The following is a 56,281-nucleotide window of genomic DNA, read 5'->3' as shown; positions in this document are numbered from 1 at the left end:
GAGCTGAAGGAGATCTTCCGCTCCAGCTTTGCCGCCGCGGTGGCCTGATAGTCAGCCTTTACAAGGCTCTGAAGCAGTCTGATGCTCAAAGGCGGGATGGCATGGTCATCCCGCCTTTTCTTTCACCTTGGGACCACCCTATGAATCTGCCGGACTTGAAAGAGGATTGCAGCCGCTGCGCCGCCCTGTGCTGCCTGGCTTATCCGTTTGAGCCGCACGAGGACTTCGGGCTGGTCAAAGCGCGGGACACGCCCTGTCCCAACCTTGGGCCGGATTTCCGTTGCAGCATCCACCCCGATCTAGCCTCGAAAGGGTTCGGCGGCTGCATCGCTTATTCCTGTGCAGGCGCTGGACAGCGGGTGACGCAAGAACTGTTTGACGGCGAAACCTGGCGCGATGATCCCGATCTGCTGCACCATATGACCTATGCCCTGCGGGTATTGCGCCCAATCCACGAAGCGCTGCTGGTCCTGCAGGAAGCCGCCACCCTGTCCTTGCCTGCGGACCTCCAGAACCACTGCCAGGAACTGACTCGGGCTCTTTGCCCGGAAGACCCATCTTCAATATGGGATTTTGAGGAAGACAGCGTGCAAGACGCGCTCGCAGCGGTCCCTGATTTCGTCGAAACACTGGCGCCTTTTGCGCAGAGGCGCCGCTAAAGCCGCTTGCACAGCCCCCGGTGCCAACCTACATTTTTACCAAACAAGACAAAGGACTTCCCCGGATGCCCATGCAAGCCCACGAAATCGAAGAACTGCTGCGCGACGCCTTCCCGGACGCCGAAATCCAGGTCGGCGGCACCGATGGCGTGCATATGTCGGCGATGGTTGTCGACGAAAGCTTCCGCGGCAAGAACCGCGTCCAGCAGCAGCGCGCCGTCTATGCCGCGCTGAAAGGCAAGATGGACGGCCCCGACGGCGAGCTGCACGCGCTGGCGCTGACGACAAAGGCGCCTGAATGAGCCGATGACCCTGTTCACGTCCCTTCTGATCCTCGGCATTGTGGTCATGGCCGTTGCTGCAGCGGTCATTTCCCAGCGCCGAGTGCCTTTGGAAGAGGACGAAACAGACCCGGACTATCATACTCTGCGATCTGACTATAATTCAGGCATGGGCGGCGGGTCTCTGCGAACCTGGAAAGTCCCCAAAGACCCGCAGGAATATGCTCGCTTCTTTGTCCCGAAGGACAAATTGAAGTAACCGGGAGCATGCTTGCACATTCCTTCTGCCGATTCCCGAACGGCCAAGTTGGCTGTCATTTTGGAGGAAGGAGGCTGCCATGAGCGATGAACCTGTCCTCTGGCTGGCGGTCCGGATTTTCGGCGTCCTGGTCGATCTTGCGTATCTGGCAGCGGTTGCCATCTGTGAAGGGCCGAAGCTGATCAAATACGGGCCAAGGTACTGGCGCGTTGAGCGGAAGTTGAGGCACCGGGCCTGGAAACGGCGGCTGCAATGAACGGAACCTGATGCTGAACACCCTGATTTCAGCCTTTCTGGACTATCTGCCGGGCGCTGCGCCAATTGCTATGATTGCGGGGCTTACTTTCCTGAAGCTTCTCCCCTATATCCGAACAAACCGCGAGCGGCGGCAACGCCAAGAGGAAATGGATTAATGACCGACGTAAAGACCCGCATCGACGAAACCGTCAAAGCCAGCGACGTTGTGCTGTTCATGAAAGGCACCAAGGAAATGCCCCAGTGCGGCTTCTCCTCGCGCGTGGCGGCAGTTCTGAACTACATCGCTGTGGACTACACTGATGTTAACGTTCTGGCCGACGAAGAAATCCGTCAAGGCATCAAGGAATACTCCGACTGGCCGACCATCCCGCAGCTGTATGTGAAGGGTGAGTTCGTCGGCGGCTGCGACATCATCACCGAGATGACCCTGTCCGGCGAACTGGACGGCATGTTCGACGAGAACGGCATCGCCTTCAACAAGGACGCCGCCGACAAGATCCGCGAAGCTAACGGCTAAGAGCAACGGCAATCCGGAAAAGTAAAAGCCTGCCCCAGCGGCAGGCTTTTTTATTGGTCTGACGCCTTCAGGATCAGGCGGCGCCGATCAGCACTAGGTTTTCAACAGTGAAAGTCTCGCCGGCACCCTCCAGCCGGGTCACCACCTCACCCCTTTCGAGGATCAGTGCGTCGCCGGTTTCCTCGTCGGTTTCAACGGTGTAGTCGTCTGGATTGAGGATCGCGCTGTCATCGTCCAGGATGATCTGGACCACATCTTCTGCCGGGTTGTAGTCGGTGATGGTGATGATCTCTGTCCCGTCCTGCGACAGGTGCAGTTCAAACTCGTCACTGCCGCTGCCGCCGATTCCGGTATCCCCTTTGCCGAGCGCCAGAATGTCATTGCCATCGCCGCCATCCAGCGTGTCAGCGCCGTTGGCTTCGGTGGAGACGAAGATATCGCTGATCGGTTCAGGGTTTTCCTCGTCCCGGAACCGGGCAATTTCTTCCGGCGTCAGATCCCGGTTCAGATCAACACCATACAGTTCGTCACTGCCGCGGCCGCCGGTAAGCTGGTCTGCCCCCTCACCGCCGAACAGCGCGTCGTCCCAGTCGCCGCCATCTACCGTGTCGTCGCCTTCGCCGCCATAAAGGACATCTTTTCCCGCGTCCCCGGCAATCACATCATTGCCTGCACCGCCATAGGCGATGTCGTGATAGTCGCCGCCGGAAATATTGTCGTTTCCGTCACCGCCATGGGCCACATCCTTGCCAAGACCGCCGTTCAGCGTGTCATTGCCGATCCCGCCCTCAAGGCTGTCAGCCCCCTGGCCGCCATCGAGCAAGTCATTCCAGTCGCCGCCGTCCAGCGTGTCGTTGCCGTCGCCGCCGATCAGCGTGTCAATGCCGCCGTCCCCCATCAGGGAGTCGTTGCCTTCGCCGCCGTTGACAAGATCGTGGAAGGAGCCGCCGTCCAGCGTGTCGTTGCCTTCGCCGCCAAGCAGGATATCCTGGCCTGCGCCACCCGAAATACTGTCGTCGCCGCCGCCGGCGTTGACCCGGTCATAGCCGTTCCCGGCGTCCAGAACGTCGTCGCCGTCCCCCAGAATCAGGTCGTCTGCACCATCCGTGGGCGTGTTATCTCCAAGATTAGGCTCAGGTGTACCTCCCGAGGGGTCGTCTGCCTGGGACGTATCATCATCGTCATCCAGGCTGATAGCCAAACCAGCCACTGCCAAAGAGCCAAACAAAATCGCAGCAATCACAGAATCACCCCCAAGTAGAACGTTAAAAATTTACTAACCGTACATACGGGGGTTGATTAGAGGCGTCCAGCCACGGATCCACTCCGCGTCGACAGACGGGATGAAAAGTCCGTTTCTATGGCGGAAACAATACAGATAAGGTGTGCTAGCCGTTGATATTACGCCTTTTTCGTCGTCTCGATTGTCAGGTCTGCTAGACGCCGGCCGCGATTTCAAGCTGTTGAAGCGAGAAACTTTCTCCTGCTCCGGTCAGTCGCGCAACAAGGTTTCCGTCTTCCAGGATCAGCGAGTCGCCAGTCTCTTCTTCGTGTTCGACACTGAAATTGCCCTCGCCCGATACCCGGACTGAATCCTCGCCTGCTACGAAATCTTCAATGACCGCAACCGCAGAGCTTCCAGGCATCAGGTGCAAGTCGAAGATATCCCGGCCCGAACCGCCGGTGGCCGTATCCCCGGAGCCAAGCGCCAAATAGTCGTGGCCATCGCCGCCATCCAGAACATCGGCTTCATCATCCGCTTCCAAAGCAAAGAGATTTGCCGCGCTCTCCTCCCCGTCCCGCAGCTCCTGTAAATCAGAAACCTCCGGTTCGGGAACCACCTGCACACCGAAAATGTTGTCATTGCCGCGGCCGCCGGAGAGATGATCTGATCCTTCACCGCCAGAAATAACATCATCCCAATCGCCGCCCAGAACGGTGTCATCTCCGCTGCCGCCGAACAGAATGTCCTTGCCGCCGTCACCGTTCAGGAGATCCGCACCATCGCCGCCCAGCAGAATATCGTGGAACTCACCGCCTGAGAGCTCATCCTGCCCCGCCTCGCCAAGCAGGATGTCCAGCCCTGGACCGCCGGAAACAGTGTCGTCGCCGCTGCCGGCGCTCACCTGGTCATTGCCGCGCCCGGCGCTGACATTGTCCGCCTCATCCCCAAGCTGCAGGCGATCTGATCCTTCCGTCGGTTCAGTTTCCCGCTGCGGTTCTTCGCCCGGGTCTTTTTCCGCCTCCGGAACGTCGATATCGAAGGCGGTTAGGGATGCACCGCCAATCACTAGCGCTGCCAGGATCATCGCTTCCAACATTCTGCTGCTCCGCTGCCTCGGGAATTCTCCCTTTGCAGCGAAACTAACGTATTACCGACGTGTTAACGAGCCTCAGGCGCGTCCGATGTCTGAAATTGAGTGTTTCCGGCGGGTCTGGCAAAGGCCTGGAAATGGCCGGAATTTTGCCGCTTTTCCAGTTCTCTGCGCTCTAGCCTGCTGTCTGCGACTGTTCCTCGATCTCCTGCGCAAGCGCCTCTGTCCGCGCCGCAAGTTCTGCCAGGCTTTCCGTCACCTGAGGCGGCACAACAGGCACTTCAATCCGCTCGGGTTCCGGAGCCGGGGCGCCGCGCAACTCGGCCAGCTCCTGCTCGCGCTCGGCCAGCACTGCCTCGACCTCCTTGATCCGGTCTTCGACCGCCGCGGTTTTGTCGGCCAGCATCAGCCCGGCCATCAAGAGCATCCGTGCTTCCGGCATCCGGCCGATCTGATCAGACAGAACCTGCGCCTCGTCGTCGAGCATCTTGGCAGCAGAGTGCAGATAGCTTTCCTCGCCCTCCTGGCAGGAAACCTCGAAACCGCGGCCGCCGATATGAATGGTCACTTCCGGCATCAGACTTCCTCCCCTTCCGGCAGGTTGCGGGCATTGGCCAAAAGCGGCTCCAGCCTGGCAAGAACAGCATTCACTTGCGCCTGGTCGCTGGCCTGGGCTGCCCGCAGGCCTTCGATCTCAGCTTCCATAGAGGAATTGATCAGCCCGGCATCGCCAAGGCTTTGCGCATTGGCCTCGCGCAAAGCGCTATTGGAGGTGCGCAGTTCCTCATTGGCCTGGCGCAGCTGCTGCAGCTCGGTATCCAGGCGCAACAAGGCTTCGTTCTGGCGTTCAATCTCGCCGGCCGCATCCATCGCAGGCGCAGGTTCAGCAGTCTGCGCGGCCGCGCCCTCTTCAAGCTGAGCAGCCAAGCGGTCCTTGTCAGCCCTGGCTTCAGACAGCTGGTCCTCAAGTGCTTCTTTCTCGCTGGCGGCGGTATTTGCAGCAGCTTCCAATTCCGCTTTCAGACGCGCAACTTCCGCCCGCAGCGCTTCCTTCTCAGCCGGATCGCCTGCCTCGTTGCGCAGCAGCTCAAGCTCAGCCTGCATCGCCGCGACGTCCCCGTCAGGCGCCGCCGCGCCGCCGCCTGCTTCCTGCAAACGGGCATGAAGCACCTTCACCCGCTCCTCGAGCTGGGCGTTGGCAAGCTTTTCTTCTTCCAGGGCCTGTTCAACCTCGGCATTGGCTGCACCTGCTGCTGCCGCTTCGGCAGCTTTGGCCGCCTCTGCCGCGGCTTCCTCAGCCTTGGCCTCCGCATCTGCGGCTTTAACCCTATCGGCAGCGCGCGCCTCTTGCAGCGCGGCAGAGCCTGCGCTGATACGCTCCAGCGCAGCCTGGATGCGGCCTTGCAATTCTTCAATCTGGTTCATGCCTGTCCCTCACCCGTCCACATCTTTTCCATATTCTCTCCGGCGCCTGTGCGAATCGCACCTGCCGCCGCTGACATGGGCCAGTTCTTCTCTCTCAGGAATAAATCACCCCCCTTTGCGATTCAACCACTTGCCGCGCCAACTTCGCGCAGCAAGGCAGACATGCGCGCAAGCATGCTTGATCTTTGCGGCATCGCTGTTATTGAGCGCAGCAAATGCCTGTTAACGCCAAAGGACAATCCAAGTGGACCTGACAGCCCTGCGCACCGCAAACCCTGAGCATTGGAACAAAGCGGCCGCCATCCGAGCGCTCGCTCTCGACGCCGTTGCCGCCGCCAACTCCGGGCATACCGGCATGCCGATCGGCATGGCTGATGTGGCCACCGTGCTGTTCGAAAAGCACCTCAAATTTGATGCATCGAACCCGCAGTGGCCGGACCGCGACCGTTTCATTCTGTCGGCGGGCCACGGCTCGATGCTGATCTATTCGCTGCTCTATCTCACCGGCGACAAGCAGGTCACCCTGGACCAGATCAAGAACTTCCGCCAGTCCGGCGCGCTGACTGCAGGCCACCCGGAGAACTTCCTGCTGGACGCAGTTGAAGTCACCACCGGCCCGCTTGGCCAGGGCATCTCCAACGCCGTCGGCTTTGCCATGGCAGAGGAAATGCAGCGCGCCCACTACGGCAAGAAGGTCGTGGATCACCACACCTATGTGATCGCAGGCGACGGCTGCCTGATGGAAGGCATCAGCCAGGAGGCCATCGGCCTCGCAGGCCGCCACTCCCTGGGCAAACTGATTGTCTTCTGGGACAACAACAACATCACCATCGACGGCACCGTTGACCTGTCCGACCGCACCAACCAGGTGCAGCGCTTCAAGGCCTCGGGCTGGCAGGTGCTGGAAATCGACGGCCATGACCCCAGGGCCATCGATGAGGCCATCGAGGCGGCGAAAAAGGCCAAAAAACCTTCGATGATCGCCTGCAAAACCCACATTGCCCTGGGCCATGCGGCACAGGACACCTCCAAAGGCCACGGCGCGCTGACCGACGCTGACCAGCTGCAAGCTGCCAAAGATGCCTATGGCTGGACCGGCGGCGCGTTTGAAGTCCCGGCCGACATCAAATCCCAGTGGGAAGAGATTGGCGCCCGCGGCAAATCCGAGCGTGAAGCCTGGGAAGCCCGCTTCGCGGAGCTCTCGCAGCAGAAGCAGGACCGTTTCAACCGCGCCTACAACCTGGATGCGCCCAAGAAGCTGTCGGCCGCCATCAAGGCGCTGAAAAAGCAGGTGAGCGAAGAGCAGCCCAAGGTCGCTACCCGCAAATCCTCGGAAATGGCGCTGGCTGTTATCAACCCCTTGATGCCGGAAACCGTGGGCGGCTCAGCTGACCTCACCGGCTCCAACAACACCAAGACCGGCGACCTGGGCGTCTTTGACACCGACAACCGCAAGGGCCGCTATATTTACTGGGGCATCCGCGAGCACGGCATGGCCGCAGCGATGAACGGCATGGCGCTGCACGGCGGCATGCGCCCCTACGGCGGCACCTTTTTCTGCTTCACCGACTATGCGCGCCCGGCGATGCGTCTGGCCGCGCTGTCGAAGATCCCGTCCGTGTTCGTGATGACCCACGACTCGATCGGCGTCGGCGAAGACGGCCCGACCCACCAGCCGGTGGAGCATCTGGCGATCTGCCGCGCGACCCCGAACACCTATGTGTTCCGCCCCGCCGACACCGTGGAAACCGCCGAGGCCTGGGAAATTGCCCTGACCGCCAAGGAAACCCCCTCGGTAATGACCCTGACCCGTCAGAACCTGCCGACCGTGCGGACCGAGCACAAGCTGACCAACATGGTTGAAAAAGGCGCATACGTTCTGGCCGAGGCCGAGAACAAGCGCCAGGTGATCCTGATCGCCACCGGCTCGGAAGTCTCCGTTGCGATGGAAGCCAAAGCCAAGCTGGAAGCTGAGGGCATCGGCACCCGCGTCGTTTCCATGCCCTGCATGGAGCTGTTTGCACAGCAGGACGAAGCCTACCGCCGCAAGGTCCTGCCCGCAGGCCCGGTGCGTGTCGGCATCGAGGCAGCTGTGCGCGACGGCGGCTGGGACCGCTGGCTGCTGGGCGAGCGCGGCCAGGAGAAGAAAGCCGGATTCGTCGGCATGGACCGCTTCGGCGCGTCTGCTCCGGCAGGCGAGCTTTTCGAGCGCTTCGGCATCACCGCAGAGGGCACAGTTTCCAAGGTGAAAGAGCTGCTGGGTTAAGCTCTCCCTGACCTCAAAAGAATGAAGGGCACCCTAACGGGTGCCCTTTTCTATTTCCGGCCGACCATCCGGCGAAGGTTGCAACCCGTCAAACTTGGCTCACTTGAATGATCAGGTCATGGGCCCCGTCTATTAGACTGGCCTGCCAAGCTTGCTTTCGTCCAACAGCTTTCTCTAGTCGGAGGCGCATAATATCTTCCGCCCGCCGTGACGCGACTTCAGGAAAACTCGTTTCAACTGCCTGTAGCAACCAGCCTTGAGGGTTGCTCTTTCTCAACTCGACGGTCTTCGTTTCGGTTCCGTAAGTCAAACTGTAGAGAAACTGAGGCATTTTGATCTCCAATATAAGCTATTAGTGCAAACTGGATCTCTGCTGGAAGGCCCGCAAAGCATTAAAACTGAGCATAATCTAGCGGGACAAACGGACTTTCAATGACCCGCCTTGCTTACTCCAAACTTCCCCAAAACCGGCCCGATCACCTTGGTTGCCAACGGGATCAGCAGCAGCCCCAGCGCCACGCCAAACACCCCGTCCATTGCGGCCTTGGCAGACCACTCGGCAAAATCCTTCCAGGCGGCAGGCACTGCGTGGCCCACGGCATAGGCCCAGTCATGGATGTGATGGCCCAGCCAGCCGAAGCCCAGCACCTCCAGCCCGTGGATGATAATCGAACCGCCGACCCACAGCATCGCTGCGGTGCCAACCACAGACAGGATCTTCATCAGCACCGGCATGAACTTGACCAGGCCTCGTCCCAGCCCGCGCCCGATCGGAGTCGGCGCGTTGTTGGTCAGGTACAGCCCCACGTCGTCCATCTTCACAATCAGCGCAACTGAGCCATAAACAGCTACCGTCACGCCGATGGCCACCACCGCCAGCGTCGCAGCCTGCATCCAAACATTCGGCGCCTCGATGGCGGCCAAAGAGATGGTCATGATCTCGGCCGACAGGATGAAATCCGTCTTGATCGCCCCTTTGATCTTCTCTTCTTCCAGATGCCCGGGGTCCTTGACGCTCATATCCTCGTCGATGGCGTGGCTCGCATGCGGAAACAGGACATGAAAGATCTTCTCGGCGCCCTCAAAACATAGGTAAGAACCACCCAGCATCAGCAAGGGTGTGATCAGCCAGGGCGCAAAATTGGCCAGCAGCATAGCCACCGGCAGCAGCAGGATCAGCTTGTTGAACAGCGAACCGCGGGTGATGCGCCAGATGATCGGCAGTTCGCGCGCGGGCGCAAAGCCCTGCACGTATTTCGGCGTCACCGCCGCATCGTCGATGATCACGCCCGCGGTCTTAGCCCCGGCCTTGCCTGCTGCCGCTGCAACATCGTCAATCGACGCTGCCGCCACCTTGGCGATCCCCGCCACATCATCCAGAAGCGCCAGCAAACCGCTCATGCCAATTCCCTCAAATCCTGTTCGCGTTTGGGTGGCAATCTGCCTGCTTCCGCGGAGCGGCACAAGCGTTAGCGCCAGCGGCAAATTTCCGTTAACGCCACCGGCGCCCACCGTTACCGCCACCATCTCGATTTTGCGCTAACAGTTTCATTTAATGCCGCTTTTACCCCTTTAGACCACATCCGCCCCGGTCTATATGGCGGCCAAAGGTTTTGCTCGCTTGGAGACGTACTCATGACCATCAAAGTCGGGATCAACGGTTTTGGCCGCATCGGCCGCTGCACCCTGTCGCACATTGCCGCTTCGGGCCGCGACGACATCGAAGTGATCAAGGTGAACGCCACCGGCCCGCTGGACACCGCTGCGCATCTGATCAAATACGATTCCGTGCATGGCCGTTTCCCCGGCGAGGTCACCATCGGCGAAGGCACCATGAACCTGGGCCGCGGCGACATGCAGATGTTCTCGACCTACGACATGAACGAGCTGGACTGGGACGGCTGCGACGTCGTTCTGGAATGCACCGGCAAGTTCAACGACGGTGAGAAAGCCAAGGCGCATCTGGAGCGCGGCGCCAAGAAAGTTCTGCTGTCCGCCCCCGGCAAGAACGTCGACAAGACCATCGTCTTCGGCGTCAACGACGACCAGCTGGAAGCCGGCGACACCATGATCTCCAACGGCTCCTGCACCACCAACTGCCTGGCGCCGCTGGCCAAGGTGCTGGACGAGGCCTTCGGCATCGAGCACGGCATCATGACCACCATCCACGCCTACACCGGCGACCAGCCGACTCTGGACCGCCGCCACAAGGACCTGTACCGCGCCCGCGCCGCCGCCATGTCGATGATCCCGACCTCGACCGGTGCTGCCAAGGCCTTGGGTGAAGTGCTGCCGAATCTGAAAGGCCGCCTGGACGGTTCTGCCATCCGTGTGCCGACACCGAATGTCTCTGCCGTCGACCTGACCTTCCGCGCCGGCCGCGACGTGACTGCCGAGCAGATCAACGCCGCCGTCAAGGAAGCCGCTGAAGGCCCGATGAAAGGCGTTCTGGGCTTTGAGCCCGCACCGCTGGTCTCCACCGACTTCAACCACACCCCGGAAAGCTCGATCTTCGCTCCGGACCAGACCCGCGTAGTCGAAGACCGCATGGTGCGCGTGCTGGCCTGGTACGACAACGAATGGGGCTTCTCGGTGCGCATGGCCGATGTCGCCGTTGCCATGGGCAAGCTGGGCTGATCCTGCCTTAACTGCTTGAGAATTCACGCCCGCTCAGGTTATCTGGGCGGGCGTTTTCTTTGCGGCGGAGCCTTCATGACCAACCGGATTGCCATTTTCCTGGGCCTGTTTCTGATCGCCGCGGCCGCTACCGACATCGCCTTGTTCGGCGATGAGCATATGATTTTCCTTGGAAAGAGGCTGTTTGCCTTGATCGACTGGGTGGCCTTCTGGCGCTGACCCCGCCAAGGCAGCAGCCTTGGCGTGCTGCAAGCATTCGTTCATTTCACTTGGCGGCGGCGTCAGCCGCCGCCCGCGCGCGCAGCGCGCCTCCAAAAGCGCAAAGCCGGGCGAGAAGCCCGGCTTTGCTTGCGTTCAATCCTTGCAAGGAAACTCAAGCGGTCTTGCCCAGCCGCTCCAGAAGCCGGTCCTTGACCAGCGGGGTCACGAATTTCGACACATCGCCATCCAGCCGGGCAATTTCCTTCACCAGCTTCGAGGCAATCGCCTGATGCCGGGCCTCTGCCATCAGGAACACCGTCTCAACCGAGCTATCCAGCGCCCGGTTCATCCCGACCATCTGGAATTCATACTCAAAATCGGCAACAGCCCGCAGGCCGCGGACAATGATCTGGGCGCCGACGTCTCGGGCGCAGTCGATCAGCAGATTTTCAAACGGATGCGCCACGATTTCGGTGCCGGTCTCGGCACTCAATTTGGCGCACTCCGCCTCGATCATATCCACCCGCTCTTCAAGGTTGAACAATGGCCCCTTGTCGCGGTTGATCGCAACTCCGATGACCAGCTTGTCCACCAAAGCGCTCGCACGGCGGATGATGTCGATATGCCCGATGGTGATCGGGTCGAAGGTGCCGGGATACAGACCCACGCGCATGGGCGGCCTCCTGCCTTGTCAGAATTTCTGCGCACGCAAACACATTTGCATGCGCGAATGCAAGAGGGCAGAAATACGGACGCCCTGCCTGCGGCTCAGTGCCCCATGATCATGTCCTGCAGCGCGTCCTTTTCCATCGCCACCTGCGCAAGCTGCGCCTTGACCACATCGCCAAGTGTAACGATTCCCACAAGTTTTTCGTCCTCGACCACCGGCATGTGGCGGAAACGCCCGTCCGTCATCTGCTTCAGGACCTGGCCGACATTCGACTGGCTGGTGCAGGTGACCAGCTTGCGCGTCATATAGTCGCTCACAGGTTTATCAAGGCAGCCCGAGCCGCTGGCCGCAAGCTCCCGCACGATGTCGCGTTCCGAAAGGATGCCATCCGGCGTCTCCCCGTCTGCAGACACGACAACAGAGCCGAATTTGTTATCCGCCAATAGTTTGGCAGCTTCCGACACGCTGGCATCCGGCTTGATCGTGATGACCCCGGAGGTGGCCTTTGATTTCAATATGACTTGAACAAGCATGCTGCACCGCTCCGTAATTTTATTGCGCTACAGCAAGGTTTGCCGCAACGCAGCTTTAAGTCAAGGCTTCCAGGCGGGCCACCTCGTCGCGGATGCCTTTGGACAGCGCCTGGGCAAAGCGGTTCAGCCGCTCGCTGCGCTGATCGCCTTGATGGCGGACCAGGTGGAAGCTGCGCGTCAGGCTCACCTGATCGGTCAGGATTTTGCGTAAAGAGCGATGCGCCGGAAGGCTGAAATCATGGGCCACACACAATGCGGTGCCCTGCGCCGCCATCTTGATCTGCACCGACACGGAGTTGGAGGCCAGCGCCACCCGCTCGATGCCGATGTCGTTCAGGTAATCCAGCTCCTTGTCGAAAATCATGTCGGGGATATAGCCGATCATCTTGTGGCCCTTGAGATCCTCAAGCTTTGCAATCGGCGGGTGTTTCTTCAAGTAATGGCGCGACCCCACCAGATGCAGCCTGTAGTCGCAGATTTTCTGCACCAGCAGCTTTCCCGCCGAGGGGGCACTGACTGTGACCGCCATATCCGCTTCGCGGCGGCTGAGGTTGATGACCCTCGGCAAAGCCACAATCTGGATATCCAGGTCCGGGTTCTCTTCCGCAATCTGGGCACAGACCTGGGGCAGAATGTAGTTGGCGCTGCCATCCGGGGCCCCGATCCGGATCTGCCCGGACAGCGTGTCATTGGGGCCGGTCAGTGCCTCGGTTCCGGCCCGCATTGCCTGCTCCGCGGCTTCCGCGTGGACCAGCAGGCGGTCGCCGGCGGCGCTGAGCGCATAGCCTTGCGGCGATTTGACAAACAGCGGCGTCTCCAATGCGGCCTCAAACCTTGCGATCCTGCGGCCGACCGTGGCGGGGTCCATCTTCAGGATGCGCCCTGCCCCCGACAGGCTCGCCTCCCGCGCCACCGCCAAAAACACTTTCATATCATCCCACTGCGGATCCATTGCGCCGGTTCCTCCGTGCCCGTGTTAACGCTGCGTTAACCTTTTGCGTTACTGCAAAGCCTCTTTGAAATCTTTCCTCTTTTCCGATGTTTTTTGCAAGCCTAGGATTATACCCAAAGGAAAACAGGAGGATCCGATGCAAGAACTCGGCCACTTTATCAACGGTAAGCTCTCTGCCGGCACTTCGGGCCGCTTTGACGACGTCTTCAATCCGGCCACCGGTGAAGTTCAGGCGAAACTGGCCATGGCCAGCGCCGATGAAACCACTGCGATCATCGAACAGGCGGCTGCGGCGCAGCCCGCATGGGCGGCAACCAACCCGCAGAAACGCGCCCGCGTGATGATGAAAATGGTCGCGCTGATGAACCGCGATATGGACAAGCTGGCTGAGGCCCTGTCCCGCGAGCACGGCAAAACCATCCCGGACGCCAAAGGCGACCTGCAGCGCGGCCTGGAAGTGATCGAATACTGCGTCGGCGCACCGCAGATGCTGAAGGGCGAATTCACCGACTCCGCGGGCCCCGGCATCGACATGTTCTCCATGCGCCAGGCGCTGGGTGTTGTCGGCTCCATCATGCCCTTCAACTTCCCCGCGATGATGCCGCTGTGGCACGTTGGCCCTGCCCTGGCCTGCGGCAACGCTGTGGTGCTGAAGCCGTCCGAGCGCGACCCCTCCGTGCCGCTGATGCTGGCCGAGCTGTTTGTCGAAGCCGGCCTGCCCGAAGGCGTGTTCCAGGTCGTCAATGGCGACAAGGAAGCGGTCGACACCATTCTGGACAGCGAAATCATTCAGGGCGTGTCCTTCGTGGGCTCCACCCCGATCGCCCAGTACATCTATTCCCGCGCCACCGCCAACGGCAAGCGCGCCCAGTGCTTCGGCGGCGCCAAGAACCACATGATCGTGATGCCCGATGCGGATCTGGATCAGGCAGCAGACGCGCTGGTCGGCGCAGGCTACGGCGCGGCAGGCGAACGCTGCATGGCGATTTCGGTTGCGGTTCCGGTGGGCGAGGAAACCGCGGACAAACTGATCGAAAAGCTGATCCCGCGCATCGAAAAGCTGAAAGTCGGCCCCTACACCGCAGGCGACGACGTCGACCTGGGCCCGGTGGTGACCGCCGCCGCCAAGGACCGTATCCTGGGCCTGATCCAGTCCGGTGTTGATCAGGGCGCCGAGCTGGTTGTCGACAACCGCGACTTCTCCCTGCAGGGCTATGAAGACGGCTTCTTTGTCGGCCCGCACCTGTTTGACCGTGTCACCACCGACATGGACATCTACAAGCAGGAAATCTTCGGCCCGGTTCTGTCCACTGTGCGCGCCGGCTCCTATGAGGAAGCGCTGAAACTGGCGATGGATCACGAGTACGGCAACGGCACCGCGATCTTCACCCGCGACGGCGATACTGCGCGTGATTTCGCAAGCCGCGTCAACATCGGCATGGTAGGCATCAACGTGCCGATCCCGGTGCCGCTCGCCTACCACACTTTCGGCGGCTGGAAAAAGTCGATGTTCGGCGATCTGAACCAGCACGGCCCGGACAGCTTCAAGTTCTACACCCGCACCAAGACCGTGACCTCCCGCTGGCCCTCGGGCATCAAGGAAGGCGGCGAGTTCAACTTTAAAGCAATGGACTAAGCTTTTGCTTTCAAACTGATTTGAAAGGCCCCGGATTGCCGGGGCCTTTTCTTTTTCACCCCCGGCTCCCTTTGATCCGGGGGTGCGGGCAAAAGAGTTTTTCCGGAAGTGATAGTAAATTAGCCGTTTTGCGGCAAAATTTCCCTTGCCCTGTGCGGCTGGTAGTCTATCCGGTCTGCAACACTCAAGAAGAACGGCAGGCGCATGAGCAGCACTCAACAGCCCAACCGGCCCGCAAAGGCCGCCAAGACAGCACGCGACTGGGTCAAGGTCCTGGCCCAATACCGGGAACCCAACCATCTGCGCAGCGCGTTCGAGCTTGCAGTGACGGTGGTTCCTTTCCTGCTGCTTTGGGCTTTGGCATGGTGGTCGCTCTCAATCAGCTACTGGCTTACTTTGGCACTGTCGGTTCCGATCGCTGCTTTCCTGCTGCGTCTGTTCACCATTCAGCATGACTGCGGGCATGGATCGTTCTTTACCAACCGCCACGTCAGCGATTGGGTCGGACGGATCATCGGGGTTCTGACACTCACGCCTTACGACGTCTGGCGCCGCACCCACTCGATCCATCACAGCACCCATGGCAACCTGGGCAAGCGCGGAATGGGCGACATCCACACCATGACAGTGGCCGAATACCGCGCCGAAAGCCGCTGGGGACAGCTGATGTACCGGCTGTACCGCCACCCAGTGACGCTGTTCGGTATTGGCCCCGGCTACCTGTTCTTTTTGCAAAACCGCATCCCTTACGGCCTGATGGACCAGTCCCGCTACTGGATCAGTGCAATGGGCACAAACGCGTCCATCCTCGTCGCCCTGGCGGCAATCTGGTACTTTGGCGGGCTGATGCCTATTCTGCTGATCTTCGTGCCTGCCACTTTGATCGCGGCAACCGCCGGCCTGTGGCTGTTCTATGTGCAGCACCAGTTTGAGACCACCCAGTGGGAGCAGGAAGAAGACTGGCAGCTGCATGACTCCGCGCTGCACGGCAGTTCGCATTACGTGTTGCCGCCAGTGCTGCAATGGCTCAGCGCCAATATCGGCATCCACCACGTTCACCACCTGTACAGCCGGATCCCTTTCTACCGGCTGCCGCAGGTGCTGCGCGACCACGCTGAGCTGGCTGAGGGAAACCGGATGACCATCCGCGAGAGCCTGGCCAATGCCCGCCTGCATCTGTGGGATGAAGACAGCAAACGGCTGCTATCCTTTGCTCAGGCGCGCGCGCTTTACAGCTGATCTCCCTCGCCCCGGCGGACTTCTGCCAGCGTTGCCAACACATCCTTGTGAGGCGCGGCATTTCGGCTATTCCTGCCCTATGAAATCCTGTGCGCTTGCTTATCTTGCTGCAGAGTTTTCGAGCAGCCCGGCAGAGGACAAGATGACCAAACTCCGCATGACCCGCCGCGCCGCCCTGACCGGGCTTAGCGCAACCTTGGCCACGCCCGCGCTTCTGCGCGCCCAGTCAACCGATGCTTTTCCGCAAAGCGAAGCGGCCATCCGCGAGCAGGTTCCCGTTCAGCGTAACATCTCTGCCTTTGCGCAACAGGACTGGCGCGCGCACTTCGATGAACTTGGCGCCGGATGCCTGCTGGCTGACATCAGTTCCCGCGCCTTGCACTATTGGGGCAGCGACGGCGAAACCTACCGGCTGTTCCCCTCATCGGTTCCAATGACAGAGGACCTGACCAAGCGCGGCTACACCAAGGTTGTTCGCAAACGCGAAAATCCCAGCTGGACCCCGACCGCCTCAATGCGTGAGCGCGACCCGACACTGCCCGTCCGCATGGAAGGCGGCGACCCCGGCAATCCGCTGGGGACAAGGGCGATGTACCTGGACTGGCCAGCCTATCTGGTCCACGGGACCCATGACACCCGCAAAATCGGCCGCCAAAGCTCGTCCGGTTGCATTGGCCTCTACAACCAGCATGTGGAAGAGCTTTACGAACTGGTGAAAATCGGTACCCAGGTGCGCCTGCTCTAACCTGCTGCAAGCTTACGGTTACCCAAGAAAAAAGAAAGGAGCACAGGCTGATCTGCGCTCCTTTTTTCTTTATGCGCGGCAGCTCAGGCGAGGCTGATGTGATCCGGCTGCAGTCCAGCGTTGTACCGCTCCAGCGTTTTTTCCATCAGCGTCTCGAAGTTGCGCGTGAAGGTTGCAGTGTCGAAAAGCGGGCCTGTGCTGATGCCTTGTTTCACACGCTTTTTGACATCCGCGAGATACTCCGGATCCCGGGCAAGTTTCAGCGCAAGCGATTGGTACTTTTCAAATGTCGGCGTAATCAGCTCCGGCACGCCCACATTGGTCAGCAGGCTTGCCGCAACCCGGGCCGCAAACTGCTTGCCCGCCTTGGTCACAACCGGAACCCCCGCCCAAAGCGCGTCGCTCGCGGTTGTATGCGCGTTCACATTGAACGTATCCAGGAAAATATCGGCAAGTTGCATCCGCGCCAGATGCTCCTCCTGGCCGGCATAGCCCGCAAATACAATCCGCTGCTTGCTAACTCCGCGGCTTTCAGCCTCCTTCAAGATGTTCACCTGTGTTTCGGGAAGCGGTGCATAGAACCACAGAACGCTGTCCGGAACCTGGGTAAGCAGCTTCATCCAAATGTCAAATTCCTGCGGCGACACCTTATACGGCGCGTTGAAGGAGCAGAAGACGACGGCGTCCTCCGGCAGCCCGGCACTGGCCCTGGTCGGCAAAGTTCCGGCCGGTTTACGCAGGTCATCGTTGGCCTGATAACACTCCGGCATGTAAAGGATTTTTTCAGTGTAATACTTCCGCAGCTTCGGCGGAATGGTGACCGTATCCGCTACCATGTAGTCCATGGTCTTGACGCCGGTGGTGCCGGGATAGCCCAGGTAAGACACCTGTACCGGCGCGAGTCGCTGGTCAAACAGGTTGAAGCGGCTGCCTTGGGTATAGCCTTTCAGGTCAACCGCGATATCCAGCCCGTCTTCGCGGGCGGCGGACACAATGCTCTCGTTGCTGTGGCCGGACACTTGGCGGTACACATCTGCGGCCCGCTCGGCCCGCTTGCGGCCCTCGTGCTCGTTCATGTCGCCATAGTCGTAGATATAGATTTCAAACCTGCCGCGGTCGTGCAGTTCGAGCTGGCGGCCGAACAGGTGCATGGTCGCATGATCGCGGTAGTCGCTGGAGAAATAGCCGATCCGGATCTTGCCGTTCTGGCCGCGCGGCGGCTGAGCCTGCAGGTCGTCCTCTTTCACACAAGATGCTTTAGCGGCCCGCAGGGAGAATTTCTTCTGCACGCCGGGATCGTCGGTCATTGTGAGGCAAGAGAACGGATCAACGTATTGCTTTGATTCCGAAAGGATTTTCAGACGTTTCTTGGTCTTTCCGAAGTCGCTCCAATCGCATCTGCGTTTCTTTAGGTGGTTCATCCGCGCAAAGGCAATCTGATTGTCCGCATCGAATTTGAGAGCCGCCTCAAAATAGTTGATCGCCTCTTCATCCTGCCCGACACGCATCAGGTAGCTGCCGATATGGCTCAAGCATTTTGAATTATGCGGTTCGATCTTCCACGCATTGATATGCGACAGAATAGCCTTTTCCGGCTGCCCCGTAACTTCATACAATTCACCCAGGGTCGAGTGTATCACCCTGCTGTTGCCGTCAAGCTCCAGCGCCTTGCACAGAAGGTAGATAGCATCTCCCAGCTTGCGCTCGCGGGATTTCTTCTTGGCCTGCAAAAACAGATCATGAGCTTGTTCCTCCGGGGTTCCGGCCGAAGAAGCAGTCAAACCGTGAAGAAGATCCAAGGTCAGGCTGGCGCGGTCTTGATTGGGGAGGGCGGCTGAAAATGCGGACTGTTCCGTTCCGGCAGCCGCAGGATTCCCGGATGCCAGGAAATACTGCGCGCTTGAATTTGACACTGTCTGAACTCCTTTTGGAATTTTCTTTGCAGGATTCACCTGCGATCGGCCTCGTTAAGCCGGAGTTTCACCGAAGTTTCTTAATTTTCCACTGACCCGCAGGCTGCACACCCTGTCAGCCTGCGATTTGGATGTGGTCGGCTGGCAGTCCCTGGCGGTGGCGCCGGACCGCGGCTTCCAGCCCTGTTTCCAGATGCCGTGCGTATTTTTCGTTATCAAACAAAGGACTGTCCGCAAGCCCCGAGACCAGACGCTGGCGGAAGCCGCTCAATTCCTCTGGATTGCGGGCCAGCCTCAGTGCTAGCGCCTCATATTCTTCCTCCGACCGGGTCACCAATTCGGGCAGCCCGGCGGCCGTCAGAATGCTGCCCGCAACCCGTGCGGCGAACTGCCGGCCAAGTTTGGTGACAACCGGGACCCCGGCAAACAAAGCATCACTCGCCGTTGTGTGGGCATTTACTGCGAAGGTATCCAGAAACAGGTCAGCCAGCTGATGACGGTCCATATGTGCAGGTCCTGGAACCCTGCGGGCAAAGATGATCCGCGCTGCGCTGACGCCGCGCTTTTCTGCTTCCAGTCTCAGATTGGCCTCCGCTTCCTTTTGTCCGGCGAAACACCACAGCACACTGCCCGGAACCTGTTTCAGCAGCCGCATCCAGATATCGAATTCCCGCGGCGAAATCTTGTAGGAGTTATTGAAGGAGCAGAACACAAACGCATCGTCCGGCAGGCCTGCCGCGGCCCGCAGCGGCGCAGCGGCTGGCCGGACCCGGCTGCTGTCATTGATTTGATAACAGTGCGGCATGTTCAGCGTTTTTTCAGAATAGGCGCTGCGCAGTTCCTCCGGTATCACCACCGGATCGGCCAGAATGTAATCCATGGCTGGCATCCCCACGGTCCCCGGGAACCCGAGGAAGGACACCTGAACCGGCGCGGCGCGGACTGCAAAGATCCCGGACCGCCCGCCCTGGGTATACCCCTTCAGATCAACTGCCACGTCGATCCGGTCATCTCGTGCCAGCATGGCAATCTCGCGGTCGCTCATGGCGGCGACATTGCGGTATTCGTCCGCTGTCTGCTTGGCCCTCTGGAACTGCGCGTCATCATGCCCGTGGCCATAGTCGTACAGCACCACGGTGAACCGCTCCCGGTCATGAAGCTCAAACAGCTGGCCGATCAGCACCATTGTCGCGTGATTGAAGAAGTCGCAGGAAAAGTAGCCGATCCTGATTTTGCTGCTGTCCGATTGCGCCTCGATCGGCTCTTCCGGATACAGCCTGTGATACTGGCGGGCGTAACGCTCAGCCGCCGCGCGCTGAAAGAAAGGGTCATCTGCCACCGGCAGCAGCGCAAATGGATCCACAGCCTCAGCCGAGTTGCGGAGCAGCTCGGTATCTTCGCTTAGCCTGGCAAAACGGCTCCAGTCAGCAAGATGAGCATCCGCGTGAAGCAGCCTGTCAAGCGCGAGCATGAATTCAGCATCACAGTCGAGAGCTTTTGCAAACAGTTCCCGCGCATCCGCAATACGGTGTACCCGCCAATACAGCTTACCGAGTGTCACATAGGGTTTAGGATTACCGGGCTCCAACGCGATTGCTGCATGTATTTGCTCGGCGGCCGCGCTTGATTTCCCCATGCGGTCCAAAACGGTCGCAAAGGCCATGCGCGCCGCGACATTGCCGGGCGCCAGCTCAACCGCTTTTGACAGCGCTTTGAAGGCCAAGTTGTTTTGTTTGAGAAAAAGACCCTTGTTTCCAGCAGTAACCAGGTTCTCAATCGCTGTATCAAAGGCTGCCTGCTTCCGGTGCCTTGGGGAACTGGAAGCTCCGCCCAGGTTTCCGGCCCGCAAGCCCAGCGGCAGCTGAAACCCGGGATGAGCTGCGCCTGCCCCCTTGGCTTGCGCCTCCCCGCTGGAGGCCGCATGGCTTGCGTTTGTGTGAGGATGGTGCTTTTCAGCTGCCATTTCGGGCTCCCTTCTGAGAGTTCAGTTGCCCCTCTCTTTGCACGGCTCAGTTGAGATTCCGTTTATGGCGTTCGCCATTTACGCATTGTTGGCGCACGCGCCGTCTCGTCAGCACCCGGAAGTGGCAGATGGAGGAACCGGCAAACGCAAAGGTTACAGAAATCAGCGCCGAGATACTGCTCATGCTAAGTTTCCCCGAGTGCAGCAGCACTGGCATCCCTGCACGGCGGCTTTGCATTTGCGCATCTTGCTTCCAAACCCCGCCACCGCTATTAAATTAACAACTGTTCAATTCATGAGCTTGCGGGAGGAGCTGCAAATGGATTTCGCACTGACCGAGGAACAGACAGCCATCTTCGACATGGCCCATGCATTTGGCCAGGAGAACATCGCACCGCATTCCCGCCAATGGGAAAAGGACGGCACGATCCCCAAATCCCTGTGGCCGCAGCTGGCTGAATTAGGGTTTGGCGGTCTCTATGTCTCGGAAGAATATGGCGGATCCGGCCTGTCGCGCCTGGATGCCACCCTAGTGTTCGAAGCGCTGGCGATGGCCGACCCGGCGGTTGGCTCCTTCCTGTCGATCCACAACATGTGCGGCGGCATGATCGACAAATTCGGCTCGGAAGAAACCAAGCAGAAATGGCTGCCAGACCTCTGCACCATGGAAAAGGTATTTTCCTACTGCCTGACCGAACCCGGCTCCGGCTCAGACGCGGCGGCTTTGAAAACCCGCGCAGACCGAAGCAACGATGGCTATGTTCTGAACGGCACCAAGGCCTTCATCTCCGGCGGTTCCTACTCCGACGCCTATGTCGTGATGTGCCGCACCGGCGAGGATGGCCCCAAGGGGATCTCTACCGTGGTGGTCGAAGACGGCGCCCAGGGGCTGTCCTTCGGCGCGCTGGAGGACAAGATGGGCTGGAAGGCGCAGCCGACGTCGCAGGTGCAATTCGACGACTGCCATATCCCGGCGGACAACCTTATCGGCGAGGAAGGCAAAGGGTTCTCCTATGCCATGGCGGGTCTTGACGGCGGCCGGCTGAACATTTCGGCCGGCGCGCTGGGCGGTGCCCAGGCGGCACTGGACCGGACCGTTCAATACATGTCTGAGCGCAAGGCCTTCGGCAAACCCATCAATCAGTTCCAGGCACTGCAGTTCCGGCTGGCGGAGTATGAGACCCGCCTTCAGGCCGCCCGCACCTTCCTGCGCCAAGCCGCGTGGAAACTCGATACCGGGGCTCATGACGCCACCAAATTCTGCGCCATGGCCAAGCTAATGGTCACCGACACTGCCTTTGACGTCGCCAACGGCTGCCTTCAGCTGCATGGCGGCTACGGCTATCTGGCCGATTACGGCGTCGAGAAGATCGTGCGCGACCTGCGGGTGCACCAGATCCTGGAAGGCACCAACGAGATCATGCGCCTGATCGTTTCGCGCCAGCTGATTGCGGAGTAACACGCGCCCAACCAAATGGAGCACCAAGGATGAGTGATATCCATATCCGCAAATCCGGCCAGGCCGGCCGCATCACCTTTACCCGGCCCAAAGCGCTCAATGCGATGAGCTATGGCATGTGCATGGCCATCGATGAAGCGTTGCGTGACTGGGCCGATGATGACAGCGTACAGCTTGTGGTGATCGACGCAGAGGGCGGCAAGGCCTTCTGCGCAGGCGGCGACATTGCCGAGCTCTATGACACCGGCACCAAGGGCGATTACTCCTATGGCCGCAGGTTCTGGCGCGACGAATACAGGGTGAACGCGCGGATCTTCGAGTACAAGAAACCTGTGGTCAGCTTCATGCAGGGGTTCACCATGGGCGGCGGCGTCGGCATCGGCTGCCATGGCACCCACCGGGTTGTCGGCGAAAGCAGCCAGATCGCAATGCCGGAGGTCGGCATCGGCCTGGTGCCGGACGTGGGCGGCTCCTTGATGCTGGCCCTGGCTCCGGACCACTTGGGGGAATACCTCGGCATGACTGCGGCGCGGATGGGCGCGGATGATGCGATCCTTGCAGGCTTTGCCGACTGCTTCATCCCCCAGGAAGACTGGCCGGCGCTGATTGCGGCGCTGGAGGAAACAGGAAGCGCCAAGCTGGTGGAAGACGCCGCCCAGCCCGCGCCGGAAGGCAAGCTGCGGGGTATGCGCACTGACACCGCCCGGCATTTCAGCAAGGACAGCCTCGAGGCCATCCTGGAAAGTCTTGAGGCTGAAGACAGCGCCTTTGCCGCCGGAACTCTGAAGTCCTTGAACCGCAATGCGCCGCTGTCGATGGCGTGCACCGCGGAGATGCTGCGCCGGCTGCGCGCTGAAGGCCCTGCGATCCGCCGGGCGTTGGACCTGGAATACCGCTATACGTTCCGCGCGATGGAAAAGAGCGACTTTCTGGAAGGCATCCGGGCGCAGATCATTGACAAGGACCGCAACCCGCAGTGGCAATACGCGGGCAAGGCCGTGCCTGCACAGGCGGTTGAGGATATGCTGGCACCGCTGGGTGCCGACGCGCTGACATTCGAGGAGGAACTCTCATGAAGATCGGATTTATCGGGCTTGGCAACATGGGCGGGCCGATGGCTGCCAACCTTGCCAAGGCTGGCCACGACGTCACCGGTTTCGACATGGCCGATGTCAGCATCGAGGGCGTCACCATCGCCGCCTCGGGCCCCGAGGCCGCAGCAGGCGCCGATGCCGTGATCACCATGCTGCCCAATGGCGCCATCCTGCGTCTTGTCGCAGCCGAAGTGCTGCCGGCGATGGCCAAGGGCGCCGCATTTATCGATTGCTCCACTGTCGATGTCGAATCTGCGCGCGCGGTGGCCGATCAGGCCGAAGCCGCAGGCCTGCTGTCCGTGGATGCCCCGGTTTCCGGCGGCATCGGCGGCGCTGCTGGCGGCACGCTGACCTTCATGGCTGGCGGTTCTGCCGAGGCTTTTGCCGCCGCTGAACCGCTGTTCGGCATCATGGGCCAGAAAGCCGTGCATTGCGGCGCAGCCGGCGCAGGCCAGGCCGCCAAGATCTGCAACAACATGATCCTGGGCGTCACCATGATTGCCACCTGCGAAGCCTTTGCACTGGCCGACAAACTGGGCCTCGACCGGCAGAAGATGTTCGACGTGGTCTCGACCTCCTCAGGCTACAGCTGGACGATGAATGCCTATTGCCCTGCCCCCGGCGTCGGCCCGCAATCGCCTGCCGACAACGACTACCAGCCCGGTTTCGCTGCCGAGCTGATGCTTAAGGATCTTGGCCTCAGCCAGCAGGCAGCCGAGAGCGCGGATGCCGACACGCCGATGGGCGAACTGGCCATGGCGCTTTACAAAACCTTCGTCGAGGACGAAGACGGCAATGGCATGGATTTTTCGGCCATGCTCCCCAGGTTTGAAAAGCGCAGCCGCGCAACCTGAGGTCCGTCTGCGGGTCTTTGGCGCGAAGCAATACAGCACAGTTTTCCAAGGCGGCCCCCAAAGGCCGCCTTTTTCACGGCAGAACGCCGCCAATTCCCCTAAAATTCTATTAAACACCCGGATTTCGGCACCAGCCCGCCACAGTTCCGTCCAAGTTCAGCACCATCCCGGTAAGCGACCGTAAATCTATACGCACCCGGAGGCAGGCTGCCCGACATGGCCACCGCAACGGAACTGAATATCAACACGTCCGCCACCGCCACCCAGATGGCGGAGGAGATCTTTGGCGACGGCGTGACCGTCACCAGCGCCAGCTACAGCGGCGACAACCTGTCCTCGGGTATCTATTCCGGCGCCGATACGACAACCCCCGGCGTCGCGCCGGCGGACTCGGGCGTCATCCTGTCCACCGGTTACGCCCGCGACTTCACCAACAGCGATGGTTCCACCAATACCAACGTCCGGGGCAACACCAGCACCAACACGAGCGGCGTCAATGATGATGCTGACTTCAATGCCCTCGCTGGTGCGCCGACACGTGACGCATCCTTTATGGAGATCGACTTCATCCCGGACGGCGACCTGCTGACCATCGACTTCGTGCTGTCGTCCGAGGAATACCCGGAGTTCGTCAACTCCCAGTTCAACGACGTCATCGGCGTCTGGGTCAACGGTGTCGAAGCACAGGTTTCCATCGGCGACGGCACAGCCTCGATCGGCAATATCAACGACGGCACCGAGAACATCTATGTCGACAACACCGGTGACCAGTTCAATACCGAGATGGACGGGTTCACCATCACCCTGACTTTTGTTGCGCCGGTGAACGCGGGCGAGGTCAACTCCTTGAAAATCGGCGTCGCCGACACTGCGGACAGTAACTATGACACCAACCTCCTGATTGCAGGCGGCTCGGTGCAGACGGCCGTTGTCGCCCAGGACGACCAGGAAGATATCGCCATCAACAAGACGCGGGTGATTGACGTTCTGGACAATGACAGCAGCGCCTCCGGCGGCACGCTGACCATCACCCATATCAATGACCAGGCAGTCACGGCCGGCGATACCGTCACATTGGTAACCGGCCAGGAGATCACCCTGAATGCAGACGGGACCCTGACCGTTGTCACCGATGGCGACCTTGAAACCGTCTACTTCAACTACACCGCTGACAACGGCCAGGGCAATTCCGACACCGGTCTTGTTGAAATCAACCAGACTGTGCCCTGCTTCCTGCGCGGCACGATGATCCGGGTGCCCGGCGGCGAGATCGCAGTCGAGGACCTGCGCCCGGGGATGCAGGTGCTGACCTACGACAACGGCCCGCAAGTGCTGCAATGGACCGGCAGCCGCCGCATCGCCTGTTCGCCGCAAACCGCCCCCATCCGCTTTGCCAAGGGAAGCTGCGGCAACTCCCGCGACCTGCTTGTCTCTCCGCAGCACCGGATGCTGGTGGCAGGCATGCACGCCCAGCTGCTGTTCGGCGAGGCGGAAGTGCTGGTTAAAGCCAAGGACATGGTCAACGACAAGACGGTCCGCCCGGCACTGGAGATGGAGGAGGCGGAATACGTCCACCTTCTGTTCGGCCGCCACCAGATCATCTGGGCCAATGGTGCTCTCAGCGAAAGCTATCAGCCGGGGCCTGAAACCGCAGCCGGATTTGATTCCGGAACCCTGGCCGAGATACAGGACCTGTTCCCGGAACTTTGCGCCGAAACCGGGCGCGGCTACGGAAATGCCGCGCGCCTGTCGCTGCGCAGCTATGAAGCGCGGGTTCTTGCCGCTGCGTGAACCGTGAACTGGCGGGCAGCCGCCGCCTTTTGGCCGCTCTCTTGGCTTTTGCCCGGCACCCGGTATGTCAGGGGCAGTCAAAAGAGGACGCCTGTAAATGGTACGCAGTTTTGCAGTTTCCGCCACAGTGATTGCCGCCGCCTTTGCGCTGGCAATTCCGCTGGCCGCCGGCAATGGCCATGGCAAAGCCAAAGGGTCTGGCTTTGGCTGCCCGCCTGGCCTTGCCAAGAAGTCTTCCCATTGCGTGCCGCCGGGACAGGCCAAGAAGTTTTACCGCCGCGGCGACCATATCGTTGAGGATTATGTCTGGATCGGCGAACCCGGCCGATGGGCCCCCGACCCCTTTGGCAGTTATGTTCAGGCGGGCGGCTATGTTTACCAGGTGAACCGGGAAACCCAGAAAGTGCTGCGCCTGATTGGCGCCATAGCCGATCTGGCAAACTGACAGGCCCGACGGATCTGTCACAAACCCGCCAAGGCGGCGCGGGTCTCCTCATCTGACGGAAACAGCATTTCGATCCTTAGTTCTGACATTGCCAGATCTCCTGTGCCGCCGAACTGGGTAATGGCCGAAAAGAACGACAGCACCTGCCCGCCCAGCCGGTAGCGCGCCGGGATCACCGCTGGTAGCGCGGCCTCTGGCACCGCGCCCTGGGCCGCCGCATTGGCCTGCAGCCGTGCCACTGCCCGCTCCAGCACCGGATCGGCGCCGAAATGCGCAAGCTCGGTGCGCAGCCGCGCCAGGCTGTGCCGTTCCACTTCTTCCAGATTGTCCAGCGCTGCGCGCAGCGCCGCATTATCCAAAAGCGCATCGATCAGGCTGCTGCCCTTGGTGATCCCGGCGGCGCCCAGCAACAGTTTCGCCGGCTGGTTCAACTCCAGCAGCTGCCAGTGCCGGTCGATCATCATCGCAGGATAGGGCGCGTGGCGCTGCAGCATCCGCTCCGCCGCCTGCCGGAGCGGCGCCAGATCCGCATCCTCCAGCGCCCGGGTTGCATAGGCCGGTGCCAGGCCGGCCGCTGTCAGCAGCTGATTGCGGGCCGCCCCCGGCAGCTGCAGCTCATCACAGAGCCGCAGAACCATGCCGCGGCTGGGATGAGAGCGGCCGCTCTCCAGAAACGACAGATGCCGGGCTGAGACCCCGGCCTCCAGTGCCAGCTGCATCTGGCTCATCCGCCGCAGCCCGCGCCATTTCTTCAAAACCGCGCCAAATGCTTCCGCCATGCTGTGCCTCCGTTTTTCGCAGCTTAGGCCGGTGCAGCCGGAAATTCACTTACCTCCCAGGTAATTGTTTTGCCTCCCAGCCCCGCCGCATCCTGCAGGCGTCACGACACAGGAGCTTTCCAATGACCCATACCGCCGCAATCCGCTTTCTCAAGACCGTCTCGATCCTCTCCGCCGCCTTCGGCCTTGCGATGGTGCTGGCACTGGCCACACCGCTGGGCGCGGCGCTTGGGCTGTTCATCGACCTCGCCTTCCTGCCCGTGGACGGTGCCCAGTCGCTCACCCCCGGGCCGGCCGCGCTGATGACCGCTATCAGCGGCGGGTTGATGTGCGGCTTCTGCGTCCTGATCTATCTGGTGGCAGAGCATGTCTACAGCACCGACCCAGCCCTTGGCCGCCGCCTTTTGATCCCGGCCCTTTTGGCCTGGTACACCCCAGACAGCCTCGGCTCCCTCGCCGCCGGTGCCTGGTTCAACGTGGTGATGAACACCGCTTTCCTAGCTCTGTTCCTTGTGCCGCTCATGCTGGCCCGCCCAGCGGCATCGCAACCCGAATGAAAAATGGGGGCGCCAACGCCCCCCCTGTTCGCCTGGCGAAAAATATCCCGGGGTGTATTGGCTGGAGGCCAAGAGGGGCAGCGCCCCTCTTTACATCAGGCCCGCGGGGCAGTGCCCTATTGTCCTATTCCGCCGCAACTTTCCGCGCCGCCAGAATGTCCTTCAAATAGCGCCCGGTGTGGCTGCGCGGCTCATCTGCAACCGTTTCCGGCGTGCCCGCCGCCACAATCTCGCCGCCGCCGTCGCCGCCCTCCGGCCCGATGTCGATGATCCAGTCGGCGGTTTTGACCACGTCCAGATTATGCTCGATCACCACCACCGAATTGCCCTGCTCCACCAGCTCATGCAGCACTTCCAGCAGCTTCTTCACGTCCTCGAAGTGCAGACCCGTGGTCGGCTCATCAAGAATATACAGCGTCCGCCCGGTCGAGCGCTTGGACAGCTCCTTGGACAGCTTCACCCGCTGCGCCTCGCCGCCCGAGAGCGTCGTCGCCTGCTGGCCGACCTTGATATAGCCCAGGCCCACCCGCATCAGCGCATCCATCTTGTCGCGGATCGACGGCACCGCGGCAAAGAACTGCTGCGCATCTTCCACAGTCATATCAAGCACATCGGCGATGCTCTTGCCTTTGAACTTGATCTCCAGCGTCTCGCGATTGTAGCGCGCGCCCTTGCAGGTCTCGCAGGTGACATAAACGTCCGGCAGGAAGTGCATCTCGATCTTGATGACACCATCGCCCTGGCAGGCCTCGCAGCGGCCGCCTTTAACGTTGAAAGAGAAGCGTCCCGGCTTGTAGCCCCGTGTCTTGGCCTCCGGCAGACCGGCAAACCAATCCCGGATCGGGGTGAACGCGCCGGTGTACGTCGCCGGATTCGACCGCGGTGTCCGCCCAATCGGGCGCTGGTCGATGTCGATCACCTTGTCCAGATGCTCCAGCCCTTTGATGCTCTCGCAGGGAGCGGGCGTCTGGCGCGCACCGTTCAGCCGCATCGAAGCGGTCTTGAACAGCGTCTCAATGGTCAGCGTCGACTTGCCGCCGCCGGACACGCCGGTCACGCAGACAAATTTGCCCAACGGGAACTCAGCCGTCACCTCTTTCAGGTTGTTGCCTGTGGCCTTGACCACCTTGATCTTCTTCTTGTTGCCCTTGCGCCGCTCGGCCGGCACTGCGATTTCCCGCGTGCCCGCCAGATACTGTCCGGTAATCGAGCCGGTATCCGACGCAATTGCTTGCGGCGTGCCGTGGCTCACCACTTCACCGCCATGCACACCGGCGCCGGGGCCGATGTCGAACACATAATCCGCCTGGCGGATCATGTCCTCGTCGTGTTCCACCACGATCACCGTATTGCCCTGGTCGCGCAGGTTCTTGAGGGTACCAATCAGACGGTCATTGTCACGCTGGTGGAGGCCAATCGACGGCTCGTCCAGCACATACAGAACCCCGGTCAGACCGGAGCCGATCTGGCTGGCCAGGCGGATCCGCTGGCTCTCGCCTCCAGACAGGGTTCCGGATGAACGGGACAGCGTAAGATATTCAAGACCCACGTTATTCAAGAAGCCGAGGCGCTCGCGGATCTCCTTCACGATGGCCCGCGCGATCTCCTGTTTCTGCTGGGTCAGATGGTTCGGCACATCCTCGATCCAGGCCAGAGCCTCGCGGATCGACAGCTGCACCACATGGCCGACGTGCTTGTCCGCAATCCGCACCGCCAGCGCCTCGTCCCGCAGCCGGTGGCCACGGCAAGTGCCGCAGGAGCGGTTGTTCTGGTAGCGCTCGAACTCCTCGCGGATCCAGTTTGAATCGGTCTCACGGTAGCGCCGCTCCATATTCGGAATCACGCCCTCAAACGTCCGCTCCACCTGGTAAACCCGTCCGCCCTCGTCATAGCGGAACAGGATTTCCTCCTCGCCGGAACCGTACAGGAACACCTGCTGCACCTTCTTGGGCAGATCCTTCCAGACGGTGTTCTTATCGAATTCATAGTGCCGCGCAATCGCTTCAATTGTTTGAAGAAAATACGGCGATTTGCCTTTGCGCCAGGGCGCCAGCGCACCATCGTAAACCTTCAAACTCTGATCCGGCACCACCAGGCGCTCGTCAAAAAACAGTTCAACCCCCAGGCCGTCGCAATCCGGGCAGGCGCCAAAAGGCGCGTTGAAGGAAAACAGCCGCGGCTCGATTTCGGGAATGGTGAAGCCGCTGACCGGGCAGGCAAAATTTTCAGAGAAGGTAATCCGCTCCGGATCGCCCTCGCGCGGGGCGGTTTCCAGAATGGCAATGCCGTCTGCCAGGTCCAGCGCAGTTCGAAGGGAATCCGCCAGCCGCGTCTCCATGCCTTCGCGCACCACCAGACGGTCGACTACGACGTCGATGTCATGGCGGTACTTCTTGTCGAGCGTGGGCGGCTCGTCCAGTTCGTAGAACTCGCCATCCACCTTTACCCGCTGGAAGCCCTGTTTGCGCAGCTCCAGGAATTCCTTTTTGTACTCGCCCTTGCGGTCCCGGACGATCGGCGCCAGCAAGTATCCGCGGGTGCCCTCTTCCATCTCCATGATCCGGTCGACCATGTCCTGCACCTGCTGCGCCTCGATCGGCAGCCCGGTGGCTGGCGAATACGGCGTGCCGGCACGGGCAAACAGCAAACGCAGATAGTCGTAAATCTCGGTCACCGTGCCAACGGTCGAACGCGGGTTCTTCGAGGTCGTCTTCTGCTCAATCGAGATCGCCGGGCTGAGGCTGCTGATATGGTCCACATCCGGCTTTTCCATCATATCAAGGAACTGACGCGCATAGGCCGACAGGCTTTCGACATAGCGGCGCTGGCCTTCGGCATAGATGGTGTCAAACGCAAGGCTGGACTTGCCCGAGCCGGACAGACCGGTGATCACCACCAGCTCATCGCGCGGAATATCCACGTCGATGCTCTTCAGGTTATGTTCGCGCGCACCGCGTACTTCGATGGATTTCAGTTCAGCCATTTTGCCCCCGTGCCCGCGCCCGCCAAATCAGCGGCAGACGCCCGCCCTACAGATAGGCAATGCCACCGGAAACGCCAAGCCCCAATTGGGAACATTCCAAGAACTTAAAGGGCTGCGCAGAAAGCTGCTGACAGTTTTCGTCATCCGCTTGCCAGCAATCCGGAAAACACGCGTTTTCCGGCCCGTATCACGCATGGAATCCGGCGCGCCGTGCGCGGCGCTATGCCCAACGGGAAGAAGCCGCCCGCAAGGGCGGGCTGATGACGGGCGGGAGCCCTTACGCGAGGGCGCGGCGCCGGACAGCAAGCAGCATGTGAACCGCTCCGCCGCACAAAAACAGGCCCAGCAGTACAGCCATCATGCCGCCATACCCTGCATAAGACAGAACCAGAACCATCAGCGGGGTGCCAACGGTATTACCAAGATTTCCGGTCTGCGCCATGGCACCGCTGGCCTGTGCCCGCTCCTCATCCTTGAGATTCAGCTGCGGCACTGCGGCAAACGACCCTCCCTGAACCAGCCCCATGGCGCCTGCCAGGGAAATACCCGCCAACGGGTCCCCGGGCACCGCCCACAGCCATAGAACAGCACCTGCACAGGCCAGGAAACCAAGCTGCGTCAGCCGGACCGCCGCCATATGCCTCAGCAGAACAACTCCCAGGCTCATGGATACAGCAATACTGGCCAGCGGCATTGCGCCCAGCACAAAGCCGCGCATGTCAGCAGCGATATATGGCGGGATCACAGTCAGGGTCGCAACAAAGCAGCAGGTGTAAAACAGCCAGCCCGCACCAGGCGCCGCGATCCAGGGAGAGCGGTAGATCGGCAGGTGCAAACCGGGCAGCGCAGCCAGCCGCGGCATCGTTGTGCGCTCCGGCACGGCCACATCCCGCAGCACCACGGCAAGCAACAGCGCCAACCCGCCCATCACAACAGCATGGGCGCCAAACAGCGGCAGCACGCCCCAGCGGTCCGCCAGCGGAATTCCGAACCAAGCCAGCAGGGTAAAGGCCACAGCAAAGAACGTGCTCCACAAGGTCATCGCCACACCGCGGCCCTTGCAGGCACTCAGCTGCGCAATCAGCACAGGTCCCGCCACGACCACGCCAAGATGCGACAGGCCTTCAATCAGCCGGGTGCCCAGGAACAGTGCAAAAGGCAGATGAAACGCCTGCAGCGCCGACATCGCCGCCCCCGCCCAAAGCGACCAGACCAAGGTGCGGCGGTATCCGAATGCCGACACATAGAGCCCCGCAGCAACGCCCAGCAGCACCCCCAAAGCACCAACAAGCGACACCGACAGGCTGATCCAGCTTCCTGCCGCCGGATACAGCTCGGGCATCCGTGCGAAGATCACGCTAATTTTGCCGTATTGAGCTGCAGCACCGAGACCCGCCGCCCACACGGCCAGCACCAGCCCCCAGCGCGTCCCCGCCCCGCTTGCCATGGCTCTTCCTTCTTTCTTTCAAAGCCTCACCGGGCCGACCTGCCGCAAATCCCGACTCTGCCCGGATTGCGTCCGACAATGGACACATTCCTGCTCTTTAAATGAACAGACGATCCAAGTCAGGGTGAAGAATGCTGTTCGAAACTGTTGATACGATTGCACGGGTGTTTAACAACAACCTGATCCTCAACGTCTTGCTTGTGCCGCTCTTGCTCTGCTGCTGCCTCTATTTCTTTTTCAAAAAGAAGAGCGAGTTCAGCTATCACGCCATTCAGAACTCTGCCGCGACGCTTCTGCTGGGCTGCCTCAACTACGGCACTGTCCTGCTGTGCTACGAAGAGATCAGCGGCTTTGTACAGGCCGGTTATGACCTGTTGCGCATCCCCTCTTTGCCGGCTGATTTCTGGGATGGATGGCCGTTCTGGCTTGTCTGCCTGATCGGCCTGGTCACCCGCGATTTTGCCGACTATTGGAACCACCGTATCATGCACACGCGGTGGGGCTGGCCGAGCCACGCCGCGCATCACTCCGACACCCATGTGAACGCCTTCACCACCTACAGGGTGCATTTTTTCGAAGCCGTGCTGATGTCGTCGAGCTATATTCTGCTGCTCAGCTGGCTGCAGATGCCCGAGGCGATCCCGGCCGTTGTCATGTTCGGTGCGCTGCACAATATGTATGTCCACATGGACCTGCCGTTCACCCATGGACCGTTCAAATTCCTGATCGCCTCACCGGTGTTTCACCGCTGGCATCACGCCGACACGCCTGAGGCCTACGGCAAAAACCTGGCCAATGTGATCCCTGCCTGGGACCTGATTTTCGGCACCTATCACTGCCCCGCACCCTGCACAGTCAAGATGGGCGCCGTGGACAGCGGCATCGAAGACAAGAATCCGGTCCGGATCTTCCTGTACCCGCTGCTGCAATGGTCCCGGATGATCCGGCGCCGGGTGAAACGCCTGGCAGAGAAAAGCCGGGCACCCCATGCAGGAGCACCCGGCCAGACAACCGCAAAGTAAACTGCCGGCTTTCAGGCAGTTATTTACATGTGGATGACGCGGTCGAAGGCATCCAGCACAGATTCATGCATCATCTCGCTGAGCGTCGGATGCGGGAAGACAGTGTTCATCAGGTCTTCCTCGGTGGTCTCCAGCTGGCGGCCCACCACATAACCCTGGATCATCTCCGTTACTTCCGCACCCACCATATGGGCGCCCAGCAGCTCGCCGGTCTTGGCGTCAAACACGGTCTTCACCATGCCCTCGGCCTCACCCAGTGCAATGGCCTTGCCATTGCCGATGAAGGGGAAGCGGCCGACTTTGACGTCGTAACCCAGCTCCTTGGCTTTGGCCTCGCTGTAGCCGACCGAGGCCACCTGCGGATGGCAGTAGGTGCAGCCGGCAATGCTTTCCGGTTTCACCGGGTGCGCGTGCTTGCCCGCGATCAGATCGGCCACCATGACGCCCTCGTGGCTGGCCTTATGCGCAAGCCAGGGCGCGCCGGCGATGTCGCCGATGGCATAGAGCCCCTCAACCCCGGTGCGGCAGAACTGATCGGTCACCACATGAGTGCGGTCGATTTTGACGCCAAGCGCTTCCAGCCCCAGCCCTTCGACATTGCCGACGATTCCCACAGCCGAGATCACGGTGTCGAACTCGTGCTTTTCCACCTTGCCGCCGGTTTCAATGTGGGCAGTCACTTTCCCCTTGCCGCGGTCCAGCTGCTTGACCATGGCCTTCTCCATGATCTTCATGCCCTGTTTGACAAAGGCCTTCTTGGCAAAGGCCGAAATCTCGGCATCTTCCACCGGCAGCACCCGGTCCATCACTTCCACGACGGTCGTGTCGGCACCCAGGGTGTTGTAGAAGCTGGCAAATTCGATACCGATTGCGCCGGAGCCGATGACCAGCAGCTTCTTCGGCATGCGGGGCGGCTGCAGCGCGTGTTTGTAGGTCCAGACCAGATCGCCGTCAGCCTCCAGCCCCGGCAGTTCGCGGGCCCGGGCGCCGGTGGCCAGGATGATGTTCTTGGCGGTCAGATCCTCGGTGCCTTTGGCGGTCTTCACCGAGACCTTGCCTTTGGCCGGGATGGCGGCTTCTCCCATCACCACGTCGATCTTGTTCTTCTTCATCAGATGGCCGATGCCCGAAGACAGCTGCTTGGCCACACCGCGCGAACGTTTCACCACCGCGTCAAGATCATAACCGATCTTCTCCGCCTTCAGCCCGAACTCAGCAGCGCGCTCCATCAGGTGGAATACTTCCGACGAGCGCAGCAGCGCCTTGGTCGGGATGCAGCCCCAGTTCAAGCAGATGCCGCCCAGGTGCTCACGCTCAACGACGCAAGTCTTCAGTCCCAATTGCGCTGCGCGGATGGCCGCGACATAGCCCCCCGGGCCAGCACCGATTACAATCACGTCATAGGATTTTGCGGCCATGGTGTCCCCTCGCCTAGAACAGGTTCCAAAAACTAGTTTACCGTTAAACTAGTTTTTTCTGCACTGCAATCACACTGTGCTGCGGCATAGCGGCCATGCAATTTCCGGCCATTTTTGCAACACCTGCCCGCACAGGCTAGGCCGGCGCCTTCCGGCTTTCCAGCCCAATTGACTGCTTTCCTGGCAAAAGTAACGGCCAAACCCTGCGCAAAAGAAAACGCCGCGCCCCTTTCGGGACACGGCGCCTGGCATCAAATTCAGTTGGGTCAGCCAGCCGCTTGCATCTGCCGCACGGTCTCGCCATAGCCGCCTGCCATCACGTAATCCAGCTCAGGACCTGTGCTGGCGCGGTGCAGCGCTTCGTTGCGGTAGGGGAAACGGCCGAACTGGCGGATCACCTCGCGGTGGGCACGGGCGTGCAGCAGGTTGCTAGTGCCGGTCTTGGGCATCCGCTCCATCATCAGGCGGATGCAGCGTTCCTGATCGCAGAGGTTTTCCGAATGCATCAGAGGCAGGTAGAAAAACTGCCGCGCCGGCTCGTCGATCTTCAGGTCCCATTTCTTGTTAATGGCAATCTTCGCCGCCGACAGCGCTGCCCGGTCCGAGGCAAAGGCCTTGCCCTCGCCGCGGAACATGTTGCGCGAGAACTGGTCCATCAGAATGATGTAGGCCAGCGTGCCGCTCGGGTAAGTGAGCCAGAAGGAGAACCTGCCTTCGCAAGCCGCCTCCCAGGTCGTTTGAAACTTATCACGGATCTGTTGATCCAGCGCGTTATCCTGCAGATACCATCCCTTCTCGCCGACTTCGTCGAGCCAGAATGCAAGTATCTCTTCGGGACCAGCCATCGGTCTGTAACTCCAAGTTTTTCCTGACCTTAACTTCAGGCCATTTTACATTGCGTTTACAAGTAAGCTTGGGTCACATTTTGCAACAGACAAGGGGGCTGTGTGAAATAATCCTCACAATTCCCGCTGGTTAGCGCAATCAGTTCTCCTCGCCGGCGGTTTCCTGCTCTTCCAGTTCGGTTTCGATGGCATATTCCTGGGCAAACTCCACCGCCACCGGCGTAGCGGTCGGCGTCATCACGGTGAAGCTGCCGGTCTCCTCGACCGGAACCGAGGCCCGCTGGGTCGAGCGGTAGGCGGCATAGGCGGCCATCACAAACATCAGCGCGGCGATGAAGACAAAGAAGCCCGGCGGGCCGAAGACCGCGTCCCCCATCAGCCAGCCGGTGATCAACGGCCCGGCAATGGCGCCCAGCCCGTTGATGAAAACCAGCCCGCCCGAGGCTGCCGCCATGTCGTCATGGTCCAGGTAGTCGTTGGTATAAGCGATCAGCAGCGAATAGAGCGGGTTCGACAGGCCGCCGATGAAGAAGGCCGCGACCAGCAGCATCTTGAAATCCGCGCCCAGCACAAAGCCCAGCACCGCGCCGCCGCCGCCCAGGGCGGCCACAAACAGGATCAGCACCCGGCGGTCCATCCGGTCCGAGATCCAGCCCAGCGGATACTGCAGCACCGTGGCGCCGACATAGAAGGTGGCAATGAAGATCGACAGCTGGGTGAGGCTCATGCCTGCGGCGGCGCCGTAAACCGCGCTCATCCCGAACTGGGCCGAGAACACGCCGCCCAGCAGGAACATGCCGACACAGCCCAGCGGCGAGATCTTCATCAGCTCCTTCAGGGTCATCGGCTTGGTGGTGTCAAAGGCCGGGGTCGGCGAGATCGACAGCAGAATCGGCCCGAAGGAGATCGAAACCAGTATCGAGGCGATGATAAAGGCCTCATAGCCGGCCGGGTCGCCGACCTGGATCAGCCCCTGGGCGGTGATGATGCCCAGCATCTGCACGATCATATACAGCGACAGCGCCTTGCCGCGGTTGGTGTTGTCGGCGGCGTTGTTCAGCCAGCTTTCCGCGGTCACATAAACGCCCGAGAAGCAGAAGCCGATGATGATGCGCCCCAGCCCCCAGGCCACGGTATTGGGCAGGATCGGATAGAGGATCATCACGGCGGAAATGAACGAGGCCAGTGCCGCAAACACCCGCACATGGCCGACCCGGCGGATCATCTCGGGCGCCAGCCGCGAGCCGCCCAGGAAACCGACAAAGTAGGCGGCCATCACCAGCGACATCTCGAAAGAGGAGAACCCCTCCAGGTCGCCCCGGACCCCCAGCATGGTGCCCTGCAGGCCGTTGCCTACCATCAGCAAGCAAACCCCCAATAGCAGCGCCCACGCGCTCGACAGCACCTGCAGCATTTCCATGCCTCCTTTGAAAGCAAAGCAGCCCTCCACGGGGGACGGGCTGCCTGCGCATTTAGATATTATTACCGGGCGCACGCTGCGCGGAGCGCCGGTATCGCTGATTCTGATTGCGGTTTCATGACCCTGATGCCGTATCAGAGCCCATCGCCGCGGCGCTTGTCTATGGATTCGCGCTGCTTTTCTCAGGTGTATCCGCCTTGGCGGGGATCAAAAGCGACGCGTCGCCATAAGAAAAGAACCGGTAGCCGCTGCCTACGGCATGTTCATAGATCCGGCGGATTTCCTCCTGCCCCATCAGCGCCGACACCAGCATCAAGAGGGTCGATTTCGGCAGGTGGAAATTGGTCATAAGCGCATCCGTGACCTGGAACTCGAAACCCGGGTAGATGAAGATGTCGGTATCGCCTTCCCAAGGGTGGATTTGCCCGTCCTTTGCGGCGCTTTCGATCAGCCTCAGCGCAGTGGTGCCAACCGGGACAACCCGGCCCCCCTTAGCCTTGGTGGCGGCAATGTCCGCGGCGGCCTGTTCGCTGACCCTGCCCCATTCGGCATGCATCCGGTGGGTGGTCACATCCTCGACCTTGACCGGCAGAAACGTGCCTGCCCCAACGTGCAGGGTGACATAGGAAATCTCCACCCCGCGCGCCTGCAGCGCCTCCAGCAGCGGCGCATCAAAATGCAGTGAAGCCGTCGGAGCTGCCACCGCACCGGTGTTTTTAGCCCAGACCGTCTGGTAATCCGTCTTGTCCTGTTCATCCGCCGCCCGTTTGGCGGCAATATAGGGCGGCAGCGGCATTGCTCCGGCCTCAGCCAACGCCGCGTCGAAACCGGTGCCGCTGAGGTTAAAGCGCAGATGCCCCTGACCGTCTTCGATCTCTTCCAGCCTGGCGCTCAGATCTTTGGAAAAGACAATCTCTTCCCCGGTCTTGATCTTCTTAAGAGGCTTCAGCAGAGCCGCCCAGCTGCCATCTGCACGCGGCTCCAGCAAGGTGGCCTCGATTTTCGCGGCCACCGGGCCTTGCGCGCTGTCACGGTGCCGCAGCCCGCTGAGCCGCGCCGGGATCACCTTGGTGTCGTTCAGCACCAGCCTGTCGCCGGGCTGCAGCCAATCCACCAGATCGGTCACCTGCCCATCATGCAATAGCCCTTCAAACGCCACCAGCAGCCGGGCCGCGCTGCGCGGGCTGGCAGGCCGGGTGGCAATCAGAGTGTCGGGCAGGTCGAAGTCAAAGTCGCTGAGTTTCATGGCGTGCGCTATAGGATGTGCTGCAGGGAAAATCTATGGCGGTTTTTCGGGTTTGCGAGTGTTACTTATTCGCGCCCCGCGGAATGCGCACCTGCTCCTCCCCCTGTTCCTGCACCTCTCCTTCGGAGGAAAACGCCCTGTCGTCGCCGGGAACCTTCGGCGCCGGGCCTCGGAAGACTTCACGCAGGAATCCCGGCGCCAAGCCCGCCAGCGGATTGACCGTCACCGAGGGATCATCCGCTGTGCCACGCAAAGTGAAGGTAAAGCCGATCAGCCCCTCGCCAGGCCGCGGTGCCAGCACCCGGCCGATGGCATTCAGCAAGTAAACCGGCGAGATCACCCCGCGCATGTTCAGCCGGGTGCTGTTCAGATCAAAATTGCCATCCAGCGACAGCCCCATCGACGGGCCTACAGCGCTGCTTTGATGCAGGATCAGATGCGACGCGCCAAGCCGGAAACGGCCATCCATGCTGGTGAACAAAATGCCTTGCCCGGTCATTTCATCCAGCAGCCCCACCAGGCTGATGGCGTTCAGAATTGCCGCCATCGACGGGGCGTTGCGCACCCGGATATTGCGCACATTGACCCGGCCGTCATATTCGCCGGGCGTGTCCGCCGGCACCAGTGTCATGTCGAAACTTCCGCCGCGGCCATGTTCGAACACCCCGGCCGAGCGGAAAATCCCGCCGGCGTCATTGGCCCGGATCCGGGCGGCCGTGCCGCCGTTCTGCGGCACCACCGTTCCCGCCACCGGGGTCTGGCCGTTCAAATGCGCTGTGAACTCGCCATTCATGCCGCCGCGGCTGGAAAAGCGCCCCTGGAAATTCCGCAGCCCGATACTGTCGGTCACCTGCAGGTTTTGAAGCCGCAGCGTGATTGGCACGGCAGCCCCTGTGGTGGTGCTGCTCCCGCTGGTTGAGGTGGCAGAAAACGGCGAGCGGTTCAAATCCAGCTGCCCCCCGGTGATCTCAATCGCCGGTGGAGCCGTGCCGCGCCCGCGGAACACCACCGAACCGCGGAACCAGTTGCCGACCCGCGCCGAAGAGAAGACTGCCTGGTTCAGCCCGCCGCTTTTATGAGTGGTGACCCGGCCAGTGGCTGCCAGCCCGGGCGCCTGCAGCTCCAGCCGCTCCACCGTAGCGCTCTCCCCCAGAACTGCGGATAGCGACAGCTTGCCTTCAGCGTCTTCCCGTTTCCGCCAGCCCACTTCCGGGATCCGCAGGCCGACGCCTGAAAGATCCGACTCAAGCTCCAGCCGCGGCGGAGCGCCCGGCTGAAGGCTGACCGAATAACGGCCCTCCCCCCTGCCGAAAACCGACCGGCGCGGCAGCCCGAGATTAAACGCCTCGACCGCCTCCTCTGACAGCTCAATAGTGCCCTCAACCCTGCTGTCCTGCGGCGCATCCTTGCCAATCCGCTGCTGCCAGCTGGCACTCAGCGGCACGCCCGACAGGCTGCCGCTGCCGCTGATCCGAACATAGCTTTGGTTGCCCTCGATCTGCAGCCGCGCGGCAGCAGCCACATGCCCTGGCACCAGTTTGCTGCTTTGAACCGAGCGCACTTCACCGCGGTAGTGGTAGCGGATCTCCTCGACCGGCACCTGTTTCTTAAGCGGCAGCGCCAGCGTGCCAGTGGCTTCGACCTGACCGTCCGCCAGATCCACCGGCAGGCTGGCCTTGTCCATCACTTTCAGCGGCTCCCGGTTCAAAAGCGACAGAGCAGCCGTGGCAGAACCGCGGGCCATGATCCTGGCGATACCCGGTGTCCCATCGCGGGCCGACGTATCCGGAATGATGAAGGACGTGCCGGAAACATCCACGTCGCCGCCCTGCTCAGCAGTCACCACCCCTTTGGAGGCCGTGACCACGAACCGCGTTCCGTAAAGGCTGAGCTGCCCGGCTGCCTGCCGCACCGGAGGCATGAATTTCTGGAAAACAACCTCGGCGTCTTCAAACCCAAGATCCAGGCTTATGAAAGGCTTGCCGCGGCCGCGGCCGCGCATGTGGAACCCGACGTCCCGGATCTGAGCCCCGGTCAGGTTCGCCCGCACCCAGGCACGCGGATTCGGCGCAAGCGGCTCGGGCCATAGCTCCTTCACCCGCGCCGCAGAGACGGTGTCGACCCGGCCGTTCAGGTCGTAATCCCAGCCATCCGGTCCGGCGCCGATTTCTCCGTCAAAATGGATACGGCTGCCGCCGTCCCGCAGCAGCATCTCACCTAGCCGCAGCCGGAACGGTTTAAGCCTCAGGTCGAAATCGGCATCAAGACCGGGGAATTGAACCGGCGCCTCGAACAGCTGTTGCGGGTTCAGTTCCAGGTCGGAGAACCGCAGCTGCCCGGTCAGCCCGGTCAATTGCCCGTTTTCGATCCCTGCCAGGCTGGCCTGCCCCTGCATCACCCCCGAGCCCCAGCCGCTTTGCACACTCAGCTCGCTGAATTCCAGCAGCTGACCGCCCGGGTCATAGGTGAAATAGCTGCGCGCGCCGCTGATCGGCACCGGTTTGGTCTGGGCCGCGGGCTGGATCACGCCTTCACCGATGCGCAGGCTGGCCTGCACCGGCTCGATACTGCCCTCGCCGGACACACCGCCGCGCAGCGAGCCGGAAATCGGCGCTTTGAGCACGCCCAGCCAGCCAAGAGCCGGGCTTTGCAAGGCAATGTCCTCGCTGGCAATATCCGAGATCAACACACCGAAGTCCGCAGCCGGGCTGCCCAGCTCCGAGGTATAGCTGGCCTCTACGGTACCCACATCGCCGCGCCCGCTCAGCACCGAGAAGGCAGCTGACAGCGACACTGCCTGGCCGTTGCGCTGCAACCCGATCCTGCCGCCGTCCAGGGTCCAGGCTCTGCCCAGCCGGTCATCGGTGTAAGACAGCGTCAAAGCGCCGGTCTCTACCTCGGTCAGCGCGGCAAGCACCGGCAGCTGCAGCTGGCTGTCCCATTGCTCGATCAGCTGTGCCAGGTTGCCGGCCTGGCGGTAGGGCAGCCCGCCCTGCCCGAAACTCAGCGCCAGGGTGCCGTCCTTGTTGCGGCGCAGCGCAGCGAACAGCCCGTTGAGTGCAATTTTCTTTGGCTGCACCTTGCCCTGCATAAGCGGGCGCATCGCGAGGCTTGCCTGGGCATCTGCCAGCTGCGCAAACACAGTTCCATCAGGGTGGCGCAGAACCACGTCCCTCAGCCCCATCCGGGGACGCCAGCCCTGGTCCACCACAACGTGGATCGCACCGAATTCGATTTGCAAGCCGTTCAGATGGCGTTCGATCCGCGTCTCTACCCGCTGGCGCAGCCAGTCCGGCGCATCAAGCCGGGTACCAATTCCAAAATAGATGGCGCCGGCACTCAGAAAGCAGAGCAGCGCCAGCAGCCAGACCAGTCCGCGCAGCAGCCGCCAGCGCCGCCGCGGCCCGGTAGGCTCCGTATGCAGCCCCTGCTGCGCAGCAGGTTCCGGGCCGCGGACAGGCACAGCTTCAGCGGCCGCCCCGTTATTCTTGCCGGCAGGTTTGATCTCGGCTTTCCCTTTGCTGCTCATTGATTATGGTTGCGCCGCAGTGTTTTGCGCAAGATACCGGAGACAGGCCAATGCTTGACGTTTCAGATCCCGCCCCTTCCTTTACCTTGCCCCGCGGCGGCGGCGGAGAGGTTGTTTTGTCCGGCCTCAAGGGCTCTGCCGTGGTGCTGTTCTTCTACCCCAGGGATGATACCCCCGGCTGCACCAAAGAATCCATCGCCTTTTCAGAGGCTTTGCAGGCATTTGCCGATGCGGGCACTCACGTTTTCGGGATTTCCAAGGATACGGTTTCCAAACACGAGAAATTCACCGCCAAACATGAGCTGACCACGCCGCTGCTGTCGGATGCCGACGGCAGTGTTTGCGAGGACTATGGTGTTTGGAAAGAGAAAAACATGTACGGCAAGAAGCACTGGGGCATTGAACGCTCGACGTTCCTGATTGATGCCGAAGGCCGCATCGCCCGCATCTGGCGCAAGGTCAAAGTGGACGGCCACACCGAGGAAGTCCTGGAAGCTGCCCGCGCCCTGTCCAAAAACTAATGGAGCACTCCCGCCAGTTTTGCCAGCCCCTTGGCAGGGCCAGGCGAACCTGTTGGGCCCGGCGCCGCCGCAAAGCGGCGGCGCGCACCGCGCGTCAGCGCGGTGCCACGCCCAAGTCTGCCAGGAAGATCAGCCGCTGATCTTCCGCAGGCGCGGGAGCCTCCCCGTTCCGGTCCTGCGCATGCGGGCACTGCAACGCAGCTCCCGTTCCGGCTTGCCGGCTGTAGAACCTGCCCCTTGCCAGCTCCATGCTGGACATTTCCCGCAGAATGGGGTGAACCAGCGGCAACCGCATCCAAGGAGACAGACCGGAATGGCCGACCAGCCCCTATCGCTTGCCGCGCGCGCCGTTGAGGTTCTGAACACCGCTGACGGCCGGGAAAAAACGGCCCTGTCGCGGCGCCACGCGGCTGAGTGGTTCGCCGCACGCAGCAGCGGCGGTCCTGATATCCGGATCGGTACGGCCTCCCCGCCGATGCACCCTGCGCGCCCGGCAGAGCCAAAGCTTCTCGATCCCCGCTGCGTCCCCAAGCGCAAGCCGGGCTCCGAGGCCGGGCGCATTGCTTTGCTGCATGCGGTAGCGCATATCGAGCTCAACGCCGTGGACTTGCATTGGGATATCATTGCCCGGTTTTCCCACGTGCCCATGCCACTGGGATTCTTTGATGACTGGGTGAAAGCTGCAGACGAAGAATCTAAACATTTCAATTTGATGTGCGACTGCCTTGAAGCCTTGGGCAGCCACTACGGCGCCTTGCCAGCCCATGCAGGCATGTGGCGCGCCGCCGAGGACACCGCGGACGACCTGATGGGCCGCCTTGCCGTGGTGCCAATGGTGCTGGAAGCCCGCGGCCTGGATGTGACGCCTGGCATGATCGAGGTGTTCCGCAAAGCGGGCCTCGCCCAGGCCGTTGAGGCGCTGGAACTGATCTATGCCGAGGAAGTCGGCCATGTGGCTTATGGCTCCAAATGGTTCAATTTCCTCTGCGGCCGGGACAACCTCGACCCCAAGGAAATGTTCCACTCCCTTGTGCGCAAGTATTTCCACGGCGCGCTGAAACCTCCCTTCAACGAGGAAAAGCGCGCCGATGCCGGACTGCCGCCGGATTTCTACTGGCCGCTGGCTGACCAGGTGAAGCCGCTGCCCGGCTGGTAAGGTCCGTCACGCAAGCACCGCCGGCGGTTTGACCGGGTGTCAGAGCAGCCTAGATTCACCTGCAGCCATTGGAGGCTGACCAGGACGAACCGGCAAACGGCAGACGGCATGTTTGATAACGATTTCCCACTGTTAAGCGCTGCTAGCCTGGTGGCGCTGATTCTGCATAAGGCCGGTTCGGGACCGGTCACCCTGAAAAGCTGCGAAGAGGCGCTGGCCAACCTGTTCCGCCAGGCCAACGAGGATCCCGGCTTGCCGCCGGAAGAGTTGCGCGAGCTTCTGGCCGGCCATCTGACCGACCTGGAAATCGCCCGAATCCTCGAACCAGGGCAGACCGGCAGCTGGACACTGACCCGCCGCGGCCACCAGGCGCTGAAACGGCATCCCGAAGGGCTCGACCAGACCGATCTGGTGAAATACCCGGAGTTTGCCGCCCATTTGCGCGACACCGCGCACCATGCCTGCGGCATGGATCCGCGGGCTAACAGTTACGACGAAGGCTACCTGGCCCGGCGCCGCGGACTGTCTTTCACCGCAAACCCTTACGCTTTCGACAATGTCGATCACCAATCCTGGGAGAACGGCTGGATGGAGGCTTTGGAGGAACGCCAGGGCTGACGCGCTGCCCTGCCGGACGCCGCCGGGCAGCAGCAGCACAACTCCCCGCACACTCGGCAGATTTCCGCCTATCTTGCGCCGCCTTTCCCCGGTTTCCGGCCCGAAGGGTCAACAGGCTTGCCCTATGGCCGCGCCCTGTCTATTCACTTCGCGCAAGGAGGCGGCACTGCGCTCACCGCGCGGCCTCGCAAGACGGGACAGGGAACGGAATTTGCGCACACGGCTCGCGATCAGAATACACAGCTTCCTGGAACGCCGTTTCCCCGAGCGGCGGGTTTTCCTCAAATCCGACAGCGACACGCGGTTTATCCGGCTGCGCTCGGAAACCCAGCTGGTTGCGGTTGCCGGGGCCACGCTGTTTGTCGCCTGGACCATTGTGGCCACCGCCATTGTACTGATGGACAGCATCGGCGCCGGAAACTTCCGCGAGCTGGCCAAACGCGACCAGCAGACCTACCGCGAGCGGCTGAACGCAATCTCCGAAGAACGCGATGCCCGCGCCGAAGAGGCCCTGGCCGCGCAAGAACGTTTCAACGCCGCGCTGGCGCAGATTTCGATGATGCAATCCGAACTGCTGGCTTCGGAAACCCGCCGCCGCGAGCTGGAAACCGGTATTGAGGTGATCCAATCCACCCTGCGCGACACTATGAGCCAGCGCGACAGCGCCCGAAGGACCCTGGCCCAGCTGCAGGAAGATGCACAGGACGAAGCCCAGGCCCATGCAGCGATGGAAAGCGCCGCCGCTCAGACAGGCATGCTGGCCGCGGTACTGTCCGACACTGCGTCCGAACGCGACCAGGTCCTGGCCGATGCCCGGGACGCGCTCGAACAGCGCGACGAGCTGGAGCTGGAGCTGCAGCTGATGGACGAGCGCAACAACCAGATCTTCCGCCAGCTTGAAGAAGCGGTGGCGGTGTCCGTCACCCCGCTCGACAAGATGTTCCGCAGCGCAGGCATGCCCACCGACCGCATTCTCGAGCAGGTGCGGCGCGGCTACAACGGCCAGGGCGGCCCGCTCGAGCCGCTGGCGATGTCGACCCGCGGCGAGGAACCTGCCCCGGAAGCGCTGCGCGCCAATAAGATCCTGGCCCAGCTGGACCAGCTGAACCTCTACCGGCTGGCGGCGCAGCAGGCGCCTTTTGCCACCCCGGTGAACCTTGGCCAGGTGCGCCAGACCTCCGGCTTCGGCTACCGCCGCGACCCCAAATCCGGCGGCCGCCGCCTGCACAAAGGCTCCGATTTCGCCGGCCGCACCGGCACCGATATCTTTGCCACTGCTGACGGCGTGGTGACCCATGCCGGCTGGCAATCCGGCTATGGCCGCCTTGTCACCATCCGCCATGCCTTCGGCATTGAAACCAGATATGCCCATAACTCGAAACTCCGCGTGACAAAGGGCCAAAGGGTCTCGCGCGGGGATCACATTGCTGATATGGGTAACACCGGACGGTCCACCGGGACCCACCTCCATTACGAGGTCAGGGTCAACGGGCAACCTGTAAACCCCATGATCTACATCAAGGCTGCGAGAAATGTTTTCTAAGAGCAAAATCAACGAGCCCGGGCCGAAGCAGGCCGACGCAACCCCGGCACCCGCTGCTGCGCCGGCGGCTCCGGTCAGCGACTACAAGGCCAGCGCCCCCAAGGCCAAGCCCGCCGCATCGCTGCTGAGCTCGGACCTGCATATCACCGGCAATGTGAAAACCACCGGCGACATCCAGGTCGAAGGCACCGTTGAAGGCGACATCCGCGCACATCTGCTGACCGTTGGCGAGACCGCCACCATCAAGGGCGAAGTCACCGCCGATGACGTGGTGATCAACGGCCGTATCGTCGGCCGCGTGCGCGGCCTGAAGGTGCGCCTGACCTCCACCGCGCGGGTCGAAGGCGACATCATCCACAAGACCATCGCGATCGAAAGCGGCGCCCATTTCGAAGGCTCCGTGCAGCGCCAGGACGACCCGCTGAACCCGGGCGGCCGCAAGGCAGCTCCGGCCCCCGCACCGGCCGCAGCCCCGGCGCCTTCGGCAGCCGTTCAGGCCGCGACCGCCGCGCATAAGGCTGAAGGCTAAGCCATAGAACAACCGGGTCCGGCAGGGACCGGAAGCGCCGCAGGTGACCGCCTGCGGCGTTATCATTTCCCCCGCCGCACAACCAAAATAAGATCTCTGTACTTATTTATTTCAAGCCTTTACCGGCTATTGATTGGCCGCTAGACATTTACCCGGCAACCCCAGGTTCACTTATTCTTCTACCTACAGGTTTCATTATGGCAAATTTCGTTTTCACCGAAGCGGCCAACGCTGTCCCGGACAACGCGCTTGAGGATTTCGAACTTGAAGACGTCACCTTCATCTCCAGAAGCGGGTCCCAGCTGATTGCAAGCTTTGGCGGTTTCACAGTCACGCTTCAGGGGTCATTTTCCTATGACGCCGCCGGCCTGCCAACGGAAAACAGCACTATCAGCAGCCTCACCCTCACCTACAATGACGCGCTCGTCGCCTCGGTCACCGGGTTCAGCGCCAGCGTCGAGGACCTCCTGTCCGACGACTTTGACCTGCAGCAGGCGCTGCTGGGCGGGGATGACACCTATACCTCTGCGTACAACGGCGGAGAAGTGATCGAAACTTACGGTGGGAATGACACAATCCAGGCGGGCGGCGGCGATGACTACATCGACGGCGGCGCCGGCCACGACACCCTTGTGATCGGTCATCCGGGCGACGAGTACAGCTTGGGTTTCGAATGGGACAGAGGCGTCCGCTTCACCAGCTCGCAGGGCGAAGACACCCTTATTGGCGTCGAGACAATTGAACTCGCCGGCAACACGCTGGAGGTTCAGGAAGGCACCAGCGCGGCCGAAGTTTTCACCTCGCAAAACCCGGTTGGGGCGCTCGGCTACGACGCGATCCACGGCCGCGGCGGCAATGACACCATCACCGGCGGCACCGGCGACGATATTCTGATCGGCGGTGACGGAAGCGACCGTATTTCCGGCGGCGATGGAAACGACGGCATCATAGGCGGCGATGGCGATGACAACCTCTCCGGCGGCCACGGCAGCGACTTTATCGCCGGCGGCAACGACGGCGACGTCATTCACGGCGGCCATGGCAACGACACCCTGCAAGGTGACGACAGCTACCAGGAAGCCAGTCATGTCCCGGGGTTCACGGATTTCGGCCCATTCGGTATTTCTACCTCTTCCTATGAACCGGGAAATGACAAGCTGTACGGTGGCAATGGCAACGACAGCCTTGAAGGCAACTCCGGCGATGACACCCTGAACGGCGGCAGGAATAACGATACGCTGCTGGGCGGCAGCGGCGCCGACCGCCTGCTGGGTGCCAACGGCAGCGACGAGCTCAGAGGTGGAGACCACAGCGACCAGCTCTTCGGCGGGCGCGGCAAGGACCAGCTTTTTGGCGAGGGAGGCGACGATGTTCTCGACGGCGGAGCCCACCGCGACCATTTGGCAGGCGGCAACGGTGACGACACCCTGAAAGGCGGCGGCGGCAGCGACGTTTTGCTGGGCGGTTCGGGATCAGACAGCCTGATTGGCGGCAGCGGCAGCGATACCCTGTCCGGCAATTGGGGCCGTGACACGCTTCTTGGCCACACGGGCGACGACCGCCTGACCGGCGGCGCGCATGCGGACACTTTTGTCTTTCACCGCGGCCACGGCAACGACACGATCACAGATTTCAGCGCGGGCCAGGATCTTATCCGGATCGGCCGCGGCGCCTCCAGCCTGGAAGATCTCAGCTTCTCCGCGCAAGGCAGTGACGTGCTGGTTTCCTTTGCCGATGTCACAATTCTGGTGGAAGGAACCACTGTAACCCAACTTCAAGAGGCCGAAAATTTCCTGTTTTAGGCTGACTTGAGGTTCGGCAAAAGGAACACCGCGCCCTGCGAGCGGCCTAAATCACTGCCTTCGGTTCTGTCCCGTCAGAAACCGAAGGCGATCCGGCCGCAAATCGGTTCTGCCCGTTGCTGTTTTGCACCGCACATGGCTGCAAACTTGGTTCAGATGGATTGCCCCCTCAGCGCTAAAGCCTTGACTAAAAACAGCAAAGATTTTCTTTCCTTGCCGGTTGACGCAAGGACACCAGGATCACCTGGCAGGTATGCGGCCTGAGGATATTGCAACCCAAGGGTGCTGCCGGTAAAAACTGCAAAAAAACCGGCTCATTCACCTAACAGGATATTCAACCAAAATGGCAACAGTCACAGTAAATGACCTTAACGGCTCTTGGTCTTTGGATGATTTGAACTCCCCTGACTTCGCAAATGCAGAGATCACCACTCAAACATCGAGCCTCATCGTCTTTACCGGTACAAACGGCGCAGGCTTCCGGCTGACCGGCGACTTCTCGTCCTCCTCCGCCTTTTCCTGGACGCTGACCGGGTTAAGCATCACCTCAAACGGCACATCAGTGATGTCTTTCTCGGGGTTTTCGATCAACTTCTACACCTTTGCGACCTTGAGCGGTTCGCAAGTCGAAGCCAGAATTCTCGCCGGAAGCGATACCATCACCTCCAACATGTCCGAGGGCCAAGCCTGGAACGCACATGGCGGCGACGACACGATTTCGCTGGGCTCTGGCGATGATACGCTCTTTGGCGGCACCGGCACCGACCGGCTGATCATCAGCGACAGCTATAAAAATGCTGAACTGTCCTCCAGTATCAGCACAGTTACGATCGACTCCGCCTCTGGCCGCGACCGCATCTACTCGATTGAAGAGCTTGAGTTCACCGACCGGACATTCGCGCTGCAAACCGGTTCCAGTTTCGGCAACAATTTGACGGGAGACTCGTCCTCCCTGTCCGATGATCTCATTCTTGGAGGATCCGGCAACGACACCGTGTCCGGTCTGACCGGCCGCGACTTCCTTCTGGGCGAAACAGGAAACGACCGCCTGCTGGGCGGCAGCGGCAGTGACACCCTTGACGGCGGTGAGGGGCAGGATGAGCTTCTCGGCGGCAGCGGACGGGACCGGCTGGAGGGTGAAGATGGCGATGATGAGCTGAATGGCGGCCGTCACAGTGACCGGCTGCTAGGCGGGGATGGCGATGACACGCTGAAGGGCAGTTCCGGCAAGGACAGGCTCTATGGCGGTAACGACAACGACCTGCTCATCGGCGGCAGCGGCAATGACACTCTCGACGGAGGCTATGACAGCGACAGACTGCTCGGCCACAAGGGCAACGACGTTCTTACCGGCGGCAGGCAGGAAGATGTGTTTGTCTTCCACAAAGGCCACGGCAATGACACGATCACCGATTTCACCGCCGGTGAAGACCTTATCGAGATCGGCCGCGGTGCTTCCCGGTTCCGTCAGCTGGATTTTGAGGAGCAGGGCAGCGACGTCCTCATCTCGTTCTCCAACGTTACCATTCTGGTTGAAAACACCACCCTTGAAGAGATTGAAAACGCGGACAACTTCCTGTTCTGACGCCTTCACCTCACTCATAACGGCGCGCCTCGGAGAGGCGCGCCGTTTTCATTTCAACATCCAGATGCCGTCCGGCCAGAAAGCGTGAAACGCAAAAGCAAACATCACGTCGTGCGGCACATCCAGCCCGCTCGTGTCCCGCACCCGAACCGAACCGATGTCCCGGCCCCGGGCCAAAGCTCCGGTGTCCAGCGCGGACGCCTGGCCCGGCTTCCAGCTCAGCACCAGGCCCGCCTCCCGGATCTCGCCCGTTGTCGCCAGCCGGGCCAGCGGCCAGGCCCGGTTTCCAGCCCTCACCACCCGGTCCAACGGCGCCATCCCATGCGGCGGCGGCGCGCCGTCATACAGAAACGGCCATTCCGAACTGTCATATCCCTGATAGGGATTGTGCCCGTAGCGCCTGTTGTACGCAGGCTGCGCCATCACCACCCCGTCCGGGTTGCGGGCTTTGAACTCTTCCCAGCTTTCGACCCAGCTGGGCAGGCTGGCCAACCGCTGGCCGCTCATCTCGCCAACGATGCCCGTGCCAAGCGCCTGCTGCCACCAGCTTTGGGTTTCCCGGTCATACATCACCATGTCGGAATAGCGCAGCTTGCCAGTGACCCCAAAACTCAGCACCCCTGCCCTGGTGCGCCGGTCAAAGGTCACCGCGGAATTGCACAAGGGGCAATAGGTCACCGCCACAGGCACGCCCGCGACCTCGTCGTTCACGATTTCATGCCAGGTCAGGTACCGCAGCGGATAGGCCCGCGGCTTTGCCCCTTCAATCTCCAGCGTGATCACCGGCTCCCGCGGCTGCAGCCTGCGTTCCTTGGCCGCGGCTCCAAACTCCGGCCGGTCCAGCGCCGGAATGCCATCCTTGGGCACCCCGCCCGACCGGATCTGACGCCAGTCAGAAATCAGAGACTGATTGAAATCCGTTTTCGGCCATTCGCGCTTCCACTCTCCAGGGCCGGCCTGCGCCGCCCAGGGAAACAGAACAGCGGCACTCAGCAGCAAGCGTTTCAGCATCGCACCTCTCCCCACTGTCTCCAGTAGTAGAAAGCCCGATGCCGGGGGAATAGTGGGAAACACACGCTTGTGACGTCAGTTTAACGGTGCGTTAACCATAAAAAAGGCCCGCTTCCTGGACTGGAAGCGGGCCTTTTATCAGTCAAACCAAGCAGATCACTCGGTGACGGTCACCTTGGTCATGGTGTCAGGCTGACCAACCACGACGCCATTCGCGCTTTTGCTGCCTAGCTTGATCGCATCTACCACATCCATGCCCTCGGTTACCTTGCCGACAACCGTGTACTGGCCGTTCAGGAAATGGCCCGCATCGAACATGATGAAGAATTGCGAGTTTGCGCTGTCTGGGCTCTGCGAGCGCGCCATGCCGACCACGCCGCGGTCAAACGGCAGCTCCGAGAACTCGGCCGGCAGGTCCGGACGGCTGGAGCCGCCGCGCCCGGCATAGCGCATATCGCCGCCAATGCGGCCAAACTCGACATCACCGGTCTGCGCCATGAAGCCTTCGATGACCCGGTGGAACACCACGCCGTCATACTGGCCTTCACCAGCCAGCGCGGTGATCTGCTCCACGTGCTTGGGCGCCACATCCTCGAACAGGTCGATTTTGATAGTGCCGTTGGCTTCGCCTTCGACCTGGATTTCCAGGCCGGAGGCAAAGGCAGGCCCTGCTGCCAGCAGGGCCACCAGGCTCAGCGCCTTACGCATCCGCAGCAACCTTGACCGAGATCATCCGGTCCGGCTCCGCAGGCGGCTCGCCGCGGGTGATCGCGTCGACATGCTCCATGCCTTCGATGACACGGCCGTAAACGGTGTACTGGCCGTTCAGGAAGTGGTTGTCCTTGAAGTTGATGAAGAACTGCGAGTTGGCCGAATCCGGGTTGGCGGAACGGGCTGCGCCCAGGGTGCCGCGGTCATGCGGCAGCTTCGAGAACTCAGCCGGCAGGTTCGGCAGCGAGGAGCCGCCGGTGCCCGCCATGCGGATATTGAAGCCGTCTTCCATGTCGCCGTTGGCCACGTCGCCGGTCTGCGCCATGAAGCCGTCGATCACACGGTGGAAGCAGACGTTGTCGTATTCGCCTGCGCGCGCCAGTTCTTTCATCCGCTCAGAGTGCTTCGGCGCCACGTCGGGCAGCAGCTCGATGACAACATTGCCGTCCTTCAGCTCGATGATGACGGTGTTTTCGGGGTCTTTGATCTCGGCCATCTGGCCCTCCTGTCGTCGAAATTTGCAACGATAGTTAAGGGTAGCGCTCGCAAATGCCAAGGGAGCATTGACTGATGCGCAAAAACCCCCGAAACAGCGCCCGGATTTACCTGCATATTCACCATAGGGGGCTCCGCAGATGGGCTGGAAAACACTCGACGACATGGATCTGAACGGCAAGCGCGTCCTGGTGCGCGTGGACATCAACGTGCCGATCGTCGACGGGGTTGTGACCGACTCCACCCGCATCCGCCGCATCGCCCCAACCGTGCGCGACATCCTGGCCGCCGGCGGCAAGCCGATCCTGCTCGCGCACTTCGGCCGTCCCGGCGGCGAGCGCCGTGAAAACCTGTCGCTGAATCAGCTGGTGCCGACGCTGGAGCGCGCCTTTGAAACCAAGGTGCTGTTTGCCGCCGATTGCGTCGGGGCCGGTGCCGAGGCCGCAGCTGACGCGCTGCAGCCGGGTGAAGTGCTGCTGCTGGAAAACACCCGCTTCCACGCAGCCGAAACCAAGAACGACCCGGAACTGGCCGCCGGCATGGCACGCCTGGGCGAAGTTTACTGCAACGATGCCTTCTCTGCCGCCCACCGCGCGCACAGCTCCACCGAGGCCATCGCCCGCCTGCTGCCCGCCTGCGCCGGCCGTCTGATGCAGGCCGAGCTGGAAGCGCTGGAAAGCGCCCTGGGCCAGCCGCAGCGCCCGGTCACAGCTGTTGTCGGCGGTGCCAAGGTCTCCACCAAGCTGGAACTGCTGGGCAACCTCATTGAGAAGGTCGACCACCTGGTGATCGGCGGCGGCATGGCCAACACCTTCCTGGTAGCCAAGGGCCTGCCGGTTGGCATCTCGCTGGCTGAACGCATCATGAAGGACACCGCCGCCGAGATCCTCGCCAAGGCCGAGGCCGCAGGCTGCGAGATCATCCTGCCCTCCGACATCGTGGTCGCGAAGAAATTCGAAGCCCACGCCGAGCATGAAATCCTGGCCGCTGACCAGTGCCCCGAAGACGGCATGATCCTGGACGCAGGCCCCGACAGCCTGACCCGCATCAACGAGGTTTTCGAGAACAGCAAGACGCTGATCTGGAACGGCCCGCTGGGCGCGTTTGAGTTTGAGCCGTTTGATGCCGCCACCAACGCAGCTGCCCTGAAAGCGGCCGCCCTGACCCGTGCAGGCCAGCTGATTTCGGTAGCGGGCGGCGGTGACACTGTGGCAGCGCTTAACGCCTCCGGCGCCGCGGGCGACTTCAGCTACATTTCCACCGCCGGCGGCGCCTTCCTGGAATGGATGGAAGGCAAAGAACTGCCCGGTGTCGCGGCGCTGGACCAGTAAACCGCAGGCACTGACCTGTTCGGACTCGCGCCCTGGCCTTCCCGCCGGGGCGTTTTCTTTGTCACGGGACAATAAAACCTTTGCCGCGAGGCACGGCTTGCCCCTAGCGTCTTCCTCAGAAATCCGGATCAGGGAGGCACCGGGATGTTTCAGGCGCGTATGGACCGCTTGCGGGAGGGGATGGCGAGCGCTGGCATCGACGTGGCCCTGATTACAGACGACGACAGCGTCTATTACCTGACTGGCTACTATGACTACTTGCATATGGAGTTTGGCCGCCCGACGATCCTGGCAGTGCCGCGTGACGGCCAGAGCCTTCTTATCACACCAGTGATTGATGTTGTGATGGCGGAAACCGTGGCCCGTGTGGACCGCATCGCCGCCTGGAATGACGGCGACGGCGCTGAGTGGCGCGCTGAACTGCCCGGCGCCCTCGCAAAAGCGTCCAGCATCGCGATCGAGCCCGATCATATGCCCCCGGCTGTTCGTGCCTATGTCAATGAGCTTGCCGGGAACAAAGGGACTGTCAGCATCACTCCAGAACTTTCTCGCATGAGGATGATCAAGTCGCGAGAAGAGCTGCAACTGGCCCGCCACGCGGGCGAGGTCGCAGGAGCCATGATGGCTGCAGGACGCAATGCCATCTCTGCGGGAGTGCCAGAATTCGAGGTCGCCATCGCCACCTCCCAGGCTGGCACTCGGAAGGCGGCGGAGATCTTGAATGCGCATTACCAAGACACTTACATGTCCCCCAACACGCATTTCCTGCAGATCATGGCATCTGGCCAGGAGATCACCAAAACTCACCACCGCGCCTCCACCCGCATAATGCAGCACGGCGAGCCTGTGTTTCTGTGTTTCTGCGGAATGACCAATTTCCACCGCTTCAAACTTGGCTTTGACCGCACTTTCTGGATTGGCGAGGCACCCCCGGAACAAGCCCGCATCTACGAGGTCGCCGTTGCCAGCCAGCAGGCTGCTTTAGAGCGCCTGGCACCCGGCGTGCAGGCGCAGGACGTACATGCCGCATACGCCGAAGTCATTCAGGAGGCAGGTTACAGCTACCCTTTCCGCTGCGGCCGGGCGACCGGCTTTAGCTTCCTGGAAAACCCGCAGCTGGTTACCGGCGACGAAACCGTTTTGCAGCCCGGAATGGTTTTTGCAGTTGATGGATCGGTTTCAACAGACAGTTTCCGCGCTCAGGTCGGCGACAGCTTTATTATCACCGCAGACGGCTACGAACAGATCACCAGCCACTCAAAAGACCTGCACGATGTGATCCTCTGACAACGCGCCTCTGCCATGCCCCCAAGGCCTGGACATGAAAATAAACCCCCTGTGGACAGTTTTTGGATTCACAAGCGGAACCGGGTGTGGCATACTTGATGCAGACGCCGGGAAACGGCGCAAAAACAAAAACTTAAGCAGTAACATACAGGCACTCTCAACGTGACCCGAAGCAACCGCCCGCCCTTGGGCGCCATCGCCTTCTTTGCAGCCGCATTCGCGCTCAGCGCATATTTCACCTTTGCTGCTGTGCAGGGCGACTTCGGCCTGTTCCGGAGGGTCGAGATCCAGGCTGAGGCAGAAGAACTGCAGCTGGATCTCGGCCGCCTCCAGTCCCAGGCTGCCGAGATGGAAAACCTCACCCGCCGCCTGTCGGACGACTACCTCGACCTCGACCTCCTCGACGAGCAGGCGCGCTCGGTGCTCGGCCTGGTCCGCGCAGACGAGATTGTGATCCGCTAGGGCCCCGCTCCGGCACCCGTACTTCAAAAACCTCCAGGCCGCGCCTGCCACCGGCAGCGTGGCATTTTTGCGCGTTCTCAGCGGTTTTTTACGCGCTGGAAACCCCGCGGCAGAATAACACTACCCAGGCGGCGAAAAACCCGCTATCAGTTTGTTTAACACTAAACTATCTAGCCTTCAGGGGGAGCCGACCACCATGGCCGCTAGAAAAAGCGCAAAGAAACCAAACGTTTCTGCCGAAGAACTGACCAAGTACTACCGCGAAATGCTGCTGATCCGCCGATTCGAGGAAAAATCGGGCCAGCTATATGGCATGGGGCTGATCGGGGGCTTCTGCCACCTGTACATCGGCCAGGAAGCGGTTGTTGTGGGGCTTGAGGCCGCCGCCGAGGAAGGCGACAAGCGGATCACCTCCTACCGCGACCACGGCCATATGCTGGCCTGCGGCATGGACCCCGATGGCGTCATGGCCGAACTCACCGGCCGCGAGGGCGGCTATTCCAAGGGAAAAGGCGGCTCCATGCACATGTTCTCGAAAGAGAAGCATTTCTATGGCGGCCACGGCATCGTCGGCGCCCAGGTGCCGCTGGGCGCCGGCTTGGCATTCGCCGACAAATACAAAGGCAACGGCCGCGTCACCTTCACCTATTTCGGTGACGGCGCCGCCAACCAGGGCCAGGTTTATGAGACCTTCAACATGGCCGCTCTCTGGGACCTGCCGGTTGTCTTCGTGATCGAGAACAACCAGTACGCCATGGGCACCGCCCAGGCGCGCTCCACCTCGACCCCCGACATCTACACCCGCGGTGCTGCGTTCGGGATCCCGGGCGAAGCCGTCGACGGCATGAATGTCCTCAGCGTCAAGGAAGCCGGCGAACGCGCCGTCGCCCACTGCCGCTCGGGCAAAGGCCCCTATATCCTGGAAGTCAAAACCTACCGCTACCGCGGCCACTCGATGTCGGATCCGGCCAAGTACCGCACTCGCGAAGAGGTCCAGAAAATGCGTGAGGAGCGCGACCCGATCGAGCAGGTCCGCGACATGCTGCTGACCGGCAAGCACGCCACCGAGGAAGACCTCAAGGCGATCGACAAGGAAATCAAGGAGATCGTCAACAAATCCGCAGACTTCGCCAAAGAGAGCCCGGAGCCGGCTCTGGAAGAGCTGTGGACCGACATCTACGCCGAGGGCTGAGCGATGCCCCATTTTGAAATTCACGCAAGCGATGTGGAGCAGGCCAAGACCTTTTATTCAGGCCTGTTCGGCTGGAGCTTTTCCGCCATGCCCGGCGGCGAGGACGTTGGCTACCATCTGATCGAAGGCGACCAGATCGGTATGAGCCTGGGTCTGACCGGCGGGCTGATGCAGCGCATGGGCGGAGCCCCTGCAGCCGGCAGCCCGGTGCGCGGCGGCACCATGACGTTCGAGGTCGCCGATTGCGACGAGCGCTATGCCTGGGCGCTGGCCAACGGCGGCGCTGAAGCGCTGCCGCCAACCGACTACCCCGGCATCGGCCGCTGCGCCTATGTGGAAGACGGACAAGGAAACATCGTCGGGATGATCACCCCGGCCCCGGAGGGAAACTGAGACATGGCAACTGAGATTCTGATGCCGGCCCTGTCGCCGACCATGGAAGAAGGCACTCTGGCCAAATGGCTGGTCAAAGAAGGCGATACCGTCAGCTCCGGCGATATCCTGGCTGAGATCGAAACCGACAAGGCGACGATGGAGTTTGAAGCCGTTGACGAGGGCATCGTCGGCAAGATCCTGATCGGCGAAGGCAGCGAAGGCGTGAAGGTGAACACCGCCATCGCGGTGCTGCTGGAAGACGGCGAGACCTATGATGCCTCAGCGGCATCAGCGCCTGCGGCGGG

56 protein-coding genes (1 of these 56 running past the window's edge) are annotated in these 56,281 nt (G+C 61.4%); 33 read left to right on the top strand and 23 right to left on the bottom strand.

Annotation, left to right across the window (positions count from 1 at the left end; genetic code table 11):
- The 7 genes from purL to grxD all read left to right on the top strand — a co-directional run.
- Positions 1 to 48 carry the end of a phosphoribosylformylglycinamidine synthase subunit PurL gene (gene purL / locus RA19_RS20850; protein ID WP_039166429.1) on the top strand. Its footprint begins 2,118 nt before the window's first position, so 48 of the gene's 2,166 nt are visible here — the last part of the coding sequence; its start codon lies beyond the left edge, outside the window; it ends in the stop codon at positions 46 to 48.
- A 92-nt stretch (positions 49 to 140) separates the two neighbouring features.
- Entirely contained in the window at positions 141 to 659 is a 519-nt protein-coding gene (locus RA19_RS20845) for a hypothetical protein (protein WP_039166640.1), read from the top strand.
- 65 nt (positions 660 to 724) lie between these two features.
- Positions 725 to 961, top strand: a complete 237-nt coding sequence (locus RA19_RS20840) for a BolA family protein (protein WP_039166638.1) — start codon at positions 725 to 727, stop codon at positions 959 to 961.
- A gap of 4 nt (positions 962 to 965) precedes the next feature.
- Positions 966 to 1,199: a hypothetical protein gene (locus tag RA19_RS20835; protein WP_039166425.1), complete on the top strand. Its 234-nt coding sequence runs from the start codon at positions 966 to 968 to the stop codon at positions 1,197 to 1,199.
- Between the two features lie 79 nt (positions 1,200 to 1,278).
- The gene (locus RA19_RS27060) at positions 1,279 to 1,455 is read left to right on the top strand and encodes a hypothetical protein (protein ID WP_193748315.1); all 177 of its coding nucleotides are present in this window, start codon (positions 1,279 to 1,281) and stop codon (positions 1,453 to 1,455) included.
- A 10-nt stretch (positions 1,456 to 1,465) separates the two neighbouring features.
- Positions 1,466 to 1,612, top strand: a complete 147-nt coding sequence (locus RA19_RS27055; RefSeq protein ID WP_193748314.1) for a hypothetical protein — start codon at positions 1,466 to 1,468, stop codon at positions 1,610 to 1,612.
- Complete coding sequence (gene grxD, locus RA19_RS20830) at positions 1,612 to 1,974, top strand: Grx4 family monothiol glutaredoxin (RefSeq protein ID WP_039123911.1); 363 nt, start codon at positions 1,612 to 1,614, stop codon at positions 1,972 to 1,974. Before RA19_RS27055 ends, grxD begins: the two co-directional genes overlap by 1 nt.
- 73 nt (positions 1,975 to 2,047) lie before the next feature.
- Here grxD and RA19_RS20825 read toward each other — a convergent pair whose 3' ends face one another.
- The 4 genes from RA19_RS20825 to RA19_RS20810 form a co-directional block, all read right to left on the bottom strand.
- Positions 2,048 to 3,184 (bottom strand): calcium-binding protein, encoded by a 1,137-nt coding sequence (locus RA19_RS20825; RefSeq protein WP_152615840.1) that lies wholly within the window; start codon positions 3,182 to 3,184, stop codon positions 2,048 to 2,050.
- Positions 3,185 to 3,410: 226 nt separating this feature from the next.
- Positions 3,411 to 4,295, bottom strand: a complete 885-nt coding sequence (locus RA19_RS25925) for a calcium-binding protein (RefSeq protein ID WP_052261959.1) — start codon at positions 4,293 to 4,295, stop codon at positions 3,411 to 3,413.
- A gap of 169 nt (positions 4,296 to 4,464) precedes the next feature.
- Positions 4,465 to 4,866, bottom strand: coding sequence for a cell division protein ZapA (locus RA19_RS20815; RefSeq protein ID WP_039166422.1), 402 nt, complete (start codon positions 4,864 to 4,866; stop codon positions 4,465 to 4,467).
- Complete coding sequence (locus RA19_RS20810; RefSeq protein ID WP_039166419.1) at positions 4,866 to 5,714, bottom strand: hypothetical protein; 849 nt, start codon at positions 5,712 to 5,714, stop codon at positions 4,866 to 4,868. The genes RA19_RS20815 and RA19_RS20810 overlap by 1 nt, the downstream gene beginning before the upstream one ends.
- A gap of 244 nt (positions 5,715 to 5,958) precedes the next feature.
- On the opposite strand from RA19_RS20810, the gene tkt reads away from it, so the two are divergent.
- Positions 5,959 to 7,980 carry a transketolase gene (gene tkt / locus RA19_RS20805; protein ID WP_039166417.1) on the top strand — a complete coding sequence of 674 codons (2,022 nt, stop codon included), beginning with the start codon at positions 5,959 to 5,961 and terminating at the stop codon, positions 7,978 to 7,980.
- 88 nt (positions 7,981 to 8,068) lie between these two features.
- Here tkt and RA19_RS20800 read toward each other — a convergent pair whose 3' ends face one another.
- Both RA19_RS20800 and RA19_RS20795 read right to left on the bottom strand, forming a co-directional pair.
- A complete protein-coding gene (locus RA19_RS20800) occupies positions 8,069 to 8,311 on the bottom strand; it encodes a hypothetical protein (RefSeq protein WP_039166415.1) in 243 nt (80 codons plus the stop codon).
- 98 nt (positions 8,312 to 8,409) lie between these two features.
- Positions 8,410 to 9,381 (bottom strand): DUF808 domain-containing protein, encoded by a 972-nt coding sequence (locus RA19_RS20795; protein WP_039166411.1) that lies wholly within the window; start codon positions 9,379 to 9,381, stop codon positions 8,410 to 8,412.
- Between the two features lie 234 nt (positions 9,382 to 9,615).
- On the opposite strand from RA19_RS20795, the gene gap reads away from it, so the two are divergent.
- Positions 9,616 to 10,617, top strand: a complete 1,002-nt coding sequence (gene gap, locus RA19_RS20790; protein WP_039166408.1) for a type I glyceraldehyde-3-phosphate dehydrogenase — start codon at positions 9,616 to 9,618, stop codon at positions 10,615 to 10,617.
- Positions 10,618 to 10,692: 75 nt separating this feature from the next.
- Positions 10,693 to 10,836 (top strand): hypothetical protein, encoded by a 144-nt coding sequence (locus tag RA19_RS27050; RefSeq protein ID WP_039166405.1) that lies wholly within the window; start codon positions 10,693 to 10,695, stop codon positions 10,834 to 10,836.
- 154 nt (positions 10,837 to 10,990) lie between these two features.
- Here the strand turns inward: RA19_RS27050 and coaD are convergent, their stop codons facing one another.
- From coaD to RA19_RS20770, 3 genes are all read right to left on the bottom strand, one after another.
- On the bottom strand, positions 10,991 to 11,491 hold the full coding sequence (gene coaD, locus RA19_RS20780; protein ID WP_039166401.1) for a pantetheine-phosphate adenylyltransferase: 501 nt from the start codon (positions 11,489 to 11,491) through the stop codon (positions 10,991 to 10,993).
- 95 nt (positions 11,492 to 11,586) lie between these two features.
- Positions 11,587 to 12,021, bottom strand: a complete 435-nt coding sequence (locus RA19_RS20775; protein ID WP_039166398.1) for a CBS domain-containing protein — start codon at positions 12,019 to 12,021, stop codon at positions 11,587 to 11,589.
- Between the two features lie 55 nt (positions 12,022 to 12,076).
- Entirely contained in the window at positions 12,077 to 12,973 is an 897-nt protein-coding gene (locus RA19_RS20770; RefSeq protein ID WP_039166396.1) for a LysR family transcriptional regulator, read from the bottom strand.
- 136 nt (positions 12,974 to 13,109) lie between these two features.
- Here RA19_RS20770 and RA19_RS20765 point away from each other — a divergent pair, with 136 nt between their 5' ends.
- From RA19_RS20765 to RA19_RS20755, 3 genes are all read left to right on the top strand, one after another.
- On the top strand, positions 13,110 to 14,609 hold the full coding sequence (locus RA19_RS20765; RefSeq protein ID WP_039166393.1) for a CoA-acylating methylmalonate-semialdehyde dehydrogenase: 1,500 nt from the start codon (positions 13,110 to 13,112) through the stop codon (positions 14,607 to 14,609).
- Between the two features lie 204 nt (positions 14,610 to 14,813).
- Entirely contained in the window at positions 14,814 to 15,848 is a 1,035-nt protein-coding gene (locus tag RA19_RS20760; protein WP_039166391.1) for a fatty acid desaturase, read from the top strand.
- 142 nt (positions 15,849 to 15,990) lie between these two features.
- Positions 15,991 to 16,593, top strand: coding sequence for a L,D-transpeptidase (locus tag RA19_RS20755; RefSeq protein WP_039166634.1), 603 nt, complete (start codon positions 15,991 to 15,993; stop codon positions 16,591 to 16,593).
- Positions 16,594 to 16,676: 83 nt separating this feature from the next.
- Here the strand turns inward: RA19_RS20755 and RA19_RS20750 are convergent, their stop codons facing one another.
- The 3 genes from RA19_RS20750 to RA19_RS27045 form a co-directional block, all read right to left on the bottom strand.
- Complete coding sequence (locus RA19_RS20750; RefSeq protein WP_039166631.1) at positions 16,677 to 18,374, bottom strand: O-linked N-acetylglucosamine transferase, SPINDLY family protein; 1,698 nt, start codon at positions 18,372 to 18,374, stop codon at positions 16,677 to 16,679.
- 247 nt (positions 18,375 to 18,621) lie between these two features.
- A complete protein-coding gene (locus tag RA19_RS20745) occupies positions 18,622 to 19,977 on the bottom strand; it encodes an O-linked N-acetylglucosamine transferase, SPINDLY family protein (protein ID WP_193748312.1) in 1,356 nt (451 codons plus the stop codon).
- 538 nt (positions 19,978 to 20,515) lie between these two features.
- Positions 20,516 to 20,653 carry a hypothetical protein gene (locus RA19_RS27045; protein ID WP_193748311.1) on the bottom strand — a complete coding sequence of 46 codons (138 nt, stop codon included), beginning with the start codon at positions 20,651 to 20,653 and terminating at the stop codon, positions 20,516 to 20,518.
- Positions 20,654 to 20,788: 135 nt separating this feature from the next.
- Here RA19_RS27045 and RA19_RS20740 point away from each other — a divergent pair, with 135 nt between their 5' ends.
- The 5 genes from RA19_RS20740 (at position 20,789) to RA19_RS20720 (ending at position 26,112) form a co-directional block, all read left to right on the top strand.
- Positions 20,789 to 21,928 carry an acyl-CoA dehydrogenase family protein gene (locus tag RA19_RS20740; protein WP_039166389.1) on the top strand — a complete coding sequence of 380 codons (1,140 nt, stop codon included), beginning with the start codon at positions 20,789 to 20,791 and terminating at the stop codon, positions 21,926 to 21,928.
- Between the two features lie 29 nt (positions 21,929 to 21,957).
- On the top strand, positions 21,958 to 23,004 hold the full coding sequence (locus RA19_RS20735) for an enoyl-CoA hydratase/isomerase family protein (protein ID WP_039166386.1): 1,047 nt from the start codon (positions 21,958 to 21,960) through the stop codon (positions 23,002 to 23,004).
- Positions 23,001 to 23,876 carry a 3-hydroxyisobutyrate dehydrogenase gene (mmsB, locus tag RA19_RS20730; protein WP_039166383.1) on the top strand — a complete coding sequence of 292 codons (876 nt, stop codon included), beginning with the start codon at positions 23,001 to 23,003 and terminating at the stop codon, positions 23,874 to 23,876. The genes RA19_RS20735 and mmsB overlap by 4 nt, the downstream gene beginning before the upstream one ends.
- A 216-nt stretch (positions 23,877 to 24,092) precedes the next feature.
- Positions 24,093 to 25,667 carry a Hint domain-containing protein gene (locus RA19_RS20725; RefSeq protein ID WP_039166380.1) on the top strand — a complete coding sequence of 525 codons (1,575 nt, stop codon included), beginning with the start codon at positions 24,093 to 24,095 and terminating at the stop codon, positions 25,665 to 25,667.
- Between the two features lie 97 nt (positions 25,668 to 25,764).
- On the top strand, positions 25,765 to 26,112 hold the full coding sequence (locus RA19_RS20720; RefSeq protein ID WP_039166378.1) for a hypothetical protein: 348 nt from the start codon (positions 25,765 to 25,767) through the stop codon (positions 26,110 to 26,112).
- A 17-nt stretch (positions 26,113 to 26,129) separates the two neighbouring features.
- Here RA19_RS20720 and RA19_RS20715 read toward each other — a convergent pair whose 3' ends face one another.
- Positions 26,130 to 26,891, bottom strand: a complete 762-nt coding sequence (locus tag RA19_RS20715) for a helix-turn-helix domain-containing protein (RefSeq protein ID WP_039166375.1) — start codon at positions 26,889 to 26,891, stop codon at positions 26,130 to 26,132.
- A gap of 122 nt (positions 26,892 to 27,013) precedes the next feature.
- On the opposite strand from RA19_RS20715, the gene RA19_RS20710 reads away from it, so the two are divergent.
- Complete coding sequence (locus RA19_RS20710) at positions 27,014 to 27,448, top strand: hypothetical protein (protein WP_039166373.1); 435 nt, start codon at positions 27,014 to 27,016, stop codon at positions 27,446 to 27,448.
- Between the two features lie 124 nt (positions 27,449 to 27,572).
- Here the strand turns inward: RA19_RS20710 and uvrA are convergent, their stop codons facing one another.
- The gene (gene uvrA, locus RA19_RS20705) at positions 27,573 to 30,431 is read right to left on the bottom strand and encodes an excinuclease ABC subunit UvrA (RefSeq protein ID WP_039166371.1); all 2,859 of its coding nucleotides are present in this window, start codon (positions 30,429 to 30,431) and stop codon (positions 27,573 to 27,575) included.
- Between the two features lie 277 nt (positions 30,432 to 30,708).
- A complete protein-coding gene (locus RA19_RS20700) occupies positions 30,709 to 31,878 on the bottom strand; it encodes an MFS transporter (protein ID WP_039166369.1) in 1,170 nt (389 codons plus the stop codon).
- Positions 31,879 to 32,009: 131 nt separating this feature from the next.
- Here RA19_RS20700 and RA19_RS25920 point away from each other — a divergent pair, with 131 nt between their 5' ends.
- A complete protein-coding gene (locus tag RA19_RS25920; RefSeq protein WP_052261956.1) occupies positions 32,010 to 32,900 on the top strand; it encodes a sterol desaturase family protein in 891 nt (296 codons plus the stop codon).
- Between the two features lie 23 nt (positions 32,901 to 32,923).
- Here RA19_RS25920 and lpdA read toward each other — a convergent pair whose 3' ends face one another.
- The 5 genes from lpdA to RA19_RS20670 form a co-directional block, all read right to left on the bottom strand.
- Complete coding sequence (gene lpdA, locus RA19_RS20690) at positions 32,924 to 34,318, bottom strand: dihydrolipoyl dehydrogenase (RefSeq protein WP_039166367.1); 1,395 nt, start codon at positions 34,316 to 34,318, stop codon at positions 32,924 to 32,926.
- Positions 34,319 to 34,584: 266 nt separating this feature from the next.
- Positions 34,585 to 35,163: a DUF924 family protein gene (locus tag RA19_RS20685; RefSeq protein WP_039166364.1), complete on the bottom strand. Its 579-nt coding sequence runs from the start codon at positions 35,161 to 35,163 to the stop codon at positions 34,585 to 34,587.
- A gap of 139 nt (positions 35,164 to 35,302) precedes the next feature.
- Entirely contained in the window at positions 35,303 to 36,577 is a 1,275-nt protein-coding gene (locus RA19_RS20680; RefSeq protein WP_039166625.1) for an MFS transporter, read from the bottom strand.
- Positions 36,578 to 36,743: 166 nt separating this feature from the next.
- The gene (queA, locus tag RA19_RS20675) at positions 36,744 to 37,829 is read right to left on the bottom strand and encodes a tRNA preQ1(34) S-adenosylmethionine ribosyltransferase-isomerase QueA (RefSeq protein ID WP_039166361.1); all 1,086 of its coding nucleotides are present in this window, start codon (positions 37,827 to 37,829) and stop codon (positions 36,744 to 36,746) included.
- Between the two features lie 61 nt (positions 37,830 to 37,890).
- Positions 37,891 to 41,358, bottom strand: a complete 3,468-nt coding sequence (locus tag RA19_RS20670) for a YhdP family protein (protein ID WP_039166358.1) — start codon at positions 41,356 to 41,358, stop codon at positions 37,891 to 37,893.
- 50 nt (positions 41,359 to 41,408) lie between these two features.
- Here RA19_RS20670 and RA19_RS20665 point away from each other — a divergent pair, with 50 nt between their 5' ends.
- From RA19_RS20665 to RA19_RS20635, 7 genes are all read left to right on the top strand, one after another.
- The gene (locus tag RA19_RS20665; RefSeq protein WP_039166357.1) at positions 41,409 to 41,879 is read left to right on the top strand and encodes a peroxiredoxin; all 471 of its coding nucleotides are present in this window, start codon (positions 41,409 to 41,411) and stop codon (positions 41,877 to 41,879) included.
- Between the two features lie 313 nt (positions 41,880 to 42,192).
- Positions 42,193 to 43,035 carry a ferritin-like domain-containing protein gene (locus RA19_RS20660; RefSeq protein ID WP_039166354.1) on the top strand — a complete coding sequence of 281 codons (843 nt, stop codon included), beginning with the start codon at positions 42,193 to 42,195 and terminating at the stop codon, positions 43,033 to 43,035.
- A 108-nt stretch (positions 43,036 to 43,143) separates the two neighbouring features.
- The gene (locus tag RA19_RS20655; RefSeq protein WP_039166352.1) at positions 43,144 to 43,653 is read left to right on the top strand and encodes a ribosome modulation factor; all 510 of its coding nucleotides are present in this window, start codon (positions 43,144 to 43,146) and stop codon (positions 43,651 to 43,653) included.
- 211 nt (positions 43,654 to 43,864) lie between these two features.
- Positions 43,865 to 45,196 (top strand): M23 family metallopeptidase, encoded by a 1,332-nt coding sequence (locus RA19_RS20650; RefSeq protein WP_039166349.1) that lies wholly within the window; start codon positions 43,865 to 43,867, stop codon positions 45,194 to 45,196.
- Positions 45,186 to 45,725 (top strand): bactofilin family protein, encoded by a 540-nt coding sequence (locus tag RA19_RS20645; RefSeq protein ID WP_039166346.1) that lies wholly within the window; start codon positions 45,186 to 45,188, stop codon positions 45,723 to 45,725. Before RA19_RS20650 ends, RA19_RS20645 begins: the two co-directional genes overlap by 11 nt.
- Positions 45,726 to 45,922: 197 nt before the next feature.
- Entirely contained in the window at positions 45,923 to 47,527 is a 1,605-nt protein-coding gene (locus RA19_RS20640) for a calcium-binding protein (RefSeq protein ID WP_039166344.1), read from the top strand.
- Between the two features lie 343 nt (positions 47,528 to 47,870).
- Positions 47,871 to 49,112 carry a calcium-binding protein gene (locus RA19_RS20635; protein ID WP_039166341.1) on the top strand — a complete coding sequence of 414 codons (1,242 nt, stop codon included), beginning with the start codon at positions 47,871 to 47,873 and terminating at the stop codon, positions 49,110 to 49,112.
- A gap of 48 nt (positions 49,113 to 49,160) precedes the next feature.
- On the opposite strand, the gene RA19_RS20630 is transcribed toward RA19_RS20635, so the two are convergent.
- The 3 genes from RA19_RS20630 to RA19_RS20620 all read right to left on the bottom strand — a co-directional run bounded on the left by RA19_RS20630 (position 49,161) and on the right by RA19_RS20620 (position 51,330).
- Positions 49,161 to 50,123 (bottom strand): DUF3179 domain-containing protein, encoded by a 963-nt coding sequence (locus tag RA19_RS20630; protein ID WP_052261955.1) that lies wholly within the window; start codon positions 50,121 to 50,123, stop codon positions 49,161 to 49,163.
- Positions 50,124 to 50,279: 156 nt separating this feature from the next.
- Positions 50,280 to 50,831 (bottom strand): peptidylprolyl isomerase, encoded by a 552-nt coding sequence (locus tag RA19_RS20625; RefSeq protein ID WP_039166339.1) that lies wholly within the window; start codon positions 50,829 to 50,831, stop codon positions 50,280 to 50,282.
- Complete coding sequence (locus tag RA19_RS20620; RefSeq protein ID WP_039166337.1) at positions 50,824 to 51,330, bottom strand: peptidylprolyl isomerase; 507 nt, start codon at positions 51,328 to 51,330, stop codon at positions 50,824 to 50,826. Before RA19_RS20620 ends, RA19_RS20625 begins: the two co-directional genes overlap by 8 nt.
- Before the next feature lie 139 nt (positions 51,331 to 51,469).
- On the opposite strand from RA19_RS20620, the gene RA19_RS20615 reads away from it, so the two are divergent.
- The 6 genes from RA19_RS20615 to RA19_RS20590 all read left to right on the top strand — a co-directional run.
- Positions 51,470 to 52,660: a phosphoglycerate kinase gene (locus RA19_RS20615; RefSeq protein WP_039166335.1), complete on the top strand. Its 1,191-nt coding sequence runs from the start codon at positions 51,470 to 51,472 to the stop codon at positions 52,658 to 52,660.
- A gap of 144 nt (positions 52,661 to 52,804) precedes the next feature.
- On the top strand, positions 52,805 to 53,947 hold the full coding sequence (locus RA19_RS20610; RefSeq protein ID WP_039166334.1) for a M24 family metallopeptidase: 1,143 nt from the start codon (positions 52,805 to 52,807) through the stop codon (positions 53,945 to 53,947).
- A 162-nt stretch (positions 53,948 to 54,109) separates the two neighbouring features.
- Entirely contained in the window at positions 54,110 to 54,409 is a 300-nt protein-coding gene (locus RA19_RS20605; protein ID WP_039166331.1) for a septum formation initiator family protein, read from the top strand.
- A 196-nt stretch (positions 54,410 to 54,605) separates the two neighbouring features.
- The gene (gene pdhA / locus RA19_RS20600) at positions 54,606 to 55,601 is read left to right on the top strand and encodes a pyruvate dehydrogenase (acetyl-transferring) E1 component subunit alpha (protein WP_039166328.1); all 996 of its coding nucleotides are present in this window, start codon (positions 54,606 to 54,608) and stop codon (positions 55,599 to 55,601) included.
- 3 nt (positions 55,602 to 55,604) lie between these two features.
- Positions 55,605 to 55,994 carry a VOC family protein gene (locus tag RA19_RS20595; protein ID WP_039166325.1) on the top strand — a complete coding sequence of 130 codons (390 nt, stop codon included), beginning with the start codon at positions 55,605 to 55,607 and terminating at the stop codon, positions 55,992 to 55,994.
- Between the two features lie 3 nt (positions 55,995 to 55,997).
- A partial coding sequence (locus RA19_RS20590) for a biotin/lipoyl-containing protein (protein WP_039166322.1) occupies positions 55,998 to 56,281 on the top strand: 284 nt, incomplete at its 3' end.

It is taken from the genome of Leisingera sp. ANG-M1, assembly GCF_000813745.1.
GTDB lineage: Bacteria > Pseudomonadota > Alphaproteobacteria > Rhodobacterales > Rhodobacteraceae > Leisingera.
Note: the sequence above shows the minus strand (reverse complement) of the source record. Positions and strands in the feature narration are given on the sequence as shown.

Bases quoted from the DNA above. Each gene is read 5' to 3' on its own strand.
- RA19_RS27055 (WP_193748314.1), top strand. From the start codon at position 1,466: ATGCTGAACACCCTGATTTCAGCCTTTCTGGACTATCTGCCGGGCGCT.
- RA19_RS20720 (WP_039166378.1), top strand. From the start codon at position 25,765: ATGGTACGCAGTTTTGCAGTTTCCGCCACAGTGATTGCCGCCGCCTTT.
- RA19_RS20685 (WP_039166364.1), bottom strand. From the start codon at position 35,163: ATGGCTGGTCCCGAAGAGATACTTGCATTCTGGCTCGACGAAGTCGGC.
- uvrA (WP_039166371.1), bottom strand. From the start codon at position 30,431: ATGGCTGAACTGAAATCCATCGAAGTACGCGGTGCGCGCGAACATAAC.
- queA (WP_039166361.1), bottom strand. From the start codon at position 37,829: ATGAAACTCAGCGACTTTGACTTCGACCTGCCCGACACTCTGATTGCC.
- RA19_RS20845 (WP_039166640.1), top strand. From the start codon at position 141: ATGAATCTGCCGGACTTGAAAGAGGATTGCAGCCGCTGCGCCGCCCTG.
- RA19_RS25925 (WP_052261959.1), bottom strand. From the start codon at position 4,295: ATGTTGGAAGCGATGATCCTGGCAGCGCTAGTGATTGGCGGTGCATCC.
- RA19_RS20635 (WP_039166341.1), top strand. From the start codon at position 47,871: ATGGCAACAGTCACAGTAAATGACCTTAACGGCTCTTGGTCTTTGGAT.
- RA19_RS20625 (WP_039166339.1), bottom strand. From the start codon at position 50,831: ATGCGTAAGGCGCTGAGCCTGGTGGCCCTGCTGGCAGCAGGGCCTGCC.
- lpdA (WP_039166367.1), bottom strand. From the start codon at position 34,318: ATGGCCGCAAAATCCTATGACGTGATTGTAATCGGTGCTGGCCCGGGG.
- RA19_RS20815 (WP_039166422.1), bottom strand. From the start codon at position 4,866: ATGCCGGAAGTGACCATTCATATCGGCGGCCGCGGTTTCGAGGTTTCC.
- RA19_RS20810 (WP_039166419.1), bottom strand. From the start codon at position 5,714: ATGAACCAGATTGAAGAATTGCAAGGCCGCATCCAGGCTGCGCTGGAG.
- RA19_RS20735 (WP_039166386.1), top strand. From the start codon at position 21,958: ATGAGTGATATCCATATCCGCAAATCCGGCCAGGCCGGCCGCATCACC.
- RA19_RS20700 (WP_039166369.1), bottom strand. From the start codon at position 31,878: ATGGCAAGCGGGGCGGGGACGCGCTGGGGGCTGGTGCTGGCCGTGTGG.
- RA19_RS20715 (WP_039166375.1), bottom strand. From the start codon at position 26,891: ATGGCGGAAGCATTTGGCGCGGTTTTGAAGAAATGGCGCGGGCTGCGG.
- RA19_RS20615 (WP_039166335.1), top strand. From the start codon at position 51,470: ATGGGCTGGAAAACACTCGACGACATGGATCTGAACGGCAAGCGCGTC.
- RA19_RS20800 (WP_039166415.1), bottom strand. From the start codon at position 8,311: ATGCCTCAGTTTCTCTACAGTTTGACTTACGGAACCGAAACGAAGACC.
- RA19_RS20745 (WP_193748312.1), bottom strand. From the start codon at position 19,977: ATGCTCGCGCTTGACAGGCTGCTTCACGCGGATGCTCATCTTGCTGAC.
- RA19_RS27050 (WP_039166405.1), top strand. From the start codon at position 10,693: ATGACCAACCGGATTGCCATTTTCCTGGGCCTGTTTCTGATCGCCGCG.
- RA19_RS20620 (WP_039166337.1), bottom strand. From the start codon at position 51,330: ATGGCCGAGATCAAAGACCCCGAAAACACCGTCATCATCGAGCTGAAG.
- RA19_RS20765 (WP_039166393.1), top strand. From the start codon at position 13,110: ATGCAAGAACTCGGCCACTTTATCAACGGTAAGCTCTCTGCCGGCACT.
- RA19_RS20795 (WP_039166411.1), bottom strand. From the start codon at position 9,381: ATGAGCGGTTTGCTGGCGCTTCTGGATGATGTGGCGGGGATCGCCAAG.
- gap (WP_039166408.1), top strand. From the start codon at position 9,616: ATGACCATCAAAGTCGGGATCAACGGTTTTGGCCGCATCGGCCGCTGC.
- RA19_RS20835 (WP_039166425.1), top strand. From the start codon at position 966: ATGACCCTGTTCACGTCCCTTCTGATCCTCGGCATTGTGGTCATGGCC.
- RA19_RS20760 (WP_039166391.1), top strand. From the start codon at position 14,814: ATGAGCAGCACTCAACAGCCCAACCGGCCCGCAAAGGCCGCCAAGACA.
- RA19_RS20655 (WP_039166352.1), top strand. From the start codon at position 43,144: ATGTTTGATAACGATTTCCCACTGTTAAGCGCTGCTAGCCTGGTGGCG.
- RA19_RS20610 (WP_039166334.1), top strand. From the start codon at position 52,805: ATGTTTCAGGCGCGTATGGACCGCTTGCGGGAGGGGATGGCGAGCGCT.
- RA19_RS20775 (WP_039166398.1), bottom strand. From the start codon at position 12,021: ATGCTTGTTCAAGTCATATTGAAATCAAAGGCCACCTCCGGGGTCATC.
- RA19_RS20670 (WP_039166358.1), bottom strand. From the start codon at position 41,358: ATGAGCAGCAAAGGGAAAGCCGAGATCAAACCTGCCGGCAAGAATAAC.
- RA19_RS20630 (WP_052261955.1), bottom strand. From the start codon at position 50,123: ATGCTGAAACGCTTGCTGCTGAGTGCCGCTGTTCTGTTTCCCTGGGCG.
- RA19_RS20665 (WP_039166357.1), top strand. From the start codon at position 41,409: ATGCTTGACGTTTCAGATCCCGCCCCTTCCTTTACCTTGCCCCGCGGC.
- coaD (WP_039166401.1), bottom strand. From the start codon at position 11,491: ATGCGCGTGGGTCTGTATCCCGGCACCTTCGACCCGATCACCATCGGG.
- RA19_RS20640 (WP_039166344.1), top strand. From the start codon at position 45,923: ATGGCAAATTTCGTTTTCACCGAAGCGGCCAACGCTGTCCCGGACAAC.
- RA19_RS27060 (WP_193748315.1), top strand. From the start codon at position 1,279: ATGAGCGATGAACCTGTCCTCTGGCTGGCGGTCCGGATTTTCGGCGTC.
- mmsB (WP_039166383.1), top strand. From the start codon at position 23,001: ATGAAGATCGGATTTATCGGGCTTGGCAACATGGGCGGGCCGATGGCT.
- RA19_RS20645 (WP_039166346.1), top strand. From the start codon at position 45,186: ATGTTTTCTAAGAGCAAAATCAACGAGCCCGGGCCGAAGCAGGCCGAC.
- RA19_RS25920 (WP_052261956.1), top strand. From the start codon at position 32,010: ATGCTGTTCGAAACTGTTGATACGATTGCACGGGTGTTTAACAACAAC.
- grxD (WP_039123911.1), top strand. From the start codon at position 1,612: ATGACCGACGTAAAGACCCGCATCGACGAAACCGTCAAAGCCAGCGAC.
- RA19_RS20770 (WP_039166396.1), bottom strand. From the start codon at position 12,973: ATGGATCCGCAGTGGGATGATATGAAAGTGTTTTTGGCGGTGGCGCGG.
- RA19_RS20725 (WP_039166380.1), top strand. From the start codon at position 24,093: ATGGCCACCGCAACGGAACTGAATATCAACACGTCCGCCACCGCCACC.
- RA19_RS20740 (WP_039166389.1), top strand. From the start codon at position 20,789: ATGGATTTCGCACTGACCGAGGAACAGACAGCCATCTTCGACATGGCC.
- pdhA (WP_039166328.1), top strand. From the start codon at position 54,606: ATGGCCGCTAGAAAAAGCGCAAAGAAACCAAACGTTTCTGCCGAAGAA.
- RA19_RS20680 (WP_039166625.1), bottom strand. From the start codon at position 36,577: ATGCTGCAGGTGCTGTCGAGCGCGTGGGCGCTGCTATTGGGGGTTTGC.
- RA19_RS20840 (WP_039166638.1), top strand. From the start codon at position 725: ATGCCCATGCAAGCCCACGAAATCGAAGAACTGCTGCGCGACGCCTTC.
- RA19_RS20755 (WP_039166634.1), top strand. From the start codon at position 15,991: ATGACCAAACTCCGCATGACCCGCCGCGCCGCCCTGACCGGGCTTAGC.
- RA19_RS20595 (WP_039166325.1), top strand. From the start codon at position 55,605: ATGCCCCATTTTGAAATTCACGCAAGCGATGTGGAGCAGGCCAAGACC.
- RA19_RS20710 (WP_039166373.1), top strand. From the start codon at position 27,014: ATGACCCATACCGCCGCAATCCGCTTTCTCAAGACCGTCTCGATCCTC.
- RA19_RS20660 (WP_039166354.1), top strand. From the start codon at position 42,193: ATGGCCGACCAGCCCCTATCGCTTGCCGCGCGCGCCGTTGAGGTTCTG.
- RA19_RS27045 (WP_193748311.1), bottom strand. From the start codon at position 20,653: ATGAGCAGTATCTCGGCGCTGATTTCTGTAACCTTTGCGTTTGCCGGT.